Genomic DNA, 57,671 nt, shown 5'->3' on the forward strand with positions numbered 1-57,671 from the left:
CTTCTTTCGTATGGCGGTAGCCTTCCCCCACCTGACCAATTTTCTCCTGCGCGCTTTGTACATCCATGCCCTGACCGAGCATCATGCCAAAACGGCGGTTACGCGACTGGTTGTCGGTACAGGTAAGCACCAAACCGCCCAGCCCCGCCATGCCCATAAAGGTGGCAGGATCGGCACCCAGCGCCGCGCCAAGACGCGACATTTCAGCCAGCCCACGAGTGATCAGCGCCGTACGCGCATTCGCACCAAAACCGATACCGTCGGACATCCCCGCGCCAATGGCAATAACGTTTTTCACCGCGCCGCCAAGTTGCACGCCAATGAAATCCGGGTTGCTGTAAACGCGGAAACTTTTACCACAGTGCAGCAACTGCTGAAGATCATCAGCAAAGGTTTGGTCGGTAGAGGCCAGCGAAATGGCCGTCGGTAAACCTGCCGCCAGTTCTTTCGCAAACGTTGGGCCAGAGATAACCGCCAGCGGAATTTGATCGCCTAACGCCTCACGCGCCACGTCCTGTAACAGACGTCCGGTTTCCGCTTCCAGCCCTTTGGTCGCCCACACCAGCCGCGCATCAGGACGCATCAGCGGTTTAATCTGGCGCAGCACTTCCCCAAAGACATGGCTGGGTACGACGACGAGAATATTACGGCTGGCTGCCAGTGCGGTAGCGAGATCGCTTTCAAGATGGAGCGTATCGGGAAAAGGCACATCGGGGAGAAACGCGGCGTTACAGCGGTCGCGTTCAAGCGTCGCGATATGTTCAGGGTCATGGCCCCAGAGAACAACCTCGTGGCCATTTCTTGCCAGGGTGATGGCAAGAGCAGTGCCGTACGAGCCGGCACCGATCACAGTCATTGAAGCATTACGTTGGTTCATCAGGCATCCTGATGTTCTTCAGTACCTTCGCCAGCCTGCTGCTGCAAATAGTTCATGAACAGCGCATCGAAGTTAACCGGCGCAAGGTTCAGTTGCGGGAATGTACCGCGGGATACCATGCTGGTGATGCACTCACGAGCATACGGGAACAGAATGTTCGGGCAGTACGCGCCCAGGCAATGTGCCATCTGGGTGCCTTCGATACCCGCGATGGAGAAAATACCGCCCTGCTGCACTTCGCACAGGAACGCAGTTTCTTCACCCAGGGATGCCGTTACGGTAACACGCAGTACCACTTCGTAAACGTCATCTGCCAGTTGAGAAGATGCCGTATCAAGATCAAGTTTAACTTCTGGCTGCCAATCTTTCTGGAAAACGTGCGGCGCGTTTGGCGCTTCGAAAGAAATATCCTTGGTATAAATACGCTGGATCTGGAAAGTCATTTCAGTGTTGTTTTGTTCTGACATGTGTAGAAAACCCTTAAGTGTTGTCCTTCAATACTGCGCAATGTAATGCCAACGTTCACACGTTATTTCAGCAGGGGATCCAGTCCACCACGTGCATCCAATGCATACAAGTCATCACAGCCGCCAATGTGCTGTGCGTCAATAAAAATCTGGGGAACCGTGGTGCGACCGCTGCGTTTGATCATCTCTTCACGCTTAGCGGCGTTGCCATCGATCGGCAACTCCTGAAAACTCACACCCTTGCTGCTCAGCAGTGCTTTCGCACGATGGCAATACGGGCAGGTTTCTTTGGTATAGATTTCAACATTGGCCATAAATTAGCTCCTGTTTTTTTACCCTGAAATTTCATGTTGCAGGGCGGCAGCAAAATGGAGTGTCCCCAGAAGCTTATAACAATAAGTCTCAGGGGGCCTAATTGCAGCTAACGGCCTGCATCATGAAAGACGACAGGTAAATTATTTGCCGCGCACCAGAGGCAAGTTCTCGCCAGCCCAGCCAGCGACGCCCTCTTTCAGCACGAATACTTGCGCAAAACCTGCTTTCGTCAGCGCGTTTGCAGGCTCCTGGCACTGCATGCCAGAACCGTCTACCACGATAACCGGCTTGTCTTTGTGCTTCTCAAGCTCACCAACATTATTGGCTTTGATTTCGCTCGGCAACAGATTGATAGAACCTGCGATATGGCCTTTACGGAAGTCATCACGCTGACGTAAATCCACAACCACAGCGTCTTCTTTGTTGATCAGACGTGTAGCTTCACCACGAGTAATCACCTTCACTTTCGAGGTCAGGCTCTTAAACGTAGTCACAAGAACCGCCACCAGTAACGCGATCCAGGCGATACTCAGTATGGGATGACGGCCAACAAATTGCATAATTTCTTGCATGGGGGGTAACAACTCCCGACGTAGTGATTAAAAAAACCAGGAAAGGAGTATACCTGCGCGGTGCGGCAAATACAGCCAGCGCGTTAACTGGAATGCAATTTTGCGGGGTGCTACGAAAAAAAAGCGTAAATCTGGCATCGGCTTGCCGCGAGCGGTCGTATATTTTGATCTTCAGAGGCTATTTTATCGATTCAGCTGTAGTAAAATTACGCAAATTTTGACTCTTGAGTATGAGGTTGTCGCAATGTCGGTTTCTAAAAAACCTATGGTACTGGTGATTCTGGATGGCTATGGCTATCGCGAAGAACAGCAGGATAACGCCATTTTTAGTGCTAAAACCCCGGTAATGGATGCACTGTGGGCCAATCGTCCGCATACCCTGATCGACGCTTCCGGTCTGGAAGTCGGTCTGCCTGACCGTCAGATGGGTAACTCCGAAGTAGGCCACGTTAACCTGGGTGCCGGCCGCATCGTGTATCAGGACCTGACTCGTCTGGACGTTGAAATCAAAGATCGCGCTTTCTTCGCTAATCCGGTGCTGACTGGTGCGGTAGATAAAGCGAAAAACGCAGGCAAAGCAGTACACATTATGGGTCTGCTCTCCGCAGGTGGTGTACACAGCCACGAAGATCACATCATGGCGATGGTAGAACTGGCAGCGGAACGCGGCGCAGAAAAAATCTACCTGCACGCATTCCTTGACGGTCGCGACACCCCGCCGCGCAGTGCTGAATCCTCGCTGAAAAAATTCGAAGAGAAATTTGCCGCGCTGGGCAAAGGCCGCGTAGCGTCCATCATTGGTCGTTACTACGCAATGGACCGCGACAATCGCTGGGATCGCGTTGAAAAAGCGTATGACCTGCTGACGCTGGCGCAGGGCGAATTCCAGGCCGACACCGCTGTTGCCGGTTTGCAGGCTGCTTATGCTCGCGACGAAAACGACGAATTCGTGAAAGCGACCGTTATCCGTGCTGAAGGCCAGCCAGACGCGGCAATGGAAGATGGCGATGCGCTGATTTTCATGAACTTCCGTGCTGACCGCGCGCGTGAAATCACTCGTGCTTTCGTGAACGCTGATTTCGACGGCTTCGCGCGTAAGAAAGTGGTTAACATCGATTTCGTGATGCTGACCGAATACGCCGCTGATATCAAAACTGCGGTTGCTTACCCGCCAGCTTCTCTGGTTAACACCTTCGGCGAGTGGATGGCGAAAAACGACAAAACTCAACTGCGTATTTCCGAAACCGAAAAATATGCTCACGTCACTTTCTTCTTTAACGGTGGTGTAGAAGAGTCGTTCAAAGGCGAAGACCGCATTCTGATCAACTCGCCGAAAGTGGCAACTTACGACCTGCAGCCAGAAATGAGCTCCGCAGAGCTGACCGAAAAACTGGTTGCGGCCATCAAGAGCGGCAAATACGACACTATCATCTGTAACTATCCTAACGGCGACATGGTAGGTCACACCGGGGTGATGGAAGCAGCGGTTAAAGCCGTTGAAGCGCTGGATCACTGCGTGGATGAAGTTGCGAAAGCGGTTGAGTCCGTGGGTGGACAACTGCTGATCACCGCTGACCACGGTAACGCTGAACAGATGCGCGATCCGGCAACGGGTCAGGCGCACACAGCGCACACCAATCTGCCTGTTCCGCTGATTTACGTTGGCGATAAGAACGTGAAAGCGGTTGAAGGCGGCAAACTTTCTGACATCGCGCCGACCATGTTGTCGCTGATGGGTATGGAAATCCCGCAAGAGATGACTGGTAAGCCGCTGTTCATCGTGGAATAATCCCTCCCCATGAGGGGAAAGGCGATTAATACCATGACACGGGCCGTGAAACCGCGCAGGTTTGCAATCAGGCCCATCATCTACGCCAGCGTTCTTAGCGCTGGCGTATTGTTGTGCGCCTTTTCCGCCCACGCGGATGATCGCGACCAACTCAAATCTATTCAGGCCGATATCGCCGCGAAAGAGCGCGCGGTACGCCAAAAGCAACAACAACGCGCAAGCCTGCTCGCACAATTGAAAAAGCAGGAAGAAGCGATCTCTGAAGCCACTCGCAAGCTGCGCGAAACGCAAAACACACTCAATCAACTGAATAAACAGATTGATGAGATGAACGCGTCGATTGCCAAACTGGAGCAGCAAAAAGCCGCTCAGGAACGCAGCCTCGCCGCGCAACTGGATGCCGCGTTTCGTCAGGGCGAGCATACCGGTATTCAGCTCATTCTCAGCGGTGAAGAAAGCCAGCGTGGTCAGCGTTTACAGGCTTATTTCGGTTATCTCAACCAGGCGCGACAAGAAACCATTGCTCAGTTGAAACAAACGCGTGAAGAAGTCGCTATGCAACGCGCCGAGCTGGAAGAGAAACAGAGCGAGCAACAAACACTGTTATATGAGCAGCGCGCCCAACAGGCGAAGCTGACCCAGGCGCTGAACGAGCGTAAAAAGACGCTGGCTGGGCTAGAGTCTTCCATCCAGCAAGGTCAACAACAGTTGAGCGAGCTGCGCGCCAACGAATCTCGTCTACGTAACAGCATTGCCCGTGCGGAAGCGGCAGCGAAAGCGCGTGCTGAACGTGAGGCGCGCGAAGCCCAGGCGGTTCGCGACCGTCAGAAAGAAGCGACGCGCAAAGGCACCACCTACAAACCGACCGAAAGCGAAAAATCGCTGATGTCCCGAACTGGTGGCCTGGGCGCGCCGCGTGGTCAGGCATTCTGGCCGGTTCGCGGGCCGACGCTGCATCGTTATGGCGAGCAGCTACAGGGTGAGCTGCGCTGGAAAGGGATGGTGATTGGTGCTTCTGAAGGTACTGAAGTTAAAGCGATTGCCGACGGTCGGGTGATTCTGGCTGACTGGCTGCAAGGCTACGGTCTGGTGGTGGTGGTTGAGCATGGTAAAGGCGACATGAGTCTTTACGGCTATAATCAGAGCGCACTGGTGAGCGTTGGTTCGCAGGTTCGCGCGGGCCAGCCAATTGCACTGGTGGGCAGCAGTGGCGGTCAGGGTCGGCCTTCACTCTATTTCGAAATTCGCCGCCAGGGTCAGGCGGTCAATCCACAGCCGTGGTTGGGAAGATAAGTTTTGTTTCCATTTCGTCGTAACGTTCTTGCATTTGCCGCTCTGTTGGCGCTCTCCTCCCCCGTACTTGCTGGCAAACTTGCCATCGTCATTGATGATTTTGGGTATCGCCCGCACAACGAAAACCAGGTGCTGGCGATGCCCTCCGCTATCTCCGTCGCTGTATTACCCGATTCACCGCACGCCAGAGAGATGGCGACCAAAGCGCATAACAGCGGTCACGAAGTGTTGATTCATCTGCCAATGGCACCGTTGAGTAAACAGCCGCTGGAGAAAAATACGCTGCGCCCGGAGATGAGCAGCGACGAAATTGAGCGCATTATTCGTAGTGCGGTCAATAACGTGCCCTATGCCGTGGGGATCAACAACCACATGGGTAGCAAGATGACCTCTAACCTGTTTGGTATGCAGAAAGTGATGCAGGCACTGGAGCGTTACAATCTTTACTTCCTCGACAGCGTAACCATCGGTAATACCCAGGCGATGCGCGCCGCGCAAGGCACTGGCGTGAAGGTTATTAAACGGAAGGTGTTCCTCGACGATTCACAGAACGAAGCAGACATCCGTGTGCAGTTTAATCGTGCAATTGACCTGGCGCGTCGCAACGGTTCGACCATTGCCATTGGGCATCCTCACCCTTCAACGGTACGCGTGTTGCAACAGATGGTTTATAACCTGCCGCCAGACATTACACTGGTGAAAGCCAGCAGCTTGCTGAATGAACCGCAGATTGATACGTCTACACCGCCTAAAAACGCTGTGCCCGACACACCGCGTAATCCGTTCCGTGGCGTGAAGCTCTGCAAACCGAAGAAACCGCTGGAACCTGTTTATGCTAATCGCTTCTTTGAAGTATTAAGCGAAAGCATCAGCCAGAGCACGCTGATCGTTTACTTCCAGCATCAGTGGCAAGGCTGGGGCAAACAGCCCGAAGCGGCAAAACTTAACGCTAGCGCAAATTAAAGGCGCTACGCGTAATGCGATGGTGCGACCGCGTTTTGTCGCGCCATTGCCATAAGCGGAAAGACCACAGTAACGCCTGATAACCCACCTTCACGCTGCGCACATTGGTAATCAAGCGCTTATACATACCGGAAGTAAATATCTCGGCAATCATCCGTTGGCGGGTAATAATATCTGGCTCTTTACGTACCGCATGGCAAACACGTAATGCTTCGTAAGTTATTTGTTGATGAAATTCCGGGTAAATCACTATTCTGTCTGCGTAATCGCGATTTAACTTTTCCAACAGTCGGGTAATCTTAATATAGTGGCGTTGATAATTAAGGTTTTTATTTCCCTGTCTATTCAATCGGCTCACTGACGTATTATGCAAATAATATTTATATAACGATTGCTCGGTATATCGCACGCGTTGCGCGTTAAACATGAATTCTGTTGTCCAGACGATATCCTGATGATGTAATCCGGCAATAAATTTAATGTTATTTTTAACAATGACATCACGACGATAAACCCCCATCCAGACAACGTGAGTCCAACGGCGGGAAGAAAGCCCCATCCGCAACCAATCAGGGCCGGTTAATACGCCGGTTGAGCGAAGGCGATCGCTGGGGATGGATTGCCAGGTTTCTCCCGTTTCACGAAAACACCAGTCAGCGTTGCACTGCGCCACATCGAGGTCGTCCTCTAACGCCATGGTCATCAGCGTTTCGTACATAGTGGGATAGACCTCATCGTCAGCATCGACAAAAGCGACATATTTGCCCGTCGCCACCTCGATCCCACGATTACGCGCCACCGATGCGCCAGCATTCGCCTGATGCAACAAACGAACGTGCGGATAGTTTTCCGCGTAATGCTTTGCTATTTCAACAGAATTATCCGTTGAACCATCGTTAATAATAATGATTTCCAGAGCAGTCCAGGTTTGCGCGATTAAAGATTCCATGCAAGTACGGAAATCATCTCCCGCATTATATAACGGGATAATAACACTGAGTTTATTGGTGCTGTTCATCATAAATACCGACGACCTCTGAAGTTATCCTGATGTTTTACAGGCTTTGTATTAAGAAACCATTAAGCCTGTGAGATATTATTTTTACAGGTGAGAGAGTCACTTCAGGGTAGAGAGATAATGAGAGCAGCTATATAAGAGATCAGCGCAATTACGATATCTTTATTACACTGACAGGATTTTACATATTTAACGGATTATCCTCAGATAAAAGGGCTGGTATTTTGGATTTTCAGATTGTAGACCAAGTGCGCTTTGTTTATGCCGGATGCGGCGTAAACGCCTTATCCGGCCTACCAAATTGTGCAGATTTAATATTTTGCAGGAACCGCGTAGGCATGATAAGCGTAGCGCATCAGGCAATTTTGTGTTTGCCATCAGCTTCAAGGGCTGGTATTCCAGCCCTTGTTCGTGTTAATCCCAGCTCAGAATAACTTTCCCGGACTGGCCCGAACGCATAGCGTCAAAGCCCTTCTGGAAATCATCGATAGAGAAACGATGGGTAATGATCGGCGAGAGATCGAGGCCAGACTGAATCAGCGCCGCCATCTTGTACCAGGTTTCAAACATCTCACGACCGTAAATACCTTTAATGAACAAGCCGTTAAAGATCACTTTGGTCCAGTCGATAGACATATCAGACGGCGGAATACCCAGCATCGCAATGCGACCGCCGTGGTTCATGGTGTCGAGCATTGTACGAAACGCTGGCGGCGCACCGGACATTTCCAGACCAACATCAAAGCCTTCGGTCATGCCCAGTTCTGCCATCACATCATTGAGGTTCTCTTTAGCGACGTTAACCGCACGGGTGATACCCATTTTACGCGCCAACTCAAGGCGGTATTCGTTAACATCAGTAATCACCACGTTACGTGCACCAACGTGTTTCGCCACCGCCGCCGCCATAATACCAATCGGGCCTGCACCAGAGACCAGCACATCCTCGCCCACCAGATCAAACGACAGCGCGGTATGCACGGCGTTACCGAACGGGTCGAAAATTGCGGCTAAGTCATCGGAGATATTGTCGGGGATTTTGAAGGCGTTGAATGCCGGGATCACCAGATATTCGGCGAAGCAGCCCGGGCGATTAACACCAACGCCTATCGTGTTGCGGCACAAATGGGTACGGCCACCACGACAGTTGCGGCAATGACCACAAGTGATATGGCCTTCGCCAGAAACGCGATCGCCGATCTTGAAGCCTTTCACTTCCTGACCGATGCCAACCACCTCACCGACATATTCATGGCCTACAACCATCGGTACTGGGATGGTTTTTTGCGACCACTCATCCCAGTTATAGATGTGAACGTCAGTCCCGCAGATGGCTGTTTTACGGATTTTAATCAGCAGATCGTTATGCCCGAGTTCCGGTACAGGAACGTCGGTCATCCAGATGCCCTCTTCCGCTTTCAGTTTGGATAACGCTTTCATCTCACATCCTCAGGCGATAACGCCCAGTTGTTTACCAATACGCGTGAATGCTTCTACTGCACGCGTAATTTGCTCAGGGGTATGCGCCGCAGACATCTGGGTACGAATACGCGCCTGACCTTTCGGAACGACCGGATAGAAGAAACCGGTGACGTAAATGCCCTCTTTTTGCAGTTCACGTGCAAATTTTTGCGCCACTACAGCATCGCCAAGCATGACCGGAATAATGGCGTGATCGGCACCCGCCAGGGTAAAGCCCGCCGCCGACATTTGCTCACGGAACTGACGCGCGTTCGCCCACAGACGGTCACGCAGCTCGCTACCCGCTTCAACCATCTCCAGCACTTTGATAGACGCGGCAACAATGGCCGGTGCCAGCGAGTTGGAGAACAGGTACGGACGAGAACGCTGGCGCAGCCACTCAACCACTTCTTTGCGCGCCGCGGTATAACCACCAGAAGCCCCGCCCAGCGCTTTACCGAGCGTGCCGGTGATAATATCGACCCGGCCCATCACATCGCAGTATTCATGGGAACCACGACCGTTTTCACCGACAAAACCTACCGCGTGGGAGTCATCTACCATCACCAGGGCATCGTATTTATCTGCGAGATCGCAAACACCTTTCAGGTTGGCAATCACGCCGTCCATCGAGAACACACCATCGGTGGCAATCAGCACATGACGCGCACCGGCTTCACGCGCTTCTTTCAGACGTGCTTCCAGCTCCTGCATATCGTTGTTGGCATAACGATAGCGTTTAGCTTTGCACAGACGCACACCATCAATAATAGACGCGTGGTTCAGTGCGTCGGAGATAATGGCGTCTTCCGCGCCCAACAGCGTTTCGAACAGGCCACCGTTAGCATCAAAGCAGGAAGAGTAGAGAATCGCATCTTCCATCCCCAGGAAGGCCGCCAGTTTTTGTTCAAGCTCTTTATGGCTGTCCTGAGTGCCGCAAATAAAACGCACCGAAGCCATGCCGAAACCGTGAGAATCCATTCCCGCCTTTGCCGCCGCAATCAGATCCGGATGATTCGCCAGTCCGAGATAGTTATTGGCACAAAAGTTAATGACGTGGCTTCCATCAGCCACAGTGATGTCTGCTTGTTGCGCAGACGTAATAATGCGCTCTTCTTTAAACAACCCTTCCGCCCTTGCGGTTTCCAGATCGTTGGTTAACTGCTGATAAAATTCTCCACGCATTGCGATTCTCCAGACAGGGCAAATTCCAGCACATATTACCCAAACTTATAGGTTGCGACGAGATGACGCGTTAACACTTCTGCAAAATTCAGGATAAATAACGTCCATCAATCTCACTTTTGGCGAATGGCTGAAGCGAACGCCGTGTAGTGATATGATAGAAGCATTCGTGTCTGAGATTGTCTCTGACTCCATAATTCGAAGGTTACAGTTATGATCATCGTTACCGGCGGCGCGGGCTTTATCGGCAGCAACATCGTTAAGGCCCTGAATGATAAAGGCATCACCGATATTCTGGTGGTGGACAACCTGAAAGATGGCACCAAGTTTGTGAACCTGGTGGATCTGAATATCGCGGACTATATGGATAAGGAAGACTTCCTGATCCAGATTATGGCTGGCGAAGAGTTCGGCGATGTCGAAGCGATTTTCCACGAAGGCGCGTGCTCTTCCACCACCGAGTGGGACGGCAAGTATATGATGGATAACAACTATCAATACTCCAAAGAGCTGCTGCACTACTGCCTGGAGCGAGAAATCCCGTTCCTGTACGCTTCTTCCGCAGCCACTTACGGCGGACGCACCTCCGACTTTATTGAATCCCGTGAATACGAAAAACCGCTGAACGTCTACGGTTATTCGAAGTTCCTGTTTGATGAATATGTTCGCCAAATCCTGCCGGAAGCAAACTCACAGATTGTTGGCTTCCGCTATTTCAACGTTTATGGACCGCGTGAAGGCCATAAAGGTAGCATGGCGAGCGTCGCTTTCCATCTCAACACCCAGCTCAACAACGGTGAATCGCCGAAACTGTTCGAAGGTAGCGAGAACTTTAAACGCGACTTCGTCTACGTGGGTGATGTGGCAGATGTGAATCTGTGGTTCCTGGAAAATGGCGTATCCGGCATCTTCAACCTCGGTACCGGTCGTGCAGAATCCTTCCAGGCAGTAGCGGATGCTACGCTTGCTTATCACAAGAAAGGCCAGATCGAATACATTCCGTTCCCGGATAAACTGAAAGGCCGCTATCAGGCATTCACTCAGGCGGATCTGACAAATCTGCGCGCGGCGGGTTACGACAAACCGTTCAAAACCGTTGCTGAAGGTGTAACGGAATACATGGCCTGGCTGAATCGCGACGCATAAGAGCTCTGCATGAAAATACTGGTGATCGGCCCGTCTTGGGTTGGCGACATGATGATGTCGCAAAGTCTCTATCGCACGCTCCAGGCGCGCTATCCCCAGGCGATAATCGACGTGATGGCACCGGCATGGTGCCGTCCATTGTTATCGCGGATGCCGGAAGTTAACGAAGCTATTCCTATGCCTCTCGGTCACGGAGCGCTGGAAATCGGCGAACGCCGCAAACTGGGTCATAGTCTGCGTGAAAAGCGCTACGACCGCGCCTACGTCTTACCCAACTCCTTCAAGTCCGCATTAGTGCCTTTCTTCGCGGGTATTCCTCATCGCACCGGCTGGCGCGGCGAGATGCGCTACGGTTTACTTAACGATGTACGCGTGCTCGATAAAGAAGCCTGGCCGCTAATGGTGGAACGCTATGTCGCGCTGGCCTATGACAAAGGCATTATGCGTACCGCACAAGATCTGCCGCAGCCATTGTTATGGCCGCAGTTGCAGGTGAGCGAAGGTGAAAAATCATATACCTGTAATCAATTTTCGCTCTCATCAGAACGTCCGATGATTGGCTTTTGCCCCGGAGCGGAGTTTGGTCCGGCAAAACGCTGGCCACACTACCACTATGCGGAGCTGGCAAAGCAGCTGATTGATGAAGGTTATCAGGTGGTTCTGTTTGGCTCGGCGAAAGATCATGAAGCGGGCAATGAGATTCTTGCCGCTTTGAATACCGAGCAGCAGGCATGGTGCCGGAACCTGGCGGGGGAAACACAGCTTGATCAAGCAGTTATCCTGATTGCAGCCTGTAAAGCCATTGTCACTAACGATTCTGGCCTGATGCACGTTGCGGCGGCGCTCAATCGTCCTTTGGTTGCCCTGTATGGTCCGAGTAGCCCGGACTTCACACCGCCACTATCCCATAAAGCGCGCGTGATCCGCCTGATTACCGGCTATCACAAAGTGCGTAAAGGTGACGCTGCGGAGGGTTATCACCAGAGCTTGATCGACATTACTCCCCAGCGCGTACTGGAAGAACTCAACGCGCTATTGTTACAAGAGGAAGCCTGACGGATGCGGGTTCTGATCGTTAAAACATCGTCGATGGGCGATGTTCTCCATACGCTGCCCGCACTCACTGATGCCCAGCAGGCAATCCCAGGGATTAAGTTTGACTGGGTGGTGGAAGAAGGGTTCGCACAGATTCCTTCCTGGCACGCTGCCGTTGAGCGAGTTATTCCTGTGGCAATACGTCGCTGGCGTAAAGCCTGGTTCTCGGCCCCCATAAAAGCTGAACGCAAAGCGTTTCGTGAAGCGCTACAAGCAGAGAACTATGACGCAGTTATCGACGCTCAGGGGCTGGTAAAAAGCGCGGCGCTGGTGACGCGTCTGGCGCATGGCGTAAAGCATGGAATGGACTGGCAAACCGCTCGCGAACCCTTAGCCAGCCTGTTTTACAATCATAAACATCATATTGCAAAACAGCAGCACGCCGTAGAACGCACCCGCGAACTGTTTGCCAAAAGTCTGGGCTATAGCAAACCACAAACCCAGGGCGATTATGCTATCGCACAGCATTTCCTGACGAACCTGCCTACAGATGCTGGCGAATATGCCGTATTTCTTCATGCAACAACCCGAGATGATAAACACTGGCCGGAAGAACACTGGCGAGAATTGATTGGTTTACTGGCTGATTCAGGAATACGGATTAAACTTCCGTGGGGCGCGCCGCATGAGGAAGAACGGGCGAAACGACTGGCGGAAGGATTTGCTTATGTTGAAGTATTGCCGAAGATGAGTCTGGAAGGCGTTGCCCGCGTGCTGGCCGGGGCTAAATTTGTGGTGTCGGTGGATACGGGGTTAAGCCATTTAACGGCAGCGCTCGATAAACCTAATATCACAGTTTATGGGCCTACAGACCCGGGATTGATTGGCGGTTATGGGAAGAATCAGGTAGTTTGCATGGCACCGGGAAAAAGTTTAATTAATCTCAACGGTCAAGCAGTTTTGGAAAAACTATCATCATTATAAAGGTAAAACATGCCAACCTTCATTAAACTTCATTCATGGAAACCTTACACTCTGAAATCATCTATGATTTTAGAGGTAATAACTTATATATTATGTTTTCTTTCATTGATAATTGCATTCGTCGATAACACTTTCAGCATAAAGATATATAATATCACTGCTATAGTTTGCCTATTATCACTAATTTTACGTGGCAGACAAGGAAATTATAATATAAAAAACCTTATGCTTCCCCTTTCTATATTCTTTATAGGGGTGCTTGATTTAATTTGGTATTCTGTATTTAAAGTAGATGACTCACCATTTCGTGCTACTTATCATAGTTATTTAAACACTGCCAAAATATTTATATTTGGTTCTTTTATTGTTTTTTTGGCACTAACTAGTCAGCTAAAAACAAAAAAAGAGAGTGTATTATACATTTTATATTCTCTGTCATTTATAATTGCTGGATATGCAATGTATATTAATAGCACTCATGAATATGACCGTATTTCTTTTGGTATAGGAGCGGCAACAGGAGCGGCATATTCAACTATGCTAATAGGGATAGTTAGTGGTGTTGCAATTCTTTACACTAAGAAAAGCCATCCTTTTTTATTTTTATTAAATAGTTTCGCAGTACTTTATGTTCTGGCGCTAACACAAACCAGAGCAACTCTACTCCTGTTCCCTGTAATTTGTGCTGTTGCACTAATCACATATTATAACAAATCCCCAAAAAAATTCACTTCCGCTATCGTTCTACTAATTGCCATACTGGCCAGTGTTGTAATTATATTTAATAAACCAATTCAATATCGCTATAACGAAGCATTGAATGATTTGAACAGCTATACCAATGCTAATAGCGTGACTTCCTTAGGTGCAAGACTGGCAATGTACGAAATTGGTTTTGATTTATTCAAAAAATCGCCTTTTTCATTTAGATCTGCAGAGTCGCGCGCTGAAAATATGAATTTGTTGGTCGCAGAAAACAATAGACTAAGAGGGGCATTGGATTTTGCTAACGTGCACCTACATAATGAGATAATTGAAGCAGCATCACTGAAAGGTCTGATGGGGATTTTTTCCACCCTTTTCCTCTATTTTTCTCTATTTTATACAGCATATAAAAAACGAGCATTGGGTTTGTTGATATTAACGCTTGGCATTGTGGGGATTGGACTCAGTGATGTGATCATATGGGCACGCAGCATTCCAATTATCGTTATATCAGCTATAGTCCTCTTACTCGTTATTAATAATCGCAACAATACTATTAATCAAGAATAGACAAGTTTAAGAAGTGAGTTAAAACTCACTTCTTATCTATACAACTTAATCTCTTTACTGAATCAGTTAAAGTTTCAGGATCGATATCTTTTACCGTAAATGTTGGGGATACTATTTGTATAGACCGATGATTATTTGGGGACCAAATTAAATGTGAGGGATATTCCGGAGTGCGTGAATTAGGATAAAATGCAAGCGTTGGTTTATGATAAGCCGCAGCGATATGAACAAGAGCTGTATCAACAGAAATGACAAAATCACTATACTTGGTCAACGCAACAGTATAAATAAACTCGTCAAATGGTAGTGTTTCAATTTCAGGTATTGGTATTGTCAATAAATCTTGTGGTAACCCAGTAAATATCACTCGACAATTCTCAAATTGTACTTTCACTTCTTGATATATAACTTTTATTTGCTCAAACGTAAGTCGGCATATTTTTTTTGCACCTAATGGGTTAATGATGACTATCCTTGTATTCCCAATAAAATCTATTATTTTATTTTCAACATCTACAGGCAAATGCAAGTCGTAGTCGGTGGAAAATTCACCCTCACCATAAATATGCTTCAGTATTTCTATTGCTCGTGTACTCATATGTTCTTTTAAACATTCATCATGGGGATGGTAAAATGAATAGTAACGCTTATACCATTGATCAAAACCCAGAATGTAAGAATCTTTTAAACTTGATAATATTAAGCTATGCTTAAATGAGGGCATAGTTTCAAAGGGGTCTAATACAATATCGAACTGTAAATCCCGCAAATGCTTACATAGAGTAAGCATTTTAAGGAAACCTGTTGATTCTTTAATACAGAATCCAAATATATTTTTATTGTTAGAGAGAAACTCCCCTCCCTTTCTATTTGTGAGAATGGTTATTTTAACTCCTTTACTATAAAGCTCACGATAAATCGAACTTAATACAATTAAATCACCGAGTTTATTATTATCATGAATGATAAGGCATGATTTAACTTGTGCGAGATCTGTAACTTGGTTATTGATTTTTTTACGAAATAAAAAAGAAAGAAAATTAATCTTGATTTTGTTTATATAAAATCTTTTCTTTTTGTGAAAAGTTCCTAAACGCATTTTTATACCATATAATTTTAGTTTCAGGATGATTAATTAGCATAAGAATCAGTTGAAGCTTTATATTCCATTTTTTTTCTTATCTTATCCTTTGACTCTTCTGTACTGATATCGAGAGGTTTAATAAATGGAATTACATCGTAAGAAATAGCCGTATCATCTGACAAATTATAAATATTAATATCTTCTACATTATCACGCATAAAACGGAAAAATGGCAAGATTTTAAACAAATCCCTACTCAATTCCGAGGGCATAGGATTGTTACTTTCGTCATAGAAACGAGAACAACTACCAGTTAAATCAAGACCAGAACAAATAATCCGCGCATACTTAAGTGTATATGCTATTTGAATTGCAGCAAAGGCAATAGTATGGCATGAGCAATAACCAAGACTGATGTCCTTGCTAAATCCGACCAGACGACCTTTTTTAGACAACGGTACAGAGATCAACAGTTCTTTATGAATCTGACTTAATATATTAAATTTTATCTTCTTTATCAAACCGCCTTTTTCTCGGCGGTAAAAGGACCGTAATACGAGGCAGTTTTGGAGGATATAAAGTTTATCTTCTTTGGAAGCGTGTTCATAAACGTCGACGTTTACTATGGTATAACGACTTCTCTGGCTAAATTTATAAAAATCATCACGACGCTGATGCAAGAAGCGAACATCAGTAAGTACATAAATATAGGGAATAATATTATGACTTAGTAGATATTGCGCGGAACCATTGACAGCAATAACATCCCTTGTCTGCAGAACTGACAATGGTGTTTTTTGCGATGTGGGGCCGGAAAGAAAAATAATAACATCATCAGACGTTTTACTTTCTATCAGGTTTTCAACATCTTTTTTGTCAATGTATCTAATATTCTTCATGATAAACCTGTGAAATAATAACTCCGCATAGAAATGTTCTGACGAAGACGTTTAAATGTAAGACTTTTACTTTATCGTGCTGGCTTTCCTTTCAAGCGGCGCATAAGATTACGTATTTTTTTACGATAAACTAAAAGATAATAACCGAGATCTTTAATCTCATTATTAATACCATAATGTCGTTCTAGATCAATACGATCTTTCGCTTTACGTTGTGCAGATGCCCGTTTTCCTGAAAGATCAATAATGCGTACTTCACCATTTTCAATAATAAAATTACCACGGTGAGGATCACCAGATACCATACCATGTTCGTGCAATGAACGGATTGATTGTTGAATTTTATTTTTTAACGTTTCATCAATATCGGGGATATCACACAACTCAACGCCATCGATATATTCGATAAGCATGATGTAAGTATGGACAAAACGTAATGTTTTCCGTTCTGCTAACAAATAGAAGTCATTGAGAGAATGCAGCCCCTCGTTACGCACTTTTTGAGTTTGCTCAAAAAGGCGTTCATAATAATCTCCCTTTAAAAGAGATTTAAAGAAACGTTCGTTGCGTTTAACTTTAGGAGAAAAAACTTTAAGTATCAATTTACCGTAATCGGTATCAATAAGCATGACTTTTGTATCATCTATAGAACGAAAAACTTTGATGATATTAATATCATAAGAAAGAAAGTCATTTAATACATTGAGATACTTTGAATTGTTTTCATCGGTAAAAACAACCAAGTCTTTGATCTTGCTCTTCTGAATCATAATAAACCAGTTAAATGTTATTTACGGTAATATTTTCGGCAAAGATAACAGACTCCTGCTATAATTCCTGAGATATAGTGATGCTGCACTAAAAGATGTTTATATCTTTTTTTAAATTCAATAATTGATTTTGCATCTCGTGGCGAGTCATCTTTCCATGGCGAATTTTCTAAAGCTATTTTATAGTATTTTACCGATGGATAAATTGCCCATTTGTGCCACGGTTTAGTTGCACCTGTATAATGAATAAGAAGAGTACTTTCTGTAATCAGCTTTTTATAGTTTTGATGTGTTTTATCTTTTAATTCACTTTTAATTGTATAAATTGTATTGTACTCACGAGGCAAAAATATTGTCATCCCTTTCAGTAAGACATTCATAACATCCTGATCAGGGTATTTATAAACATTATCTTTACTCATAAGAATAGACAACGCTTTTTCTGTTAGTTTTGCGTCAGCCCATTTTTTTAAATCTAAATAAACGACACCAGAATTAAAGTACTGCCCAAGTAATTCAGGATCAGACAACCTGGATACCGCCTTTTCCTGCATTGGCTCAACATCTTTAACAACAGCAGCAACCGCTCCGTTTAAATCCAGATGCAATAGTTGGCTAATATCGCCTTTACAAACAACATCTGCATCAAGATAAAGCAAACGATCAAGCGTTAAACCCAATAATTGAAATGCAAATAAACGGAAGTACATTGCTCTTGACCAGACCTGTGTACAAGGCAAGCACTGGAGCTTATCAGTGTTAATTCTATATAACGTGATTCTTAATTGGTATTGCTCTGCAAGCTTTGCAACTTTTTGAAAAAAACCATCATTATAAACATCAGCAATAATATAAAAATCAAGATTAATATGTCGATTATTTAGGACAATTGATGTGATGGAAATACCTACACCATCAAGATAATTAGCATCGACACCATAGGCAACATTTAAACATTCAGAAGTATTTATATTAGCAAGCCGAAAATCCCAGGCTTTAACTTTATCTATCTCTATGGCAGGAAATGAGTCCACAATGCTACCCTTATATCATTACTTTATAGTTTCCCAGTTTTAATGCTTTATCTTTTCAATAAAATAAAAAAGATAGTTGCTAAATCCTTTTAGATATCTATGCTTTTTAAGCATATGTTTTGCGCTATATCTTAATTGATTGCTATTGTTCGGTTTCAGCAACGCCGTATTCTTCCATGGCGAAGCATTTTTTGCCTCCATAAAGGCTTGTGATACAGGATAATCCCAGGCCCAATCATGCCAGGGCTTGGTTGGTCCGATATAATGGATAAAAATAGTATCGTTGGTTACTGGGTTTATAAAGCTTTCTTTAAGTTGATAATTTAAGCTAAACTGGGTGTTATATTTAATATCAGCAAAAATAAGTTTATCTGCCAGCAACATATTTAATACATCCTGATCAGGATGTGTTATCTTTTTGATTATTTCTGGCTCATTTAGCATTGCAATGGCTCGGGCAGAAACCTGCTGAGCCGCCCATTGGGCAGTATTAATCAATAAAAAACCCGAGTTAAAGTAACCTTTAGCAATTCCCGCAACACCTAACGAATGGGCGCGTTTTTCCCACCAGTCAGCTTGCCCTTCTGTAACAACCATTGCGACTTTATCGCCAGGAAATGAGAAATTAATTAGTGGCTCAATATTCCCCTGACAAATGATATCTGCATCCAGATAAAGGACTTTAGACGCCTTATTAATAAAGTAATCTGCAATAACAAAACGAAAATATATTGCATGAGTCCAATTCTTTGTGCTAGGCAATGAGCGCAGTCGATCACCATTAATCAGATATATTTTAATTCTGGTTTCATACTGCAACGCCAGGGCATCAAAATACTTACGATCATCATCACCAAAATAATCCGTAAAAATATGGAAACACAATCGACTTCCTTCATTATACTTTAATATTGAAGCAATCGAAATTCCGCAACCAAATAGAAAATTTTTGTCAGTTCCATAAGCGATGTCCAGACAAAGATTTTCTGTTTCTACTTTATGATTATAATCAATAACTGAATTAAGAAACTCAGTTTCCTGGAAAAACACCTGCTGCATTATTTCCTCCGGGAAATAGCAGAAATAATTATCTTATGTAATCTATCGTAATACTTCGATTGGTAAAACTTATCGATCGACGCAGGAATTTTTTCATGTTCGATATGAATTTCACCTGCTATATATTTATTTAGAAGAGTTACAAAACCAGCAATATCTCCCGGTTGATACAGATGACCATTGACATCAGGTTGAATAATGTCAGCAGGCCCGGAGACACAATCGGCACTGATACAAGGAATCCCCCATGACAAGGCTTCAAGTAGGGTCATTGGGAAACCTTCAAAAGATGACGTGAGCAATAATGCACTCACTTTTTTAATATCTTGCTGGACCAATTCCCAGGGATGTTGTTGCCAACCATACCAGACAATTCGATCATCAATATTTAGTTCTCTACTATAAGCCTGGCATTTTTCAAAATCGGAACCATCACCCAATACATGGAGTTTCCAGTTACCTTGCGCTTGTGATAAGCCATCAAGCAGGTCTTTAACTCTCTTCTGGCCTTCAAATTTCATACGCCCAACATAAATGAACGTTGCCGTTTCGGCTTCCTCGGGCGCGGGAATGACTGAATCTTTGGCTTCGACGGGATTAAAAATAACATTTATCGTCGATTCTGCTACCCCCCGATTAATCATTTGCTGTTTAATGCCAGAGCTGATTGCTAAATGATAGTCGGCACAGGTGATATATTCAGCATGTTTTTTGTGATCTAAAGAAAAATGTGGCCATGAAAATACTGGCACATCAATTCCTGATTTTTTACGTGCTTTTGCGGCAAACAGGCAGGAGATCACATCAATACAAATAACGATATCCGGTTGATAATCCCGCAGCCATTTGCTTAAAGCATAAATATGTTTCGCCCGACGTAAAAAGCCTAAACGAATATTGGAAAATGAACACGAGTACTGTATACCCTCTAGCCATCCCTTATCCATTTTGTCATTACGACAAAAGAAAAACATTTCACTTTGGATATGTTGTTGCCTGAAGTTGCTAATGACATCACGGATGACTGTTTCCATGCCGCCAAATCCAGAAACGGCTTCGCCGATAAACGCTATTTTCATAGAAGATCTCATTAATTGAGTAAAACTCACTGTTTTAACGGTTTTATTTATCTATAAAATCAGAAACAATCGTTGACATCATTTTATCTGGACTGAATTTATATAAACTATCATAATCCATTGGTTTAACAGATGAGTTAATAAAATACTCTAACTTATCCCAATCATCATGACCTATTATAAAAAAGCGAGACTCACTATAGATTTCTGAAGTAAGTATATTTATATTATTGGTGATTAATTTCTTATTGAAAAATAGCGCCTCAAGTATACGAAGAGTCCAACCAGATTGGTTTTCTTTAGTTATATCAACAATTATATTAGCATTTAATGTTCTTCTAATATTCTCTTCATAAGGCATTTGTTTTTCAATCAAATACTTTGAAGTCGGTGATGATGTCTTATCTTTGACAACATTAAAATCTAACTTACATCCTAGTGTTGCTAGTCTATCGGCTAACTCATTAATTATTTGAAGACGCCCTTTATCTCGACCAAGAAAGAAACATATTGGCTGACTGTTATTTTTGTCAGATAAGTTATAATTCGTAATCTCCTCCATCCCTATAGGAAAAAATTGTTCTATTGCTTTGGTCTTTTCATTCCCTATAAATCTATTTTCAAAATCATATATAACATCGAAATAATTGGCGTTATCAAAAATAAAATCTTCGCTAACAGTATTTCTTAGAAGCAAAACTTTATGACAGTTAATGTTTTTTAATATTTGTTTATTGATACCTTTATTAATAACACTGTCATTAAAGATAATTATGTCATCTTTTCTAATATCATTGAGGTAATGTTTGATGAATAATCGCCCCAGCCATGCATTGTCCATCCCTATTTTTGAGATTTTCTTATTAATCCAGTTGTATTTTTTTGGTGTCGTTATGTTTTTTATCTTGTACTTTTTTTTCAGGTACTGGATCATTTTTAATTCATAATCTGCAACCCAGTTTATAAAATAAATAGTCATAATGAAGTTAGTTCCAGTACATACTGATAAATATTTTTATAATCCTTTACGTTGTGTTCGCTCTTTAATACGCTCGGCCTTAACGCTTGTCATGTTCAATAAGTTCTGTTCAAGAGACAATATTTTGCGCAAAGGCATCCCAAAATAAACCTTCATAAATCGCCATATGTCTCTTTGCGTCAGGCCAATATTCATTGATGAGAAATATAAACCAATCAGGTCTTTATCGCGCCAACGGCGCGGTACTTTTGCACGTATCTGTGCCCGATGCAGATCGATAACCGAAATTTTTAATTCATCTTCCCGGCCAGTAAATGGTAAATGAAGCAAAAAGTGGCAAATGTAGCAGTCGCGGTGATTTATCCCTGCGGCGTGCATTTTACGCACCATGGTTGCCACTCGTGTAATCAGCATACGCTTTACACGTATATCAGGCGGGTTGACTGCCCAATCAGCACAATAATCTTCAAGGCTAATCGTGGGAGTGAGATCTTCGGTAATAATAAATGATGTGCGAGTTAATGGATTTAACCCTTTTTCACCAAACCCAATGCCCTTCATTGTATCAACGCCAACATCACTCAGGCGATGAATAGCGTGCCACTCTCTGTCTGCGCCCAAAACGGGCATCCGTAATGAGAGCAGGTTTTTTACAATCTCTTTTAATGTCGTCCCTTTGTGCCATTTAAGAAAATAGCTTTTCCCGGCCAGTTCAAAGCGTAATGTGCGACGCGTCTCGAGTTCACGAAAGACCTCGCCATTCAGTTTTTTGACTTCTTCAAAAGCATCTTTACCACGCCAAAATGTGGCAAGCGGCTCTTTTAATTCAACCATCTAAACCACCTGTAATGATATCTGCGGCTTTCTCTGGCAGGCTATACAAATCCTGAGTATCGGCATAATGGCGAGCATTCTCCGCCCAGGCCATTCGTAATGGAGACTGAGTTAACGCTTTACGTAAAACTTCATTTAACTGTTCCTGGGAGAATGGTTCAGCGATAACCGTTCCACAATTGGCATCCGCAATATAATGCGCGTACCCACATACCGCAGTTGTTAAAACAGGTAATCCAGCAGTGATTGCTTCAAGAAGAACGATACCCGCGGCTTCCTGATAAGCGGGATGCAGTAATAAATCAGCGGCTGCCATTAATTCTGACACATCATTGCGACCGGAGAAGAAATGCACATTGCTCCGCACGCCGAGCTTTTCTGCCAGCGCTTCAAATTTTCGCGGCTTATCCTGGCCAACAACAAATAAAAGCGTATTGTGACGTAATGATTCCGGTAACGATGCCAAAGCTTCAATTGAGCGATCCACACCTTTACGGCCAAAATCTGATCCAACCTGCAGTAATAAGTTTTGTTGCTCTTTTATGCCATTTTTCTGGCGATAAATTTCACGACTGTTTGGGATTTGCTCGCTGTATTTTCTGTCCGGATAAATACCGGGAGGAAGAATTTGAAAACGTTCAGGTTCGGTTTGATAATGCTTCTGGAAATCGGCGATTTGCTTATCGGTCAGCATCATAAGTTTCGTCGATTTACCCTGCTCGAAAGTCGCCCGCTCAAATGCGGCATAATGGCGATATCGTGATGTTAAACGATATAAAAAACCTTTTTCTTGCGCAACTTTCTCGGCGTAACAAACATCAGCAGCAAAATAAACATCCAGACCTGGCATCTTATTAAACCCAACAACGCGATCTGCGGGATGCTCTTTGAGATGATTTTGTACCCAGGCATAATACTCTGCATTGCGTCCATGGTTGGTATGGGACTTAACTGGCACCTGAATAAGCTCAAATGCTTTTGGGCAATCACCTTCCCACGACTGCGTATAGACCCGAACATGGTGGCCCCGAGCGGCAACTGTTGATGCAATACGCATAAAGTCACGTTGAAGCCCACCAAATGGAAAATATTTATATAAACAAAACGCCACGATCATAATTGTGCATTCCTGTCAGCTGAAGGGGCATCTTCTGGCAACAGCTTTTCCGTAGCGGCAATGACATCCTCCGCTGGAATAACAGAAAGATATTTTTTGTTGCGGTCAAGTTCGTGCCGGGTCGGCATTTTCTGATAATTCCCCGCCCAGAACTGAATAATATTATCGGTCCATGGACGCCAGAATACATGATCAGTGGCCCCAAACAGGCTAATAACTGGCGTCTTCACAGCCGCCGCAATATGCCCCGGCGCAGAATCCACACCAATAAAGAGCACTGCATGATCAATTAATGCGCCCAGTTCAGGAAAACGTGTTTTACCGGCAAGGCCGGTAATAGGTTTTGTTTGGCAGCCTCGTGCAATTTCATCTACGCAAGCGAGATCATCTGCCGAAGGGCCACAAGTCAGCACAACCTGATAACCACGATGTTGCAACGCATCGATAACCATAGAAAATTTATCGTTGTCCCAGCACTTAAATATCTGTCGGGCTGTCGGCTGGATAACGACGTAATGATCTTTCACGCCCAGGGCATCTAATTCCTGGCGCATCTTCTTCCAGCAATCTTCGGCGTAACTCATTGTTGTGTCAGTGTAGAAATCGGTAATACCTAATGGCTCAAGGACCGATAAATTCCGCTCAACAATATGTGTACCGTGTATTGGCGCTAAGTGAGTGAAGCTTTTTTTCCAAATGCCATGCTGCCGATGACCATAAAGTTGCGATATTTTCATCCGTGCAGGTAAACAACGTACCAGCAGCGCCACCATCCACTGATCCGTAAGATTAATGACCAGGTCATAATTATTTCCGCGCAGAGTTTTTATCAACGAAAGCACATTTTTAATTTTATCGAATGTTCCCGCACCTTTATTGCTTATCCCGTAGAGTGCATTAATTTCTGGGTTTTCAGATAAAATCGGAATTGTATCCTGGTAAAGCAGCATATCGATTTTTGCGTCGGGATAATTCTGCTTGAGTGTACTGATTACAGGAGTAGTTAATAACATATCTCCGTGATATCGCATCTTTATGACCAGGATTTTTCGAAATGGCTTTTCCACTAGCGACTCTTTTGTGTGATTGTCTGGTTAGTTAAGCAGAAAAAAAGCACGCTACCGCCCCAGGCTCAACAGCTACCTGAATACTGATAACGCACTTACTTTGACGTGCTAGTGTATCATTTCTTTCGCAGCAATCCGACCCGAATGATTTTTATACACAAAATATTTTTTAATTATAAAATTCAAATAGATAAAAAATATCATACCGATAAGGTCGGTATGGCTTATGTAGAGTTGAAAATGGGGCTGAGTTTCAATGAATCGCATAAAAATACAAAAAAAATGAAGATGTAGCGGCAGATCAGACCAAACTGAAGCTATTTAAGTCAAAAACGGGAAAAGTAATGGTAAAGCCACCGCTAAATACATAGAATCCCCAGCACATCCATAAGTCAGCTATTTACTATGCTCGAATTGCTTTACACCGCCCTTCTCTACCTTATTCAGCCGCTGATCTGGATACGGCTCTGGGTGCGCGGACGTAAGGCTCCGGCCTATCGAAAACGCTGGGGTGAACGTTACGGTTTTTACCGCCATCCGCTAAAACCAGGCGGCATTATGCTGCACTCCGTCTCCGTTGGTGAAACGCTGGCGGCGATCCCATTGGTGCGCGCGCTGCGTCATCGTTATCCTGATTTACCGATTACCGTCACCACCATGACGCCAACCGGTTCGGAACGCGTACAATCTGCGTTCGGTAAGGATGTTCAGCACGTTTATCTGCCTTACGATCTGCCCGATGCGCTTAATCGTTTCCTGAATAAAGTCGACCCCAAACTGGTGTTGATTATGGAAACCGAGCTATGGCCTAACCTGATTGCGGCGCTACATAAACGTAAAATTCCGTTGGTGATCGCTAACGCGCGACTCTCTGCCCGCTCTGCCGCAGGTTATGCCAAATTGGGCAAATTCGTCCGTCGCTTGCTACGTCGAATTACGCTGATTGCCGCCCAAAATGAAGAAGATGGCGCGCGTTTTGTGGCGCTGGGTGCAAAAAATAATCAGGTGACCATCACCGGTAGCCTGAAATTCGATATCTCTGTCACGCCGCAGTTGGCTGCCAAAGCAGTAACGCTGCGCCGCCAGTGGGCACCTCATCGCCCGGTATGGATTGCCACCAGCACTCACGAAGGTGAAGAGAGTGTGGTCATTGCCGCACATCAGGCATTGTTACAGCAATTCCCGAATTTATTGCTCATCCTGGTACCCCGTCATCCGGAACGCTTCCCGGATGCGATTAACCTTGTCCGCCAGGCTGGACTAAGCTATATCACACGCTCTTCAGGGGAAGTCCCTTCCACCAGCACGCAGGTTGTGGTTGGCGATACGATGGGCGAGCTGATGTTACTGTACGGTATTGCCGATCTCGCCTTTGTTGGTGGTTCACTGGTTGAACGTGGTGGGCATAATCCACTGGAAGCCGCCGCACACGCTATTCCGGTATTGATGGGACCGCATACCTTTAACTTTAAAGATATTTGCGCACGGCTGGAGCAGGCAAGCGGGCTGATTACCGTCACCGATGCCACTACGCTTGCAAAAGAGGTTTCCTCTTTACTCACCGACGCCGATTACCGTAGTTTCTATGGCCGTCATGCCGTTGAAGTGCTATATCAAAACCAGGGCGCGCTACAGCGTCTGCTTCAACTGCTGGAACCTTACCTGCCACCGAAAACGCATTGAGGCTGTTATGCAAAAACGGGCGATTTATCCGGGTACTTTCGATCCCATTACCAATGGTCATATCGATATCGTGACGCGTGCCACGCAAATGTTCGATCACGTTATTCTGGCGATTGCCGCCAGCCCCAGTAAAAAACCGATGTTTACTCTGGAAGAGCGTGTGGCGCTGGCACAGCACGCAACTGCGCATCTGGGAAACGTGGAAGTGGTCGGATTTAGTGATTTGATGGCTAACTTCGCCCGTAATCAACACGCTACGGTGTTGATTCGTGGCCTGCGTGCGGTGGCGGATTTTGAATATGAAATGCAGCTGGCGCATATGAATCGCCACTTAATGCCGGAACTGGAAAGTGTGTTTCTGATGCCTTCGAAAGAGTGGTCGTTTATCTCTTCATCGTTGGTGAAAGAGGTGGCGCGCCATCAGGGCGATGTCACCCATTTCCTGCCAGAGAATGTCCATCAGGCATTGATGGCAAAATTAGCGTAGCGTTTATGCCGGATGGTATGCCATCCGGCGCGCATCAATTACTTCTGGCACTGCCGACAATAAAACGTTGCCCGCTGCGCATGTTTCGTCGCCACAATCGGCGTACCGCACACTCGACACGGCTCGCCTTTTCGCCCGTAAACCTGCAATTCCTGAGCGAAATAGCCCGGTTTACCATCACTTTGCAGAAAATCTTTCAGCGTTGTACCGCCCTGCTCAATCGAACGCAGCAACACCGCTTTAATCACCCGAGCTAACAATTCACACTCTGCCAGTGACAGTGATGACGCCAGCCGATCCGGATGGATCCCCGCCGCAAACAGAGATTCGCTGGCATAGATATTCCCTACGCCTACCACCAGCTTGTTATCCATCAGCCACGGTTTAATCGCCGTTTTTTTCTTCGCGCACTTCTGATGCAGGTACTCACCGTTGAAATCGTCGCTAAGCGGCTCCGGTCCAAGGTGGGCCAGCACATTATGCCCTTCCAGCTCTTTGGTCCACAGCCAGGCACCAAAACGGCGCGGATCGGTATAGCGCAGTACTTTGCCGTTGCTCATCACCAAATCAACATGGTCATGCTTTTCGGGAGGAAGTTCTTCTGAAAGGATGCGCAGGCTGCCAGACATCCCCAAATGAATGATAATCCAGCCCTCAGGCAGCTCCAACAGCAGATATTTAGCCCGGCGCTGCACGCTAAGCACTGGTTGGTCGCTTAAACGGTAGATCTCTTCTGAAACCGGCCAGCGCAAGCGACCGTTGCGCACCACCGCATGAAGAATGGTTGCACCAACGAGATGCGGTTCGATGCCGCGTCGGCTGGTTTCAACTTCGGGTAATTCAGGCATAGCATCTCCGGGAATGAACAGATGCAGTCAATATGGGGGCAAGCAGATAACAAAAAACCCCGCCGGAGCGAGGTTTTTCGTTACATCAAAGCGAGAATTATTTGATTTTCGCTTCTTTGTAGATCACGTGCTGGCGAATAACTGGATCGAATTTTTTCAGTTCCAGTTTTTCCGGCTTAGTACGTTTGTTCTTCGTAGTGGTATAGAAGTGACCAGTACCAGCAGAAGAAACCAGCTTGATTTTCTCACGAATACCTTTAGCCATGATTTATTTCCTCTAAGTACTTAGTACTTTTCGCCACGGGCACGCAGTTCAGCCAGAACTGTATCGATGCCTTTTTTATCGATTACACGCATACCTTTAGCAGATACGCGCAGGGTGACAAAACGCTTCTCGCTCTCAACCCAGAAACGGTGAGAGTGCAGGTTCGGCAGGAAACGGCGTTTAGTCGCGTTCAGTGCGTGGGAACGGTTGTTACCGGTCACCGGACGCTTGCCAGTAACTTGGCAGACTCGGGACATGTCTATTCTCCAAAAATCAAATTAGCTCGAGCTTCGTATGGGGTATTGGCGCCTCGTCAGGCTTTACAGCCCGGTCATCGCAGTTCTATGTGAACTCTCGATTGCCAGGCCCAAATGCCAAACCCGAGATTCTCAAAGGTGGCGTAGTATACGCTGACTCAGCGATGTGCTCAAGTCCCGAACAGACAAAGATCCCGAAGGATCGCGCATAGCGGGTTAAATCCAGCCGCGTTCGGCAAAAGAAACATACTCTCCACGCCCAATCACGATATGGTCGAGCACGCGTAAATCCATGAACTGACAACTTTTTATTATCCGTTCGGTGATGAGTTTATCCGCTTTACTGGGTTCAGCACAACCCGAAGGGTGATTATGTGCAAGGATCAGCGCCGAGGCATTTATTTTTATCGCTTCACGAATTATTTCTCGTGGATGGACTTCCACATGATTTAACGTGCCGGAAAAGAGCCGGCTGTGGGTAAGGACCCGGTGTTGGGAATCGAGAAAGATCACCATAAAGATCTCTCGTTCCTCTCCCGTAAGTTGGCTTTGTAAAAACTCCCTCGTCATCTCCGGGCTGAGCAACGGGCTTTCTTCGCGCATCCGTACGTTGTAGTAACGCCGCGCCAGTTCAGCAATCCCCTTTAACTGAGCGAACTTCGCCACACCAATTCCATGAACACCGCTAAATTGTTCATATTCAGAGGTTAACAAGCCATAAAGAGAGCCGAAATTCTCCAGCATCTCTTTTGCCAGGGTTAATACATCTTTACCGCGCGTTCCGGTACGCAGAAATAGCGCCAGCAGCTCAACATCCGTTAACGCACCAATGCCAAACTTCAGCATTTTTTCGCGCGGCATCAACAGCTGTGCATTGTTTTTCACCTTCACCTCCTTTGTGGTGCTCGCATCCTGTCATAGCCGTTCCGTTAAATCGACGGTCAGTTTTCAATCCTGGAAAGCGCCTCGCAAAGTGATTTTCAGGTGAAGGCACGACAACAAAAGTATTGTGATAAAATCGCCAACTTCTGGTGTCACCCAACAGGAAAAATCATCATGAGCCTGGCCGGTAAAAAAATCGTTCTCGGCGTTAGCGGCGGCATTGCTGCCTATAAAACCCCTGAACTGGTGCGTCGTTTGCGCGAGCGCGGGGCCGACGTCCGCGTAGCCATGACCAAAGCGGCAAAAGCCTTTATCACCCCACTTAGCTTGCAGGCAGTTTCGGGGTATCCCGTTTCCGACAGTCTGCTTGACCCGGCAGCCGAAGCCGCTATGGGCCATATTGAGCTGGGTAAATGGGCTGATTTAGTGATTCTCGCCCCTGCCACGGCAGATTTGATTGCCCGTGTTGCTGCCGGAATGGCGAATGACCTGGTATCAACAATTTGCCTGGCTACACCTGCGCCTGTAGCCGTGCTCCCCGCCATGAACCAGCAGATGTACCGTGCCGCTGCCACGCAGCATAATTTAGAGGTGCTTGCTTCCCGTGGTTTGCTCATCTGGGGGCCAGACAGTGGCAGTCAGGCTTGTGGTGATATCGGCCCTGGGCGAATGCTCGATCCGTTAACCATTGTTGATATGGCGGTAGCGCATTTTTCGCCCGTCAACGACCTGAAACATCTGAACATTATGATTACCGCCGGCCCGACGCGTGAACCGCTCGATCCGGTGCGTTATATCTCTAATCACAGCTCAGGCAAGATGGGTTTTGCTATCGCCGCCGCCGCTGCCCGTCGTGGCGCGAACGTCACGCTGGTATCAGGTCCGGTTTCACTACCGACGCCACCGTTTGTTAAACGTGTTGATGTGATGACTGCGCTGGAAATGGAAGCGGCCGTGAATGCTTCTGTACAGCAGCAAAATATTTTTATCGGTTGCGCCGCCGTGGCGGATTATCGCGCAGCTACCGTAGCCCCAGAGAAAATCAAAAAGCAGGCCACGCAGGGTGATGAATTAACAATAAAAATGGTTAAAAACCCCGATATCGTCGCTGGTGTTGCCGCACTAAAAGACCATCGACCGTACGTCGTTGGATTTGCCGCCGAAACAAATAATGTGGAAGAATACGCCCGGCAAAAACGTATCCGTAAAAACCTTGACCTGATCTGTGCGAACGATGTTTCCCAGCCAACTCAAGGATTTAACAGCGACAGCAACGCATTACACCTTTTCTGGCAGGACGGAGATAAAGTTTTACCGCTTGAGCGAAAAGAGCTCCTTGGCCAATTATTACTCGACGAGATCGTGACCCGTTATGATGAAAAAAATCGACGTTAAGATTCTGGACCCGCGCGTTGGGAAGGAATTTCCACTCCCGACTTATGCCACCTCTGGCTCTGCCGGACTTGACCTGCGCGCCTGTCTCGACGACGCCGTAGAACTGGCACCGGGTGCCACTACTCTGGTTCCAACCGGGCTGGCGATTCATATTGCCGATCCTTCACTGGCAGCCATGATGCTGCCGCGTTCCGGATTGGGACATAAGCACGGTATCGTGCTCGGTAACCTGGTAGGATTGATCGATTCTGACTATCAGGGCCAGTTGATGATCTCTGTGTGGAACCGTGGTCAGGACAGCTTCACCATTCAACCTGGCGAACGTATCGCCCAAATGATTTTTGTTCCGGTAGTACAGGCTGAATTTAATCTGGTGGAAGATTTCGACGCCACCGACCGCGGTGAAGGCGGCTTTGGTCACTCTGGTCGTCAGTAACACATACGCATCCGAATAACGTCATAACATAGCCGCAAACATTTCGTTTGCGGTCATAGCGTGGGTGCCGCCTGGCAAGTGCTTATTTTCAGGGGTATTTTGTAACATGGCAGAAAAACAAACTGCGAAAAGGAACCGTCGCGAGGAAATACTTCAGTCTCTGGCGCTGATGCTGGAATCCAGCGATGGAAGCCAACGTATCACGACGGCAAAACTGGCCGCCTCTGTCGGCGTTTCCGAAGCGGCACTGTATCGCCACTTCCCCAGTAAGACCCGCATGTTCGATAGCCTGATTGAGTTTATCGAAGATAGCCTGATTACTCGCATCAATCTGATTCTGAAAGATGAGAAAGACACCACAGCGCGCCTGCGTCTGATTGTGTTGCTGCTTCTCGGTTTTGGTGAGCGTAATCCTGGCCTGACCCGCATCCTCACTGGTCATGCACTAATGTTTGAACAGGATCGCCTGCAAGGGCGCATCAACCAGCTATTCGAGCGTATTGAAGCGCAGTTGCGTCAGGTATTGCGTGAAAAGAGAATGCGTGAGGGTGAAGGTTACACCACCGATGAAACACTGCTGGCAAGCCAGATCCTGGCCTTCTGTGAAGGTATGCTGTCACGCTTTGTCCGCAGCGAGTTTAAATACCGCCCGACGGATGACTTTGACGCCCGCTGGCCGCTGATTGCCGCGCAGTTGCAGTAATTCTCCCAAACGTTCAGGCAGAAACGTCTGCCTGACGCTTTTCTTACCATGCCACCAGCATTCGCTTTACACCCTCCCTCGCCTGTTTAAAACCCTCATCCTCAGGATTGATTTGCAATAACCAGTTTATTCTTCCCTGCAAAGCATAAAGATACGCCGTTGCCTGTGCATGAAGATCGCCAGAAGAATCAAGCTCACCACGACGACTAAGATGCGAAATGACGCCATATTTTTGGCACAAATGTACTTCCTGACGCAGTGCCCTCCGCACTTCGCGGGCGAGTTGTGGTTTGTGATTAACAACAATCCCGGTTACTTGCTGGCGCTTACAGGCCGCGACCAGGCAGCTTTTGCGTTGATTGAGGTTCAGGCCCAGCTCCGCTAACAATCCGCACACTTTATTTTTAACCAGGCGGGCATTGAAGTGACCGGAAAAGGTCATGTCATCGCAGTAGCGGGTGTAGGTAATTCCCCGAGCCTGACACCATTCCCCTATGCGCTCATCAAAACGGCGCATCACAAGATTGGAAATGGCAGGCGAAGTTGGCGCCCCCTGCGGTAACGCGTCGTTATAGCAACAAAGCCAGGTCAGCATGGTTACCACATTGCGTGGCAACTGGGTCTGGCTAAACACACGCCAGACCTGTAGCCAGCTAATGCTATCGAAAAAGTTTTCGATATCGAGTTTAAGGATCTGCGGCTGTTGGCAGTGAGGCTGCGCGTTGCTGACGATTGGGCGACCCTGTCGGTAGGCGGTAGCAAAAGAGGAAAGTGGAAATTGTGAAAGGACGTTCTTAAGAATGTTGCGCTGTACGGTTTTGAGCAAGTAATCAGGGGCTAACACCAGCCGCTGACCACCGTGGCGTTTAGAAAGAATAATGCGTCGGTAATGGCGTCCGGCATGATTACTGAGCGCATACAGCCGCTGTATTTCTTTATCGGCGCTCCAGCCCGGCGAGCCGAACAAATCGAGCGCCAGAAGGGTTATCCGGGTAGCATCCATTCCACTCTCCACATCACGGCGGCCAAAAGAGGCGCCAACAGCAGCAATACCATCAAACCATCCCGAAGGCGCGTAACTGTACTGAGCGCGTCAGCGCGACGTACGCGAAGCGTACTTAAGTACAATGGAGCGACTTTGGGTATCTGGACAACCTACTGGCGTTAAGTCGGCGACTCGCCGACCCTCCCGGCATAAAAGGCCGGAAACGCTATTGCCACTGCTGGCGAAAGCAGATTAACACGATATCTTAAACCGCATCACGCTGCGCACAGTAAAAACCTGCGCAGCGCATATTTTTAAACGCCAAACTCTTCGCGGTAGGCCTTAACCGCCGCCAGATGTTCCGCCATTTCTGGCTTCTCTTCGAGGTAAGCAATCAGGTCTTTCAGGGTGATGATAGAGATCACTTTGCAGTTGTAATCACGTTCAACTTCCTGAATTGCCGAAATCTCGCCGCGACCACGCTCCTGACGATCGAGCGAAATCAATACGCCAGCAAGCGTCGCGCCATTGGCCTGAATAATTTCCATCGACTCGCGAATCGCCGTTCCGGCGGTGATCACATCATCCACCAGCATTACGCGTCCTTGTAACGCGCTACCGACCAGATTGCCGCCTTCACCGTGGTCTTTTGCTTCTTTGCGGTTAAAGCAGTACGGCAGGTCCAGGTCATGATGCTCCGCCAGCGCCACAGCGGTAGTAGTGGCAATTGGGATCCCTTTGTAAGCAGGGCCAAACAGCAGATCGAACTCAATGCCGGAATCCACCAATGCTTCAGCGTAAAAACGGCCTAACAGTGCCAGATCGCGCCCGGTATTAAACAGCCCGGCGTTGAAGAAATAGGGGCTTTTGCGCCCGGACTTCAGCGTAAACTCGCCAAACTTTAACACCTGCTTGCCAAGCGCAAATTCAATAAACTGGCGCTGATATGGTTTCATGCCTTCGCTCCTCATCTTACTTTTCTACAGACAAAAAAAAGGCGACTCATCAGTCGCCTTAAAAATCAGTTTGCCAGCGCCGCCTTCTGCGTCGCTACAATGGATTCGATTCCCCCTCGGGCCAGCGCCAACAAGGTGAGTAACTCTTCATGGGTAAACGGCTCGCCTTCTGCCGTTCCCTGAACTTCAATGATGCGCCCGTCTTCGGTCATCACCACGTTCATGTCCGTTTCAGCGGCAGAGTCTTCAACGTATTCCAGATCGCAAACCGCTTCGCCGTTCACAATCCCGACAGAAACCGCGGCTACCATCCCTTTCATCGGGTTGGTTTTCAGCTTGCCATTTTCAACCAGTTTATTCAGGGCATCGGCTAGTGCAACACAAGCACCGGTGATAGAAGCAGTGCGGGTGCCGCCATCGGCCTGAAGTACGTCGCAGTCCAGCGTAATAGTAAACTCACCGAGGGCTTTCAAATCTACTGCGGCGCGCAATGCACGAGCGATCAGACGCTGGATTTCCATCGTGCGGCCGCCCTGCTTACCCTTCGCCGCTTCACGGGCATTACGGGTATGAGTAGAGCGCGGCAGCATACCGTATTCTGCGGTGATCCAGCCCTGGCCCTGGCCTTTCAAGAAGCGGGGCACGCCTTCTTCAATAGAGGCGGTACATAATACTTTGGTATCGCCAAATTCGACCAGCACCGAGCCTTCTGCATGTTTTGTATAGTTACGAGTCAGGGTAACGGGACGCACCTGATTATTGCTACGGCCTGCTGGACGCATATTGAAATCTCCGGCTTGAAACAAATGTGGCTGCGCATTATACGGACTTCCGGCGGTTATTCCTATCCTGACAAGGCATCGATGGCTATAATCCTTCCACCTCTCCTTTTATAAACAGGAACGTCTATGATCCGCAGTATGACCGCCTACGCCCGGCGTGAAATCAAGGGTGAATGGGGGAGCGCAACCTGGGAAATGCGCTCGGTAAACCAGCGTTATCTGGAAACTTACTTTCGTCTGCCGGAGCAGTTCCGTAGCCTTGAACCTGTCGTTCGCGAGCGTATTCGTTCTCGCCTGACGCGTGGTAAAGTGGAATGTACCCTGCGCTATGAGCCAGATGTCAGCGCACAAGGTGAGCTGATCCTCAACGAAAAACTGGCTAAACAGCTGGTAACTGCCGCGAACTGGGTAAAAATGCAGAGTGACGAAGGGGAAATCAACCCGGTTGATATTCTCCGTTGGCCAGGCGTGATGGCAGCCCAGGAGCAGGATCTCGACGCGATTGCTGCTGAAATTCTCGCGGCGCTGGATGGTACGCTGGATGACTTTATCGTCGCGCGCGAAACCGAAGGTCAGGCGCTGAAAGCATTGATCGAGCAGCGTCTGGAAGGCGTTACCGCCGAAGTGATCAAAGTCCGCGCCCATATGCCGGAAATCCTGCAATGGCAGCGTGAGCGTCTGGTCGCTAAGCTGGAAGATGCTCAGGTTCAGTTGGAGAACAACCGTCTGGAGCAGGAGTTGGTTCTGCTGGCACAACGAATTGACGTTGCCGAAGAGTTGGACCGCCTCGAAGCGCATGTTAAAGAGACCTACAACATTCTGAAGAAAAAAGAAGCCGTTGGTCGTCGTCTGGACTTTATGATGCAGGAGTTCAACCGCGAGTCAAACACCCTGGCCTCGAAGTCTATCAATGCCGAAGTGACAAACTCTGCCATCGAGCTGAAAGTGTTGATTGAGCAGATGCGCGAGCAGATTCAGAACATTGAATAACTCGTAACGCCAATTCTTACTTTTCAGCCTTCACAAATGCCGCCCACTCAAACAGAGCGGCATTTTTCTTCCCCGCAACTTCAATTCTGTTTTGCGTGCCTGCTCCAGATTTTGCGATGTTTTTTTGCCCAGCACACTGAGAACGTGAGATACTCACAACTGTATATAAATACAGTTACAGATTTACTTTCTTTGCAATCGATATCACATGGAGTGGGCAATGAACGAACATCATCAACCTTTTGAAGAAATACGGCATTATGGCACTGAAGGGCAAGAATTTTGGTCAGCGAGAGAATTGGCACCGTTACTGGATTATCGGGACTGGCGCAATTTTCAAAAGGTACTGACCCGCGCGACTCAAGCGTGCGAAGCCAGCAATCAAGCTGCATCTGACCATTTCGTTGAAACCACCAAAATGGTTGTATTAGGTTCAGGGGCTCAACGAGAACTTGAAGATGTTCATCTCTCCCGCTATGCCTGTTACCTGGTAGTACAAAACGGCGACCCTGCGAAACCGGTTATTGCGGCAGGGCAAACTTATTTTGCTATCCAGACCCGACGGCAGGAGCTGGCTGACGATGAAGCTTTCAGGCAACTTCGTGAAGACGAAAAGCGTCTTTTTCTGAGAAATGAGTTGAAAGAACATAACAAACAATTAGTTGAGGCAGCGCAGCAAGCTGGGGTAGCGACAGCTATCGATTTCGCCATATTTCAGAATCATGGTTACCGGGGACTGTATGGTGGATTAGATCAGAAAGCCATCCATCAGCGGAAGGGGCTGAAAAAGAGTCAGAAGATCCTGGATCATATGGGTTCAACAGAACTGGCGGCTAATCTCTTTCGAGCTACCCAAACAGAAGAAAAACTCAAGCGGGATGGCGTGAATTCAAAACAGCAAGCTAACACCACACACTTTGACGTGGGTCGCAAGGTGAGGCAAACCATTCATGAACTTGGCGGAACCATGCCTGAGGAGTTGCCGACCCCGCAGGTTAGCATCAAGCAGTTGGAAAACAGTGTAAAAATTACAGAGAAAAAATAGCAGAAACTAAAAACTCTTTTTGTTGATTGAGACACCCGATGCGTAAGCCAAGGTCCAGGTGCAGTGAACACAATGGCTAACATTGCACCTTTCTTTTCCACCCCTCAGTTTTAACCTACTTTTTCTTATGCATTTTCTCAGACAAGAAGTCAGAAGAATGCATCTACGCTACAGAAAACAACGATTTCACATAACTAAAAATTATCAATTTCCTCTCACCTTAAAAAATCTCAATCGTGACAATGCGCACAAATCGCTACCCTGCCAGACAGATTTTTAGGGAGAGAACCATGCTGTTACACATTTTGTATTTGGTTGGCATTACTGCCGAAGCCATGACGGGGGCGCTGGCGGCCGGACGACGGCGCATGGATACATTTGGCGTAATTATTATTGCGACCGCCACGGCAATTGGCGGAGGGTCAGTGCGCGATATTCTGCTGGGCCACTATCCGCTCGGCTGGGTCAAACACCCGGAATATGTGATTATCGTCGCTACCGCCGCAGTACTCACCACTATTGTTGCTCCTGTAATGCCTTACCTGCGCAAAGTGTTTCTGGTGCTCGATGCGCTCGGACTGGTAGTCTTTTCTATCATTGGCGCACAGGTTGCACTGGATATGGGACACGGCCCGATCATTGCCGTTGTCGCAGCTGTGACGACCGGCGTATTTGGCGGCGTTTTGCGCGATATGTTCTGTAAACGCATCCCACTGGTATTCCAGAAAGAGTTGTATGCCGGTGTCTCATTTGCCTCCGCCGTGCTGTACATCGCGCTGCAACACTATGTTTCTAACCATGATGTGGTGATTATCTCCACCCTGGTATTCGGCTTTTTTGCCCGTTTACTGGCGCTACGTCTTAAGCTGGGATTACCGGTCTTTTACTACAGCCACGAAGGTCACTAAGGTTCAAAACCTGTGATCTGCTGGGCAGCCAGCCAACTGCCCAGCTTCTTGATTTGCGCATTTTCCTTCCATTCAATAACCTGTCTGGCGCGCCCCGATCCAGTCCCCGGCAACTGCTGCCAGAACTGTTCTGTGCTAAATAAAAGTTGCGACCAGGACCGTTCATCACTGGCGTTAAGCGCCTCCCGGGTTAGTGGTATTCCCATTGCCATCACCCAGCGAGTAAAAGGCTGCTTACGAGCCAGATTAAACTGATGCCATAACTGTGTGCTTTTACTTTTCGCGATCCCCGGCGTGTTCTGTAATTGCTCTGGCGTTAATAAAAGCCAGGAAAAGATATGCTCAAAGCGATGAGTCTGATGCAGCGCGCGCCAGCCAGCCTCACCAATGCCATCCAGCCCCAGAACCTGTTTTGACCCCAGCCAGACTAAGCGTGAAATGAACTGTTCCCGACAAACATCAGAAGCAAAGTAGCAGGTCAACGAGTTAAAGCGGTTTTCTGGTGGTGTCGGTTTTGTGCGTTCTGTACCGCGCCAGACCACATTATCAATGCGAGGAATACCCTGCCCGGCAAGGCTGACGAGGATCTGATCACCAGGCGCAATATCCCACTCCTGCCAGCGTCTGACGGAACCAACATTCACCCGCTGAACTTTTTTATCATCCAACATGACAGGCACAAGTGACGCAACCACCGAGATTTTACCGCTCTTGCCCACCGCAAACTGAATCGCCTTCACTTCGGCAACCTGAGCTATAGGTTGATATTTCCAGGCCACCAGCCACTCTGCCTGGCCCGGCAGCCAATGGCGAGATTCGGGTTCCTTAGCCGCTCGTACAACCACGCCATCGGTGACGAAAGGTAATTTCGCTTTCCACCACTCATTGCGTATGCGCTCAACCTCATCAGCATTGTTAACCGCACGGGTATACGTCTGCGTTAGAGTAAAACCTGCGGTAGTCAGCTGCTGTAAACGATCGGTCATTAACTGCGTTCCATCCGGCCATGCCCAGACAAAAACGCCCAGTGAATTCAGCGTGTCGCTATTCCCCTGGCGCATCAGGAGACCAGCAACTTTTGAGCGGGCATTTATTCCCCCCATTTGTTGTTGGATATGCCCCTCGCGCTTGAGAAATATTTCCCCCTGAAGTGTACTATTGACTAAAGGCCCGCTAACGGTTTGCGGCACAGAGGGAATTAAGCTAACTTTCTGCGTCCAGTCCTCCCCTTTCAGGCCATTGCCGCGACTGATTGCTTTGTTCAGTTTCCCGTCCCGATAAACCAGGGTTACCGCAACGCCATCGACTTTCGGCTGTACCCAAAGATCGTTGTGTTCACGCATCCAAAGACGTAGTGCATTTTTATCCGCTAATTTACGCACGCCCGTATGCGCAACTGGATGCATAACTGTGCCTGCCAAAGGTGGCATCATCGCGTCGCGGGGCTCGTTCCCAAAACAGCGTTGCCACTGCGTGAGACGGGCGCTTAACTGATCGTAAACACCGTCTTCAATTTCACTTTCCCCTTCCTTCCAGTAGTCATCGTCCCACTGTTTTATTTGCTGTTGCAGGCGGGAAATTTCTTCCTGTGCTCTGGCTGGCGACCAGGCCGGACAGACCGCCCACGCCGATGATTGCCAGCACAAGATACTTATTAATATCGCCATCCATACTTTCATCATCACCTCCGCTGTAGATAGTCAGGCAGATATACAACGTGATGAAAGCAAAGCCGAGTGGCAAAAACGGAGTCTGCGAGGACGCTTCCTGAGAATCGTCTTTATTGCAGTGAATCACAGGCAAATGCGGAAGCAGCTACGCAAAACGCAACAACTTTGCGCAAAAAGTGTGAGCAAGGGCTACGTCACATGGCCGCGCCGTGTATAATAAGCTCGTATGTAGGCTTTATTTCGCTAATCACATACGAAAGATACTCATGGCTCAAGGCACGCTTTATATTGTTTCTGCCCCCAGTGGCGCGGGTAAATCCAGCCTGATTCAGGCTTTATTAAAAACCCAACCGTTGTATGACACCCAGGTTTCTGTTTCACACACCACGCGCCAACCGCGTCCTGGTGAAGTTCACGGTGAACATTATTTCTTTGTTAATCATGATGAATTTAAAGAAATGATTAGCAGAGATGCGTTCCTCGAACACGCAGAAGTTTTTGGTAATTACTATGGCACTTCGCGTGAGGCCATTGAGCAAGTACTGGCGACCGGTGTCGATGTTTTTCTCGATATCGACTGGCAGGGCGCGCAGCAAATTCGCCAGAAGATGCCGCACGCGCGGAGTATCTTTATTTTACCGCCGTCCAAAATTGAACTGGACCGCCGTCTACGCGGTCGCGGTCAGGACAGCGAAGAGGTCATTGCAAAGCGTATGGCGCAAGCTGTTGCAGAAATGAGCCATTACGCCGAATATGATTACCTGATTGTGAATGATGACTTCGATACCGCGTTGACCGATTTGAAGACCATTATTCGCGCCGAACGTCTGCGCATGAGCCGCCAAAAGCAGCGTCATGACGCTTTAATCAGCAAATTGTTGGCAGACTGAACCTGATTTCAGTATCATGCCCAGTCATTTCTTCACCTGTGGAGCTTTTTAAGTATGGCACGCGTAACTGTTCAGGACGCTGTAGAGAAAATTGGTAACCGTTTTGACCTGGTACTGGTCGCCGCGCGTCGCGCTCGTCAGATGCAGGTAGGCGGAAAGGATCCGCTGGTACCGGAAGAAAACGATAAAACCACAGTAATCGCGCTGCGCGAAATCGAAGAAGGTCTGATCAACAACCAGATCCTCGACGTTCGCGAACGCCAGGAACAGCAAGAGCAGGAAGCCGCTGAATTACAAGCCGTTACCGCTATTGCTGAAGGTCGTCGTTAATCACAAAGCGGGTCGCCCTTGTATCTGTTTGAAAGCCTGAATCAACTGATTCAAACCTACCTGCCGGAAGACCAAATCAAGCGTCTGCGGCAGGCGTATCTCGTTGCACGTGATGCTCACGAGGGGCAAACACGTTCAAGCGGTGAACCCTATATCACGCACCCGGTAGCGGTTGCCTGCATTCTGGCCGAGATGAAACTCGACTATGAAACGCTAATGGCGGCGCTGCTGCATGACGTGATTGAAGATACACCCGCCACCTACCAGGACATGGAACAGCTTTTTGGTAAAAGCGTCGCCGAGCTGGTAGAGGGGGTGTCGAAACTTGATAAACTCAAGTTCCGCGATAAGAAAGAGGCGCAGGCCGAAAACTTTCGCAAGATGATTATGGCGATGGTGCAGGATATCCGCGTCATTCTCATCAAACTTGCCGACCGTACCCACAACATGCGCACGCTGGGCTCACTTCGCCCGGACAAACGTCGCCGCATCGCCCGTGAAACCCTCGAAATTTACAGCCCGCTGGCACACCGTTTAGGTATCCACCACATTAAAACCGAACTCGAAGAGCTGGGTTTTGAGGCGCTGTATCCCAACCGTTACCGCGTAATCAAAGAAGTGGTGAAAGCCGCACGCGGCAACCGTAAAGAGATGATCCAAAAAATCCTCTCGGAAATCGAAGGGCGTTTGCAGGAAGCGGGAATACCGTGCCGCGTCAGTGGTCGCGAGAAGCATCTTTATTCGATCTACTGCAAAATGGTGCTCAAAGAGCAGCGTTTTCACTCGATCATGGACATCTACGCCTTCCGCGTGATCGTCAATGATTCCGACACCTGTTATCGCGTGCTCGGCCAGATGCACAGCCTGTATAAGCCGCGTCCAGGTCGCGTGAAAGACTACATCGCCATTCCAAAAGCGAACGGCTATCAGTCTTTGCACACCTCGATGATTGGCCCGCACGGCGTGCCGGTTGAAGTCCAGATCCGTACCGAAGATATGGATCAGATGGCGGAGATGGGTGTTGCCGCGCACTGGGCTTATAAAGAGCACGGCGAAACCAGCACGACTGCACAAATCCGCGCCCAGCGCTGGATGCAAAGCCTGCTGGAGCTGCAACAGAGTGCCGGTAGTTCGTTTGAATTTATCGAGAGCGTTAAATCCGATCTCTTCCCGGATGAGATTTACGTTTTCACACCGGAAGGGCGCATTGTAGAGCTGCCTGCCGGTGCAACGCCCGTCGACTTCGCTTATGCGGTGCATACCGATATCGGTCATGCCTGCGTGGGCGCTCGCGTCGACCGTCAGCCTTACCCGCTGTCGCAGCCGCTCTCCAGTGGCCAAACCGTTGAAATTATTACCGCACCGGGCGCTCGCCCGAATGCCGCATGGCTGAACTTTGTCGTTAGCTCGAAAGCGCGCGCCAAAATTCGTCAGTTGCTGAAAAACCTCAAGCGTGATGATTCTGTAAGCCTGGGCCGTCGTCTGCTCAATCATGCGTTGGGTGGCAGCCGTAAGCTCAATGAAATCCCGCCGGAAAATATTCAGCGCGAGCTGGACCGCATGAAGCTGGCAACGCTTGACGATCTGCTGGCTGAAATCGGCCTTGGTAACGCAATGAGCGTGGTGGTCGCGAAAAATCTGCAACATGGGGACGCCTCCATTCCGCCGGCGACTCAAAGCCACGGGCATCTGCCGATTAAAGGTGCTGATGGCGTGTTGATCACCTTTGCGAAATGCTGCCGCCCCATTCCTGGCGATCCGATTATCGCTCACGTCAGCCCCGGTAAAGGTCTGGTGATCCACCATGAATCCTGCCGTAACATCCGTGGCTACCAGAAAGAGCCAGAGAAATTTATGGCTGTAGAATGGGATAAAGAGACGGCACAGGAGTTCATCACCGAGATCAAAGTGGAGATGTTCAATCATCAGGGCGCGCTGGCAAACCTGACGGCGGCTATTAACACCACGACCTCGAATATTCAAAGTTTGAATACGGAAGAGAAAGATGGTCGCGTCTACAGCGCCTTTATTCGTCTGACCGCCCGTGACCGTGTGCATCTGGCGAATATCATGCGCAAAATCCGCGTGATGCCAGACGTGATTAAAGTCACCCGAAACCGAAATTAATGTTTTATGAACCCAACACGTTATGCACGCATCTGCGAAATGCTCGCCAGGCGGCAGCCTGATCTGACCGTCTGCATGGAGCAGGTCCACAAACCCCATAACGTTTCTGCGATTATTCGTACTGCAGATGCCGTTGGCGTACATGAAGTTCATGCTGTCTGGCCTGGCAGTCGGATGCGCACCATGGCTTCGGCTGCGGCTGGCAGCAACAGTTGGGTGCAGGTGAAAACACACCGCACCATTGGCGATGCCGTTGCTCATCTGAAAGGCCAGGGCATGCAGATTCTGGCAACCCATCTTTCTGATAACGCTGTCGATTTCCGCGAAATTGATTATACCCGCCCGACCTGTATTTTGATGGGACAGGAGAAAACGGGTATCACGCAGGAAGCGTTAGCCCTGGCGGATCAGGACATCATCATTCCGATGATCGGCATGGTGCAGTCGCTGAATGTTTCCGTTGCCTCAGCCCTTATTCTTTACGAAGCCCAGCGTCAGCGGCAAAACGCAGGTATGTATCTGCGTGAAAACAGCATGTTGCCGGAAGCAGAGCAACAACGCCTGCTGTTTGAAGGCGGCTATCCGGTGCTGGCGAAAGTCGCAAAACGCAAAGGCCTGCCCTACCCCCACGTTAATCAGCAAGGCGAAATTGAAGCTGATGCCGACTGGTGGGCCACTATGCAGGCAGCAGGGTAAGCGCCATGAAAGGTCGCCTGTTAGATGCTGTTCCGCTCAGTTCGCTAACGGGCGTTGGCGCGGCGCAAAGTAATAAGCTGGCGAAAATCAACCTGCATACCGTGCAGGATTTACTCTTACACCTTCCTCTGCGCTACGAAGATCGCACCCATCTCTACCCCATCGGTGAACTACTGCCGGGCGTTTATGCCACGGTGGAAGGCGAAGTGCTGAATTGCAATATCTCCTTCGGCGGTCGGCGGATGATGACCTGCCAGATCAGCGACGGTTCCGGCATTCTCACCATGCGCTTTTTCAACTTCAACGCGGCAATGAAAAATAGCCTGGCGACGGGTCGCCGTGTGCTGGCCTATGGAGAAGCAAAGCGCGGTAAATATGGTGCGGAGATGATCCACCCGGAATACCGCGTGCAGGGCGATCTCAGTATGCCAGAGTTGCAGGAAACGCTAACGCCGGTTTACCCAACTACGGAAGGCGTAAAGCAGGCCACGCTGCGTAAATTAACCGACCAGGCGCTGGATCTGCTCGACACCTGCGCCATTGAAGAACTCCTGCCGCCGGAACTGTCACAAGGAATGATGACGCTACCGGAAGCGTTGCGCACTTTGCACCGCCCGCCGCCGACGCTACAGCTTAGCGATCTCGAAACCGGGCAGCATCCGGCACAACGCCGGCTGATTCTGGAAGAGTTGCTGGCGCATAACCTCAGCATGTTAGCCTTACGTGCCGGAGCACAGCGTTTTCATGCCCAGCCGCTGAGCGCCAATGACGCGCTGAAAAATAAACTCCTCGCAGCCTTACCGTTCAAGCCAACGGGCGCACAGGCACGCGTGGTGGCGGAGATCGAGCGCGATATGGCGCTGGATGTGCCGATGATGCGCCTGGTGCAGGGCGATGTAGGTTCCGGTAAAACGCTGGTCGCCGCCCTCGCCGCGTTGCGTGCGATTGCGCACGGCAAACAGGTGGCATTGATGGCACCAACCGAATTACTCGCCGAGCAGCACGCCAATAACTTCCGTAACTGGTTTGCTCCGCTCGGTATCGAAGTGGGCTGGCTCGCCGGTAAACAGAAAGGTAAAGCACGACTGGCACAGCAGGAAGCCATCGCCAGCGGTCAGGTGCAGATGATTGTCGGTACACACGCCATCTTCCAGGAACAGGTGCAGTTTAACGGCCTGGCGCTGGTGATTATCGACGAACAGCATCGTTTTGGAGTGCATCAGCGTCTGGCGTTATGGGAGAAAGGCCAGCAGCAGGGCTTCCATCCGCATCAGTTGATCATGACCGCCACGCCGATCCCCCGCACGCTGGCAATGACTGCATATGCCGATCTCGATACCTCGGTGATAGATGAGCTGCCGCCAGGCCGCACGCCAGTGACGACAGTGGCAATCCCGGATACCCGCCGCAACGACATTATCCACCGCGTGCGCCACGCCTGTATGACTGAAGGGCGTCAGGCGTACTGGGTGTGCACACTCATTGAAGAATCAGAATTACTGGAAGCACAGGCGGCGGAAGCTACCTGGGAAGAGTTGAAACTGGCGCTACCAGAATTGAATGTTGGTCTGGTACACGGACGGATGAAACCAGCCGAGAAGCAGGCCGTCATGGCATCATTTAAACAAGGCGAGTTACACCTGCTGGTTGCCACGACCGTTATTGAAGTCGGCGTTGATGTGCCTAACGCCAGCCTGATGATTATCGAAAACCCTGAGCGTCTGGGTCTGGCGCAGTTACACCAGCTGCGCGGGCGTGTAGGTCGTGGCGCGGTGGCTTCTCACTGCGTGTTGCTCTACAAAACACCGCTTTCTAAAACGGCGCAAATTCGCCTGCAAGTGCTACGCGACAGCAACGATGGTTTTGTGATTGCACAAAAAGATCTGGAGATTCGCGGCCCTGGCGAATTGTTAGGCACGCGTCAGACGGGTAATGCTGAATTTAAAGTGGCGGATTTGCTGCGCGATCAGGCGATGATCCCGGAAGTTCAGCGCCTGGCACGCCATATTCACGAACGTTACCCACAGCAGGCAAAAGCCCTGATAGAACGCTGGATGCCAGAAACAGAACGTTACTCAAATGCGTAAAAGGCGGCGGTGAGAAACCGCCATTTCAGGTTACCCTACCTTCCTGCCGGATGCGGCGTGAACGCCTTATCCGTCCTACAAAAAAAACTACAAATTCAATAAATTGTGAATCAATACGCAGACTTGATAAGCGAAGCATATCAGACATTTGTCTTTGTTGCGGCGGCACTTATACCGCCGCTTCATCAATTAACCCGCAAAAATCGGCAACATTAAATACAGCTTAATCACCAGCGCGTTAACGATATCAATAAAGAACGCACCAACCATCGGCACGACCAGGAACGCCATGTGCGACGGGCCAAAGCGTTCGGTGATCGCCTGCATATTGGCGATTGCCGTTGGCGTTGCACCGAGTCCAAAACCACAATGACCCGCAGCCAGCACTGCCGCATCGTAGTTTTTACCCATCATGCGCCAGGTAACGAAGATGGCATACAACGCCATGAAGATGGTCTGTACCACCAGAATCGCCAGCATCGGCAGCGCCAGCGAAGCCAGCTCCCATAGTTTCAGCCCCATCAGCGCCATCGCCAGGAACAACGACAGGCTTACGTTACCAAGCACGGATACCGCACGCTCAAAGACGCGGTAAAAGCCCATCATTGACAGACCGTTGCTCAGAATCACGCCAACAAACAGTACACAGACGAAGGTCGGCAGTTCAAAAGCAGTGCCAGCCAAAAGTTGCGCAACAATTTTCCCCACCGTCAGGCAGATAGCAATCAGCGCGATAGTTTCAATCAGCACCAGCGAGGTGATCATGCGGCCCACATCCGGCTTTTCGAACGCCGTCGGGACTTCCTGGTCATCCGGAATACCGTTCGGCGTGGTGGAGTGTTTCACCAGATAGCGCGCTACCGGACCGCCAATCAAGCCGCCCAGCACCAGACCAAACGTCGCACAGGCCATTGCCACTTCCGTCGCATTGGTGAAGCCATAACGTTCAATGAACAATTTACTCCAGGCAGCACCCGTACCGTGACCGCCCGAAAGCGTAATAGAACCGGCCAACAGCCCCATCAGCGGATCAAGCCCTAACAGGCTAGCCATACCAATGCCAATGGCATTTTGCATAACCAACAGACCAACAACCACAATCAAGAAGATGCCAACCACGCGCCCACCGGCACGCAGACTGGCAAGGTTGGCGTTCAAACCAATGGTGGCGAAGAAAGCCAGCATTAACGGATCGCGCAGGGACATATCAAAGTTGACTTCCCAGCCCATGCTTTTTTTCAGTACCAGTAGCGCCAGCGCCACCAACAAACCACCCGCAACAGGTTCCGGTATGGTGTATTTCTTCAAAAAGGAGACGGAATGGACCAACTTACGCCCGAGCAGCAACGTCAGCGTTGCGGCAACAAGCGTTGCTAAAGTATCGAGATGAAACATAGTTACTCCTTTGTATCCGCATCACTCTTTCATACTCGTCATACTTCATCGCGCAGTGGCACCTTCATGAAATATGACGGGTATCGAGTCATGCTTTCCTGGGTCAAATTCTCAGCTGTTAATGAACAAATGGCATGGATTTTAAGCAGAAAAATACCAAAAGTTATATAAAAAAGTGCATTTATCTCATTTAAATATTTAGCAGAGGCCGTGGCAAACGTTTGCTTTTCTCTTTCGGTCAGCTAAAATGCCCGCTTTGCTACCACGGGATTGTTTTCGATGTCTGTTTCCACCCTCGAGTCAGAAAATGCGCAACCGGTTGCGCAGACTCAAAACAGCGAACTGATTTACCGTCTTGAAGATCGTCCGCCGCTTCCTCAAACTCTGTTTGCCGCCTGTCAGCATCTGCTGGCGATGTTCGTTGCGGTGATCACGCCAGCGCTATTAATCTGCCAGGCGCTGGGTTTACCGGCACAAGACACGCAACACATTATTAGTATGTCGCTGTTTGCCTCCGGTGTGGCGTCGATTATTCAAATTAAGGCCTGGGGTCCGGTTGGCTCCGGGCTGTTGTCTATTCAGGGCACCAGCTTCAACTTTGTTGCCCCGCTGATTATGGGCGGCACAGCGCTGAAGACCGGTGGTGCTGATGTTCCTACCATGATGGCGGCTTTGTTCGGCACGTTGATGCTGGCAAGTTGCACCGAGATGGTGATCTCCCGTGTTCTGCATCTGGCGCGCCGCATTATTACGCCGCTGGTTTCTGGCGTTGTGGTGATGATTATCGGCCTGTCGCTAATTCAGGTTGGGCTAACATCCATTGGCGGCGGTTACGCAGCCATGAGCGATAACACCTTCGGCGCACCGAAAAATCTGTTGCTGGCAGGCGTGGTCTTGGCCTTAATTATCCTGCTTAACCGTCAACGTAACCCATATTTGCGCGTGGCCTCACTGGTGATTGCGATGGCGGCCGGATATGCGCTGGCGTGGTTTATGGGCATGTTGCCAGAAAGCAACGAACCGATGACGCAAGAACTGATTATGGTGCCAACGCCGCTCTATTACGGTCTTGGCATTGAATGGAGTCTGCTGCTACCGCTGATGCTGGTCTTTATGATCACTTCGCTGGAAACCATTGGCGATATCACGGCGACCTCTGACGTTTCCGAACAGCCAGTGTCCGGTCCGCTGTACATGAAACGCCTGAAAGGCGGCGTGCTGGCAAACGGCCTGAACTCGTTTGTTTCGGCGGTGTTTAACACTTTCCCGAACTCCTGCTTCGGGCAGAACAACGGTGTGATCCAGTTGACCGGTGTTGCCAGCCGCTATGTCGGTTTTGTCGTCGCGCTGATGTTGATCGTGCTGGGTCTGTTCCCGGCAGTGAGCGGTTTTGTACAACACATTCCAGAACCGGTTCTGGGCGGCGCAACGCTTGTAATGTTTGGCACCATCGCCGCCTCCGGTGTGCGTATCGTTTCTCGTGAGCCGCTGAACCGTCGGGCGATTCTGATTATCGCGCTGTCGCTGGCGGTCGGTCTGGGCGTGTCTCAGCAGCCGCTGATTTTGCAGTTTGCCCCTGAATGGCTGAAAAACCTGCTCTCCTCCGGGATCGCCGCGGGCGGTATTACTGCCATCGTGCTGAATCTGATTTTCCCACCAGAAAAACAGTAATTCACTGACGGCGGTAAGATAATTACCGCCGCAGTCTCACCTCTTTCACCATTCCCGCCTTGAGGATTGCGCGTAAATCGTGCATAACTCCCTTATGTGCATTTCACGGGATGGAAGACCATGAAATTTATTGGGAAGCTGCTTCTCTACATTCTCATCGCTCTGTTAGTGGCGATCGCTGGCCTCTATTTCCTTCTGCAAACCCGCTGGGGAGCAGAACATATCAGCGCATGGGTTTCCGAGAATAGCGACTATCATCTGGCCTTCGGGGCGATGGATCACCGTTTTTCCGCGCCATCTCATATCGTGCTGGAGAACGTCACGTTTGGTCGTGATGGTCAGCCCGCGACCCTGGTGGCAAAAAGTGTCGACATTGCGCTAAGCAGTCGCCAACTGACCGAACCACACCATGTCGATACCATCCTACTGGAAAACGGGACGCTGAATCTCACCGACCAGACCGCGCCGCTACCGTTCAAAGCCGATCGTCTGCAACTGCGTGATATGGCGTTTAATAGCCCGAATAGCGAATGGAAACTGAGCGCGCAGCGGGTAAATGGTGGCGTGGTTCCGTGGTCACCAGAAGCCGGTAAAGTGCTGGGTACGAAGGCGCAGATTCAGTTTAGTGCCGGATCGCTTTCGCTCAATGATGTTCCTGCCACCAATGTACTGATTGAAGGCAGTATTGATAACGATCGCGTTACGCTGACTAACCTGGGTGCCGACATCGCCCGCGGGACATTAACCGGAAACGCGCAGCGTAACGCCGACGGCAGCTGGCAAGTGGAAAATCTGCGGCTGGCGGATATCCGTCTACAAAGCGAAAAATCGCTAACCGACTTCTTTGCGCCATTACGCTCTGTCCCGTCGTTGCAGATTGGTCGCCTGGAAGTCATTGACGCTCGTCTGCAAGGTCCGGACTGGGCGGTGACCGACCTCGATCTCAGCTTGCGCAACATGACCTTCAGTAAAGATGACTGGCAGACACAGGAAGGCAAACTGTCGATGAACGCCAGCGAGTTCATTTATGGTTCGCTGCATTTATTTGACCCGATTATAAACGCGGAATTTTCCCCGCAGGGCGTAGCACTGCGCCAGTTCACCAGCCGCTGGGAAGGGGGCATGGTCAGAACGTCAGGGAACTGGTTGCGTGACGGGAAAATGTTGATCCTTGATGATGCGGCAATTGCCGGACTGGAATATACCTTGCCAAAAAACTGGCAACAGTTGTGGATGGAAACGACACCCGGTTGGTTAAACAGCCTGCAACTGAAGAGATTTAGCGCCAGCCGCAATCTGCTCATTGATATCGACCCTGACTTCCCGTGGCAGCTCACCGCGCTCGATGGTTACGGTGCCAATCTGACGCTGGTTACCGATCATAAATGGGGCGTCTGGAGTGGCTCGGCGAATCTGAATGCCGCCGCCGCAACGTTTAATCGTGTTGATGTCCGTCGTCCGTCGCTGGCGCTAACTGCCAACAGCAGCACGGTGAATATCAGCGAACTGAGTGCATTTACTGAAAAAGGCATTCTGGAAGCCACCGCCAGTGTTTCACAAACGCCACAACGTCAGACCCATATCAGCCTGAATGGACGCGGTGTGCCGGTGAATATTTTGCAACAGTGGGGATGGCCTGAACTACCGTTGACTGGCGACGGCAATATTCAGCTTACCGCCAGTGGCGATATTCAGGTCAATGTCCCGCTGAAACCTACGGTTAGCGGGCAATTGCATGCCGTGAATGCCGCAAAGCAGCAAGTGACTCAAACCATGAATGCGGGCGTAGTTTCCAGTGGTGAAGTTACGTCGACGGAGCCGGTGCAGTAAAAATAAGGACGCTAGCGGATATCAGCGCTAGCGTTCCCCGTTATTAGCGCAAAATTCCATACTCACTGCACAATAACCATTTCACCGGTTCATCTTCTTCTATCGCCGGAAAACGTCCTCCCGGCTCAAGAAAATAATTATCGTGTTGGTCATCATTTACCATCGAAATTTCCCAGCCGAGAACAAACGCTTTTTCCGCCCAGAAGCGATGATACAGACGCGGCGGCAGGCAAATGCCCTGCCCCGGCTTTAGCACCAGCGTTTCACCAGGTTTCATGGTACGCCGCTGACCATCAACACTCACGGTAATGACTCGTTGATCATCACAGAGATTGGCTTCGTTGGCCCAGGCCAACTGCATGCATAAGTCTCCACCGCCCCGATTGAGGATATCTTCCATTTTGTGGGTGTGAAAATGCCAGGGAGTCTGCTGATCTTGTTGGATCTGCAACATTTTCTCAGCATACGGTTTTGGATATGCCGCCGACCCCAGCGCGCCGTTGCGCATCGTTAGCAGTGTTAGTCCCGTTTGGTTGAAATCACCACGACCAAAATCGGTGATATCCCAACCGAGCTGTAAGTCGACTACTTCTTGCCAGTTATCCCGTTCCCGCTGCAGCCAGTCATCCACCGTAAAATAGGCGAACTCTGGCAAACAAACGCGGAAGGTCTGCGCAATGGCATGTGCTTTATCAATAACATAATTAATTTGTGAGCGTTTCATTGGCTTCTCCGTTGCGCATAGCAAGCCAGGCAGCGCCACGCATTCCGCTACTGTCGCCGTGCTGTGCTTTTACAATGGGAGTGGTGAATTGATCGGTGAAAACCAGTGGAGCGACTTCTGCGTTCAGATCGGTGATAAGCAGTTCCACATTCGAAAGCCCGCCGCCGATCACAATCACGCCAGGGTCAACAACGTTAACGATGGTTGCCAGCGTGCGGGCAAGCTGTTGGCGAAAACGTGCCACCTGCTGCATGGCACAAGCATCACCACGTTGTGCCAGGGTGACAATCGCCGCAGGAGTGAGCAAGTTACCAGTCATCTGTTGATAGCGTTCACTAAAACCGCTGCCGGAAACAAACGACTCCACGCAGTTGTGTTTGCCGCAATAGCAACTGACTGATGGACCATCTTCCTGCTCCGTATAGCCTGGCAACGTGATATGACCGCATTCGGCAGCATTTCCCCAGGCCCCTATAAACGGTCGTTGCTTGATGGCAATGCCACCGCCGCAGCCCGTGCCAAGCGTAATACCAAATACCACGTCATAATCTTGCCCGGCACCGTCGCAAGCTTCTGATAGCGCGAAACAGTTACCATCATTGGCTATCACCACCGGTTGCCCAAGCAATTGCTGCAAATCAGCCTGTAACGCATGACCGTTAATCACCTGAATATTCGCATTTTTAATCAGGCCAGTGAGTGGCGAGATACTGCCGGGTAAGGCGATCCCTGTCAGCATCGGTCGTTGAACGTCCCGCCTAATCTGCTCGATAAGCGCCACAACGCATGAGACAAATTGTTGATATGTCGACTTTTGCGTCGGGCAGCGGTAACGGCGAATCTCCCAGCCATGCGCATCCATGACGACGGCGGCGATTTTGGTCCCACCAATATCCAACCCCAGATAGTGCATATCTCGTTCCTTGTTGCGTAAAAGGCGGGTCACCCCGCCCTTCTGGCTTAGTACAGTGATGCTTTACCGAGCGAACCGAACAGTTTCATTTTGTGGCGAATGACTTCCCGCGCCGCGTTAATCGCATCCGGATAGATGACGTTCGGGTCCCACCAGCTCTCTTTAGCGAGAATTTCACGCACTTTCTGGAAATAGGCGTATTTCATATCGCTGGAGATATTGATTTTGCCAACGCCGAGCGTAACGGATTCAGCAATCTCCGCGTCCGGGTTTGCCGAACCACCGTGCAACACCAATGGAATATCAATGCGCCCGGCAATGTCGCGCAAAATGTCCATTTGCAGTTTCGGCTGCATCCCTTTCGGATAGATGCCGTGTGCCGTACCAATCGCTACCGCCAGTGTGTCGGCCCCTGTACGAGCAATAAAATCGGCGGCTTGCGCCGGGTCAGTGTAGGTAACTTGTGAAACTCCACCTTCCACTGACGTTCCTGTTTGTCCGATGGTCCCCAGTTCACCCTCAACCGATACTCCAACCGCGTGAGCGAGGCGAACCACTTCTGCGGTCAGCGCCACGTTTTCTTCATACGGCAGCAGCGAACCGTCGATCATTACTGAGGTAAATCCGCAGCGAATCGCACGCAAAACATGCTCTACAGAGGCACCATGATCGAGGTGCAGTACAAACGGGACCGGACTACGCTGGGTAATTTCGCGAACGTGAGCGAAAAAGGCATCGCCCACAAAATCATGTTCGCTGGGATGGATAGCAATAATCGCCGGAGTATTTGTCGCTTCTGCTTCATCCACGACTGCGCGAAGGAAACAGTTATCCGCCACATTAAATGCGCCAATGGCAAAGCCGTGCTGGCGGGTAGGTTGCAGTAATTCTTTCATCGAAACTAACATGTTAAATCTCCAGTTTCAGCGTGTAGTCCGCCCTGCCGGTGCGTTATTGCACTGGCATAAAGGCCATGACAGAAAATGAATCAGGCTTTGCCGATAGAGCCGCTCGCCTGTAAATACGGTGTAATCGCTTCTTCGAAGGCCAGTTCCATAGCTTTCAGCGCGTCCACCAGTTCAATGGATATATCGTGACAGAGGGTATGCAGGAGCGCGGATTTCCCCCGTTCAAAAATGGCCGCCCCCACGTTGATTTTTGCTACCCCCAGCGTCGTACAGAGCTGGAGCTGATCGAACGGCGTACCGCTACCGCCATGTAATGCCAGAGGCACGCTCGAGCAGTGGAAAATCTCCGCCAGACGCTGAAAATCAATAGCAGGTACAACACCAGGCGCGTACATGCCGTGCGCCGTGCCTACCGAGACGGCCAGTAGATCAATGCCTGTCTGCGCGATAAACGGTTCCACATCAGTGGGTTGCGTCATCAGGTCGGCATTGGTGGCCTGGTCGTAACGCGGCGCATCTGCCAGATGGCCCAGTTCGCCTTCCACGCAGAGCTGCGCGCTGGCGGCGAGTTCCACCACCGCCCTGGTCTGGCGCACGTTTTCCTCCAGGGGAAAAGCAGAAGCATCAATCATTAATCCGCTGAAACCAGCACGAAACGCCTGACGAATACAGTCCGGATTTTTGCCATGATCAAGCGCCAGAGCGACCGGTACTGAGGCAGATTCCGCGAGCGTTTTAACCACTGCCGCCGCGACGGGTGCAGGAAAATGCGCCAGATGCCCCTGATAGAGATTGAGAATGATCGGAGCACGATTCTTCTCCGCCACGCGGATAGCTGCGTGAGCACTTTCCAGATTCATACAGTTGATCGCCAGCAAGGCGTAATGTTCATGCCAGGCTTTCATCACCATACTTTTCATATCGGCAAACATAGGGCCTCCGGTTATTCGAGGGTGAAAGTGATCTCTTCATCTTTCAGCTTTTGATCGCTCAGTTCGTCAAACTCTTCGTCACGTTCCGTTACCGGTTTCTTCCAGAGTGAAAGCATCACGCCACAAATCACCGTGCCTATACCCAGCGCCAGGCAAAACAGCAGAGGATGGGTGAACAAAGGCACAACAAACAGGCCGCCATGCGGAACCGGACTCTCCACGCCCCACACCATGATCAAGCCGCCAGCTACCGCAGAAGCCACCACACAAGATCCCACCACTCGCAGCAAGTCACGCGCGGCGATCGGAATGACTCCTTCAGTGATCATGCAGATCCCCATCGGAAACGCGGCTTTCAGCGCCTCGCGCTCCGCACGGGTGTATTTATGGCGTGTCAGTAAGAACGAAAGTGTGATGCCAAACGGAGGGATGATTGAGCCGACAAATTTCACGGCTTCTGGCCCGTAGACGCCGCTGACCAGCAAGCCATCGGAAAACAACGACATTGTTTTATTTACCGGACCACCGAAATCGAAGGTTGCCATCGCGCCAAGTATGGCCCCCATCAGGAAGCGCGATCCGCCCTGCATCGACTCGAGCAAATGAATCAGTGCTTCTTGTAACCAGGCGATGGGTTTACCAATCAGCGTCATCATTAACAGCCCACCGATAATGGTGCTTAATACCGGCAACACCATGATTGGCATGAGTCCTTGCATCGACTGCGGCAGGCGGATATAGCGTTTAAGTAGCAAAATGGTGTAGCCCACCAGGAAACCACCCAACATACCGCCAATAAATCCGGTATGGATTTGCCCGCAGAGAAAGCCGACAATTAGGCCCGGGGCAAATCCGGGACGATCGGCAATAGAATAGGCAATTGCCGCGCTAATCAGCGGCACAATCAGCCCCATTCCCCAGCCGCCAATCTGATTAAGCATCCACGGGATTGTTCCTGTTTTTTCACCAACATCTGTACCGCCAAGAACTTGCCCCAACGCAATACATATCCCGGCGGCCACAATAAGGGGTATCATCCACGAGATGCCGGTTAATAAATGTTTTTAATTTCCTGTGAAACCGGAATTTTATTGTCTTTCATATTAAGATCCCTCCAGTATAAGGATCATTTGTTTCCCAGTGATTTTTCGACCTTTTCAAGAAATTGAACGGGCGATTTAATGACGATCTCTGTCTTTACTCGCACAATACGTTTATTGGTGAAGCGTTCTTCTCCTTTTATTTTCACATCTACAGCAAGAATCACGACGTCAGCAGCAGAGATATCTGCCGCCTGTAATTCATTTTCTGTACCAATGGTTCCCTGGGTTTCAACTTTAATGGTATGGCCCAGAGCTTTTGCTCCTTTGATTAACTTTTCACGAGCAATATAGGTATGAGCAATACCCGCCGTACAGGCGGCAACACAGACAATATTCATGACATACTCCCTGTTATTTAGCAGACATCGGATTGTGCATACTGACTAAAGAGATCAATGATTTTTTGCGGACTCGTCTCAACTAACAATTGTTCTATGATGTCATCATCCGCAAGCGCGCCCGCGACCTGAGAAAGTAAACGGATATGGGTGGTATTTTGATCTTCAAGACGTACCGCAAATAAAATAATACAGCGCACGCTACTGCCATCCAGCGTTTCCCAGGGAATATCCTGCCGGGTACGGCCAATTGCCAGCGTAGTATTAATCACAGCTGAAGATTTACCATGCGGGATCGCAATATGATTTTCAAAACCAGTCGAGCCTTCCGCTTCGCGCTGCCAGACATCTTTAATAAAGGTTTCCCGACAATCGATCGCACCATCTTTTTTGAGAAGATTAGTTAATTCTTCAATCGCCTCCGCTTTATTCGTCGCTTGCATATCTAAAATAACGCGATTCGTATTCAGGATTTTTGTTATGTCCATTCGTCATACCTCATAAAATTCTGACATTAAATTTCAACGACCCGAGACGTCGCATGATGTAATTTTTCCGTAATCACCATTTCAGTGACCCGCTTAATATCGGCATCATTAAAAAAAGCGGTAACATAAGCGACCGGCATAGTGACTGTAGGCAAATTAATGGTCGAAATAATCAGTTCGATATTGTCAGGCAAAACCTGTGATAAATTCGCTGCTGAAATAACATCAACAATCGTCCATTCAGGAAATGCTCGCAGAATACGGCTTTTCAGTAGATGCGAAGTTCCGATTCCGGTTGAACAGACCAGTAATACACGTTTACGGGCAATTTGCCGCTCCATCGCAGCCTGAAAATGAACGGTCAGGTAACCCACTTCATCCTCGCTCACTGCATTCTCACCCCAGATTTTAAATACCTGATTCACCACATATTGCGTCAACCGCCAGACATCCGCTAATTCTGCTTTAATATCTTCCAGCAATGGATTACGGATATGAATGCGATAATTTAAACGGTTAATCAGCGGCTTAATATGAACCAACAAGCCATCATATAATGCGCTGTCTTCACTAAAATCGCAGTCCACGATGTCACTGAATACCGTAATTAAACGCCAGGTAATCAGACGCGCTTCATTGCTGGCCTGCATATGTGAAATAATGCTAACATCTTTTTGTCCATCAATCGCCACACCTGATGAAATGATATATTGATAAATAAACCAGACTTCATCATCGGGCAATGTATGTGCAATTCGTTGTTCTATCTTATGAATCATCTGACTGGCAACATTAAAGATATTTTCATCATATTGCCTGGTTTGATCTTCTTCTCTTGATAACGCATTCCCGTGCGTGTTGCGATACATCATAATAAGGATGTGAGTAAAAATGTTAACGTAATAAGGTTCTCCCAAAGACCAACTTAATTCATTTTCCATATCCAGTAACAATGACTGGACAAATAACACTTCTTCCTCTCCAAAATAATGGACTAATGCTTTATAGCTTCCGGGATCCAGACGTGAATACACGACACCTTGCGGCTCATTATGGTTAATAATGCCGTTAATCAGTAATGCCATTGCCTGTCGGACTTGCCCTTCACTACCTTCAATATGCGTACCACTTGGGCTGCGGATCAACGATAACCCCAACGGCGCAAGCCAGGACTCAATTACTCTCAGGTCATTAACAATAGAGGCTCCGCTGATAAAGTAGCGTTCTGACAATTTACTGATCGACGTTTCATTCGGTGTTTCACTTAATAACTGCGACGCTATTTTAACGCGCCTGGCATTATTCATTACACCATCAATCTCTTCACATTCTGCCACCAACAAATGATCAAGATGCAGCAAATCAGCAATATTCTCCGCGCTTAACATCACACCCGCGCCAGCACGCTTCTCAACAGTTATTCTCCATTGCCCCAGCCATTGCTCAAGTAAACGTAAATCACGTTGAATGGTTTTTTCCGAAACATTTAAATAGCCGGCAATCGTAACAATAGTCGTATATTCCCTTCGTGGTAGAAGGAATCGTAATAATCTGTTTTGTCGCGAGGTAATCATTTGCATTTTTTACCCTTATCACAGATTAAGAAGCCCCATGAGGAAGAGCTTCAGTTGCCATCTCTGAGGGTAAATATAAAGCAGAATAATTTCACAACAATACTAAAATCTGTCCGTAATCCGGACAGTGATAAAACAAAGCAAGGCGGTTAAGGGATATTTTTCAGCACAGATCACATTTTCGCGATGAATAATCGTGATCATGCTCGCAAATACGATGGAAGAAATATTTATTACCAGATGTGAGATTATTTACCGGATACGACACAAAACCATTCGTATCCGGCATTCTTCAATAGATTACAACGTAATTGTCAGCGCATTCCCTTGAGGCGTCACCACCAGCCCCTGCTCACTTTCAGCCTGCGAACCGCCTTGCAGACCATTTACTTTCACAACATTGCGCAAGCACAGCGTCCAGTTCTTCGCCACGCCCGCACCATTCACAGTAATTGTGTTGCCAGTACGCGCCGCTTTCAGGGTGAAAAGAACGGAACCATCGGCAGCGGGCACTTCACAGATGGCTTCATGCCCGTCTTGCAGATTAAAGAGCTGGAATGCCGTGCCTTCGTGCCACGCGTAATCGGGACGTTGCTCGTTGTTGCCCAGCGCCAGTAGAGTGTTATCACGCACATAAACGGGCAGACTCAGAAAGCCGTGCTGCTGTTTATGCCAGCGACTACCATCGAGTTCATCGTTGTGCCACAGGTGTGTCCAGCGACCTTCCGGCAAGTAGAACTGCACATCGCCCGATTCAGTGAACACCGGAGCAACCATCACGTTGTCGCCTAACATGTATTGACGGTCAAGGTAATCACAAGCCGGATCGTCCGGAAACTCCATCATCATGGCCCGCATCATCGGCGTACCCCGCGCGTTCGCACGAGCAGCCTCACGATACAGATACGGCATCATGCGGCATTTCAGTTGCGTGAAGAAGCGCACCACATCACAGGACTCATCATCATAGGCCCACGGCACACGATAAGATTTGCTGCCGTGTAAACGGCTATGGCTGGAGAGCAAACCAAACGCGCACCAGCGTTTGTAAACGTGCGCCGGAGCGGTATT

General features: G+C 48.8%; 56 protein-coding genes and 1 pseudogene (1 of these 57 running past the window's edge). 22 read left to right on the forward strand and 35 right to left on the reverse strand.

Annotation, left to right across the window (positions count from 1 at the left end):
• The 4 genes from gpsA to AACU19_RS02355 all read right to left on the reverse strand — a co-directional run.
• Positions 1 to 877, reverse strand: an 877-nt coding sequence (gpsA, locus tag AACU19_RS02340; RefSeq protein WP_105278623.1) for an NAD(P)H-dependent glycerol-3-phosphate dehydrogenase, incomplete at its 3' end; no start/stop codon positions are given.
• On the reverse strand, positions 877 to 1,344 hold the full coding sequence (gene secB, locus AACU19_RS02345; protein ID WP_000003377.1) for a protein-export chaperone SecB: 468 nt from the start codon (positions 1,342 to 1,344) through the stop codon (positions 877 to 879). The genes secB and gpsA, both read right to left, overlap by 1 nt.
• 62 nt (positions 1,345 to 1,406) lie before the next feature.
• On the reverse strand, positions 1,407 to 1,658 hold the full coding sequence (gene grxC, locus AACU19_RS02350) for a glutaredoxin 3 (protein ID WP_000024392.1): 252 nt from the start codon (positions 1,656 to 1,658) through the stop codon (positions 1,407 to 1,409).
• 141 nt (positions 1,659 to 1,799) lie between these two features.
• Positions 1,800 to 2,231 carry a rhodanese-like domain-containing protein gene (locus AACU19_RS02355; protein ID WP_001156181.1) on the reverse strand — a complete coding sequence of 144 codons (432 nt, stop codon included), beginning with the start codon at positions 2,229 to 2,231 and terminating at the stop codon, positions 1,800 to 1,802.
• A 244-nt stretch (positions 2,232 to 2,475) separates the two neighbouring features.
• On the opposite strand from AACU19_RS02355, the gene gpmM reads away from it, so the two are divergent.
• Genes gpmM through AACU19_RS02370 form a run of 3 tightly spaced genes read left to right on the forward strand, consistent with a single transcriptional unit; the run spans position 2,476 to position 6,276 of the window.
• Complete coding sequence (gpmM, locus tag AACU19_RS02360) at positions 2,476 to 4,020, forward strand: 2,3-bisphosphoglycerate-independent phosphoglycerate mutase (protein ID WP_001353573.1); 1,545 nt, start codon at positions 2,476 to 2,478, stop codon at positions 4,018 to 4,020.
• 33 nt (positions 4,021 to 4,053) lie between these two features.
• Positions 4,054 to 5,313: a murein hydrolase activator EnvC gene (gene envC / locus AACU19_RS02365; protein WP_230146813.1), complete on the forward strand. Its 1,260-nt coding sequence runs from the start codon at positions 4,054 to 4,056 to the stop codon at positions 5,311 to 5,313.
• 3 nt (positions 5,314 to 5,316) lie between these two features.
• Positions 5,317 to 6,276 (forward strand): divergent polysaccharide deacetylase family protein, encoded by a 960-nt coding sequence (locus tag AACU19_RS02370; protein ID WP_039021771.1) that lies wholly within the window; start codon positions 5,317 to 5,319, stop codon positions 6,274 to 6,276.
• On the opposite strand, the gene waaH is transcribed toward AACU19_RS02370, so the two are convergent.
• The 3 genes from waaH to kbl form a co-directional block, all read right to left on the reverse strand.
• Positions 6,263 to 7,297, reverse strand: coding sequence for a UDP-glucuronate:LPS(HepIII) glycosyltransferase (gene waaH / locus AACU19_RS02375; protein ID WP_105278624.1), 1,035 nt, complete (start codon positions 7,295 to 7,297; stop codon positions 6,263 to 6,265). The genes AACU19_RS02370 and waaH overlap by 14 nt on opposite strands.
• Positions 7,298 to 7,708: 411 nt before the next feature.
• Positions 7,709 to 8,734, reverse strand: coding sequence for an L-threonine 3-dehydrogenase (gene tdh / locus AACU19_RS02380; protein ID WP_105278625.1), 1,026 nt, complete (start codon positions 8,732 to 8,734; stop codon positions 7,709 to 7,711).
• 9 nt (positions 8,735 to 8,743) lie between these two features.
• A complete protein-coding gene (kbl, locus tag AACU19_RS02385; RefSeq protein ID WP_001213834.1) occupies positions 8,744 to 9,940 on the reverse strand; it encodes a glycine C-acetyltransferase in 1,197 nt (398 codons plus the stop codon).
• A gap of 213 nt (positions 9,941 to 10,153) precedes the next feature.
• Between kbl and rfaD the strand changes: the two genes are divergently transcribed.
• Genes rfaD through AACU19_RS02405 form a run of 4 tightly spaced genes read left to right on the forward strand, consistent with a single transcriptional unit; the run spans position 10,154 to position 14,380 of the window.
• Positions 10,154 to 11,086 carry an ADP-glyceromanno-heptose 6-epimerase gene (gene rfaD / locus AACU19_RS02390; RefSeq protein WP_000587764.1) on the forward strand — a complete coding sequence of 311 codons (933 nt, stop codon included), beginning with the start codon at positions 10,154 to 10,156 and terminating at the stop codon, positions 11,084 to 11,086.
• Between the two features lie 9 nt (positions 11,087 to 11,095).
• Positions 11,096 to 12,142 carry an ADP-heptose--LPS heptosyltransferase RfaF gene (gene rfaF, locus AACU19_RS02395; protein WP_000699228.1) on the forward strand — a complete coding sequence of 349 codons (1,047 nt, stop codon included), beginning with the start codon at positions 11,096 to 11,098 and terminating at the stop codon, positions 12,140 to 12,142.
• 3 nt (positions 12,143 to 12,145) lie between these two features.
• Entirely contained in the window at positions 12,146 to 13,105 is a 960-nt protein-coding gene (gene rfaC, locus AACU19_RS02400; RefSeq protein ID WP_105278626.1) for a lipopolysaccharide heptosyltransferase RfaC, read from the forward strand.
• A 9-nt stretch (positions 13,106 to 13,114) separates the two neighbouring features.
• On the forward strand, positions 13,115 to 14,380 hold the full coding sequence (locus tag AACU19_RS02405; protein WP_105278627.1) for an O-antigen ligase family protein: 1,266 nt from the start codon (positions 13,115 to 13,117) through the stop codon (positions 14,378 to 14,380).
• Between the two features lie 25 nt (positions 14,381 to 14,405).
• On the opposite strand, the gene AACU19_RS02410 is transcribed toward AACU19_RS02405, so the two are convergent.
• The 10 genes from AACU19_RS02410 to rfaQ all read right to left on the reverse strand — a co-directional run bounded on the left by AACU19_RS02410 (position 14,406) and on the right by rfaQ (position 24,302).
• Entirely contained in the window at positions 14,406 to 15,479 is a 1,074-nt protein-coding gene (locus AACU19_RS02410) for a glycosyltransferase family 9 protein (protein WP_105278628.1), read from the reverse strand.
• Positions 15,480 to 15,511: 32 nt separating this feature from the next.
• Positions 15,512 to 16,363 carry a 3-deoxy-D-manno-oct-2-ulosonate III transferase WaaZ gene (gene waaZ, locus AACU19_RS02415; protein WP_105278629.1) on the reverse strand — a complete coding sequence of 284 codons (852 nt, stop codon included), beginning with the start codon at positions 16,361 to 16,363 and terminating at the stop codon, positions 15,512 to 15,514.
• Between the two features lie 71 nt (positions 16,364 to 16,434).
• On the reverse strand, positions 16,435 to 17,133 hold the full coding sequence (rfaY, locus tag AACU19_RS02420; RefSeq protein WP_105277673.1) for a lipopolysaccharide core heptose(II) kinase RfaY: 699 nt from the start codon (positions 17,131 to 17,133) through the stop codon (positions 16,435 to 16,437).
• Positions 17,134 to 17,150: 17 nt separating this feature from the next.
• Positions 17,151 to 18,167, reverse strand: a complete 1,017-nt coding sequence (gene rfaJ, locus AACU19_RS02425) for a lipopolysaccharide 1,2-glucosyltransferase RfaJ (protein WP_105277672.1) — start codon at positions 18,165 to 18,167, stop codon at positions 17,151 to 17,153.
• Between the two features lie 39 nt (positions 18,168 to 18,206).
• Positions 18,207 to 19,226 (reverse strand): lipopolysaccharide 3-alpha-galactosyltransferase, encoded by a 1,020-nt coding sequence (gene waaO, locus AACU19_RS02430; RefSeq protein ID WP_105277671.1) that lies wholly within the window; start codon positions 19,224 to 19,226, stop codon positions 18,207 to 18,209.
• Positions 19,226 to 20,305, reverse strand: a complete 1,080-nt coding sequence (gene waaB, locus AACU19_RS02435; RefSeq protein ID WP_000683957.1) for a lipopolysaccharide 1,6-galactosyltransferase — start codon at positions 20,303 to 20,305, stop codon at positions 19,226 to 19,228. The genes waaO and waaB overlap by 1 nt, the downstream gene beginning before the upstream one ends.
• A 43-nt stretch (positions 20,306 to 20,348) precedes the next feature.
• On the reverse strand, positions 20,349 to 21,284 hold the full coding sequence (gene rfaS / locus AACU19_RS02440) for an LPS core biosynthesis protein RfaS (protein ID WP_105277670.1): 936 nt from the start codon (positions 21,282 to 21,284) through the stop codon (positions 20,349 to 20,351).
• 36 nt (positions 21,285 to 21,320) lie between these two features.
• Positions 21,321 to 22,118, reverse strand: a complete 798-nt coding sequence (gene rfaP, locus AACU19_RS02445) for a lipopolysaccharide core heptose(I) kinase RfaP (protein ID WP_105277669.1) — start codon at positions 22,116 to 22,118, stop codon at positions 21,321 to 21,323.
• Positions 22,111 to 23,235 carry a lipopolysaccharide glucosyltransferase I gene (rfaG, locus tag AACU19_RS02450; protein WP_000634283.1) on the reverse strand — a complete coding sequence of 375 codons (1,125 nt, stop codon included), beginning with the start codon at positions 23,233 to 23,235 and terminating at the stop codon, positions 22,111 to 22,113. Before rfaG ends, rfaP begins: the two co-directional genes overlap by 8 nt.
• Positions 23,232 to 24,302, reverse strand: a complete 1,071-nt coding sequence (rfaQ, locus tag AACU19_RS02455) for a lipopolysaccharide core heptosyltransferase RfaQ (RefSeq protein WP_105277668.1) — start codon at positions 24,300 to 24,302, stop codon at positions 23,232 to 23,234. Before rfaQ ends, rfaG begins: the two co-directional genes overlap by 4 nt.
• Before the next feature lie 405 nt (positions 24,303 to 24,707).
• On the opposite strand from rfaQ, the gene waaA reads away from it, so the two are divergent.
• Complete coding sequence (waaA, locus tag AACU19_RS02460; protein ID WP_000891553.1) at positions 24,708 to 25,985, forward strand: lipid IV(A) 3-deoxy-D-manno-octulosonic acid transferase; 1,278 nt, start codon at positions 24,708 to 24,710, stop codon at positions 25,983 to 25,985.
• A gap of 7 nt (positions 25,986 to 25,992) precedes the next feature.
• Positions 25,993 to 26,472, forward strand: a complete 480-nt coding sequence (gene coaD, locus AACU19_RS02465; protein WP_001171862.1) for a pantetheine-phosphate adenylyltransferase — start codon at positions 25,993 to 25,995, stop codon at positions 26,470 to 26,472.
• A 38-nt stretch (positions 26,473 to 26,510) separates the two neighbouring features.
• Here the strand turns inward: coaD and mutM are convergent, their stop codons facing one another.
• From mutM to radC, 4 genes are all read right to left on the reverse strand, one after another.
• Positions 26,511 to 27,320: a bifunctional DNA-formamidopyrimidine glycosylase/DNA-(apurinic or apyrimidinic site) lyase gene (mutM, locus tag AACU19_RS02470; RefSeq protein ID WP_032185475.1), complete on the reverse strand. Its 810-nt coding sequence runs from the start codon at positions 27,318 to 27,320 to the stop codon at positions 26,511 to 26,513.
• Between the two features lie 97 nt (positions 27,321 to 27,417).
• Positions 27,418 to 27,585, reverse strand: coding sequence for a 50S ribosomal protein L33 (rpmG, locus tag AACU19_RS02475; protein ID WP_094319128.1), 168 nt, complete (start codon positions 27,583 to 27,585; stop codon positions 27,418 to 27,420).
• Positions 27,586 to 27,605: 20 nt separating this feature from the next.
• Positions 27,606 to 27,842, reverse strand: a complete 237-nt coding sequence (gene rpmB, locus AACU19_RS02480; protein ID WP_000091955.1) for a 50S ribosomal protein L28 — start codon at positions 27,840 to 27,842, stop codon at positions 27,606 to 27,608.
• 216 nt (positions 27,843 to 28,058) lie between these two features.
• Positions 28,059 to 28,727 (reverse strand): RadC family protein, encoded by a 669-nt coding sequence (gene radC / locus AACU19_RS02485; protein WP_088541998.1) that lies wholly within the window; start codon positions 28,725 to 28,727, stop codon positions 28,059 to 28,061.
• A 171-nt stretch (positions 28,728 to 28,898) separates the two neighbouring features.
• On the opposite strand from radC, the gene coaBC reads away from it, so the two are divergent.
• The 3 genes from coaBC (at position 28,899) to slmA (ending at position 31,258) form a co-directional block, all read left to right on the forward strand.
• Positions 28,899 to 30,119, forward strand: a complete 1,221-nt coding sequence (gene coaBC / locus AACU19_RS02490; protein WP_105278630.1) for a bifunctional phosphopantothenoylcysteine decarboxylase/phosphopantothenate--cysteine ligase CoaBC — start codon at positions 28,899 to 28,901, stop codon at positions 30,117 to 30,119.
• The gene (gene dut, locus AACU19_RS02495; protein ID WP_000976064.1) at positions 30,097 to 30,555 is read left to right on the forward strand and encodes a dUTP diphosphatase; all 459 of its coding nucleotides are present in this window, start codon (positions 30,097 to 30,099) and stop codon (positions 30,553 to 30,555) included. The genes coaBC and dut overlap by 23 nt, the downstream gene beginning before the upstream one ends.
• 106 nt (positions 30,556 to 30,661) lie before the next feature.
• Positions 30,662 to 31,258 (forward strand): nucleoid occlusion factor SlmA, encoded by a 597-nt coding sequence (gene slmA / locus AACU19_RS02500; protein ID WP_000818601.1) that lies wholly within the window; start codon positions 30,662 to 30,664, stop codon positions 31,256 to 31,258.
• Between the two features lie 43 nt (positions 31,259 to 31,301).
• On the opposite strand, the gene AACU19_RS02505 is transcribed toward slmA, so the two are convergent.
• The 3 genes from AACU19_RS02505 to rph form a co-directional block, all read right to left on the reverse strand.
• On the reverse strand, positions 31,302 to 32,261 hold the full coding sequence (locus tag AACU19_RS02505; RefSeq protein ID WP_105278631.1) for a reverse transcriptase family protein: 960 nt from the start codon (positions 32,259 to 32,261) through the stop codon (positions 31,302 to 31,304).
• A gap of 296 nt (positions 32,262 to 32,557) precedes the next feature.
• Positions 32,558 to 33,199 (reverse strand): orotate phosphoribosyltransferase, encoded by a 642-nt coding sequence (gene pyrE, locus AACU19_RS02510; protein ID WP_000806154.1) that lies wholly within the window; start codon positions 33,197 to 33,199, stop codon positions 32,558 to 32,560.
• A 65-nt stretch (positions 33,200 to 33,264) separates the two neighbouring features.
• On the reverse strand, positions 33,265 to 33,981 hold the full coding sequence (gene rph, locus AACU19_RS02515) for a ribonuclease PH (protein ID WP_001247087.1): 717 nt from the start codon (positions 33,979 to 33,981) through the stop codon (positions 33,265 to 33,267).
• 126 nt (positions 33,982 to 34,107) lie between these two features.
• Between rph and AACU19_RS02520 the strand changes: the two genes are divergently transcribed.
• The 3 genes from AACU19_RS02520 to AACU19_RS02530 all read left to right on the forward strand — a co-directional run bounded on the left by AACU19_RS02520 (position 34,108) and on the right by AACU19_RS02530 (position 36,924).
• Positions 34,108 to 34,971 carry a YicC/YloC family endoribonuclease gene (locus AACU19_RS02520; RefSeq protein WP_032185479.1) on the forward strand — a complete coding sequence of 288 codons (864 nt, stop codon included), beginning with the start codon at positions 34,108 to 34,110 and terminating at the stop codon, positions 34,969 to 34,971.
• A 220-nt stretch (positions 34,972 to 35,191) separates the two neighbouring features.
• Positions 35,192 to 36,016 (forward strand): DNA damage-inducible protein D, encoded by an 825-nt coding sequence (gene dinD / locus AACU19_RS02525; protein ID WP_105278632.1) that lies wholly within the window; start codon positions 35,192 to 35,194, stop codon positions 36,014 to 36,016.
• Between the two features lie 290 nt (positions 36,017 to 36,306).
• A complete protein-coding gene (locus AACU19_RS02530; RefSeq protein ID WP_000924289.1) occupies positions 36,307 to 36,924 on the forward strand; it encodes a trimeric intracellular cation channel family protein in 618 nt (205 codons plus the stop codon).
• Here the strand turns inward: AACU19_RS02530 and ligB are convergent.
• Complete coding sequence (gene ligB, locus AACU19_RS02535) at positions 36,921 to 38,603, reverse strand: NAD-dependent DNA ligase LigB (protein WP_105278633.1); 1,683 nt, start codon at positions 38,601 to 38,603, stop codon at positions 36,921 to 36,923. The two genes, AACU19_RS02530 and ligB, sit on opposite strands and share 4 nt — an antisense overlap.
• Before the next feature lie 257 nt (positions 38,604 to 38,860).
• Between ligB and gmk the strand changes: the two genes are divergently transcribed.
• The 5 genes from gmk to recG are packed head-to-tail and all read left to right on the forward strand — an operon-like array spanning position 38,861 to position 44,724.
• The gene (gene gmk, locus AACU19_RS02540) at positions 38,861 to 39,484 is read left to right on the forward strand and encodes a guanylate kinase (protein ID WP_001295237.1); all 624 of its coding nucleotides are present in this window, start codon (positions 38,861 to 38,863) and stop codon (positions 39,482 to 39,484) included.
• A 54-nt stretch (positions 39,485 to 39,538) separates the two neighbouring features.
• Positions 39,539 to 39,814: a DNA-directed RNA polymerase subunit omega gene (gene rpoZ, locus AACU19_RS02545; protein ID WP_000135058.1), complete on the forward strand. Its 276-nt coding sequence runs from the start codon at positions 39,539 to 39,541 to the stop codon at positions 39,812 to 39,814.
• Positions 39,815 to 39,832: 18 nt separating this feature from the next.
• Positions 39,833 to 41,941 (forward strand): bifunctional GTP diphosphokinase/guanosine-3',5'-bis pyrophosphate 3'-pyrophosphohydrolase, encoded by a 2,109-nt coding sequence (gene spoT / locus AACU19_RS02550; RefSeq protein ID WP_032185484.1) that lies wholly within the window; start codon positions 39,833 to 39,835, stop codon positions 41,939 to 41,941.
• A 6-nt stretch (positions 41,942 to 41,947) separates the two neighbouring features.
• Positions 41,948 to 42,637 (forward strand): tRNA (guanosine(18)-2'-O)-methyltransferase TrmH, encoded by a 690-nt coding sequence (gene trmH / locus AACU19_RS02555; RefSeq protein WP_001070177.1) that lies wholly within the window; start codon positions 41,948 to 41,950, stop codon positions 42,635 to 42,637.
• A 5-nt stretch (positions 42,638 to 42,642) separates the two neighbouring features.
• Positions 42,643 to 44,724, forward strand: coding sequence for an ATP-dependent DNA helicase RecG (gene recG, locus AACU19_RS02560; RefSeq protein WP_105278634.1), 2,082 nt, complete (start codon positions 42,643 to 42,645; stop codon positions 44,722 to 44,724).
• A 189-nt stretch (positions 44,725 to 44,913) separates the two neighbouring features.
• Here the strand turns inward: recG and gltS are convergent, their stop codons facing one another.
• Positions 44,914 to 46,119 carry a sodium/glutamate symporter gene (gltS, locus tag AACU19_RS02565; RefSeq protein ID WP_000468837.1) on the reverse strand — a complete coding sequence of 402 codons (1,206 nt, stop codon included), beginning with the start codon at positions 46,117 to 46,119 and terminating at the stop codon, positions 44,914 to 44,916.
• Positions 46,120 to 46,398: 279 nt separating this feature from the next.
• Here gltS and xanP point away from each other — a divergent pair, with 279 nt between their 5' ends.
• Both xanP and AACU19_RS02575 read left to right on the forward strand, forming a co-directional pair.
• Positions 46,399 to 47,790 carry a xanthine/proton symporter XanP gene (gene xanP / locus AACU19_RS02570; RefSeq protein ID WP_001295238.1) on the forward strand — a complete coding sequence of 464 codons (1,392 nt, stop codon included), beginning with the start codon at positions 46,399 to 46,401 and terminating at the stop codon, positions 47,788 to 47,790.
• Positions 47,791 to 47,910: 120 nt separating this feature from the next.
• Positions 47,911 to 49,620, forward strand: a complete 1,710-nt coding sequence (locus tag AACU19_RS02575) for an AsmA family protein (protein WP_105278635.1) — start codon at positions 47,911 to 47,913, stop codon at positions 49,618 to 49,620.
• A gap of 43 nt (positions 49,621 to 49,663) precedes the next feature.
• Here the strand turns inward: AACU19_RS02575 and AACU19_RS02580 are convergent, their stop codons facing one another.
• The 9 genes and pseudogenes from AACU19_RS02580 to yicI form a co-directional block, all read right to left on the reverse strand.
• Complete coding sequence (locus tag AACU19_RS02580) at positions 49,664 to 50,344, reverse strand: D-lyxose/D-mannose family sugar isomerase (protein WP_001297961.1); 681 nt, start codon at positions 50,342 to 50,344, stop codon at positions 49,664 to 49,666.
• Complete coding sequence (locus AACU19_RS02585) at positions 50,325 to 51,257, reverse strand: ROK family protein (RefSeq protein WP_032185489.1); 933 nt, start codon at positions 51,255 to 51,257, stop codon at positions 50,325 to 50,327. Before AACU19_RS02585 ends, AACU19_RS02580 begins: the two co-directional genes overlap by 20 nt.
• Before the next feature lie 47 nt (positions 51,258 to 51,304).
• On the reverse strand, positions 51,305 to 52,165 hold the full coding sequence (locus tag AACU19_RS02590) for a ketose-bisphosphate aldolase (protein WP_000961378.1): 861 nt from the start codon (positions 52,163 to 52,165) through the stop codon (positions 51,305 to 51,307).
• An 80-nt stretch (positions 52,166 to 52,245) separates the two neighbouring features.
• Positions 52,246 to 53,097, reverse strand: coding sequence for a class II fructose-bisphosphate aldolase (locus AACU19_RS02595; protein ID WP_039021751.1), 852 nt, complete (start codon positions 53,095 to 53,097; stop codon positions 52,246 to 52,248).
• An 11-nt stretch (positions 53,098 to 53,108) separates the two neighbouring features.
• Positions 53,109 to 54,199, reverse strand: a pseudogene (locus AACU19_RS02600) (PTS fructose transporter subunit IIC).
• A 24-nt stretch (positions 54,200 to 54,223) separates the two neighbouring features.
• Positions 54,224 to 54,538: a PTS fructose transporter subunit IIB gene (locus tag AACU19_RS02605; RefSeq protein ID WP_001028073.1), complete on the reverse strand. Its 315-nt coding sequence runs from the start codon at positions 54,536 to 54,538 to the stop codon at positions 54,224 to 54,226.
• Between the two features lie 17 nt (positions 54,539 to 54,555).
• A complete protein-coding gene (locus tag AACU19_RS02610; RefSeq protein ID WP_000355546.1) occupies positions 54,556 to 55,026 on the reverse strand; it encodes a PTS sugar transporter subunit IIA in 471 nt (156 codons plus the stop codon).
• Positions 55,027 to 55,052: 26 nt separating this feature from the next.
• On the reverse strand, positions 55,053 to 56,606 hold the full coding sequence (locus AACU19_RS02615) for a BglG family transcription antiterminator (RefSeq protein ID WP_105278636.1): 1,554 nt from the start codon (positions 56,604 to 56,606) through the stop codon (positions 55,053 to 55,055).
• 294 nt (positions 56,607 to 56,900) lie between these two features.
• A protein-coding gene (gene yicI / locus AACU19_RS02620; protein WP_032185493.1) for an alpha-xylosidase crosses the window boundary here: on the reverse strand, positions 56,901 to 57,671 show its final stretch. The gene runs 1,548 nt beyond the window's last position; 771 of the gene's 2,319 nt are visible here — the last part of the coding sequence; its start codon lies beyond the right edge, outside the window; the stop codon is at positions 56,901 to 56,903.

Source organism: Escherichia sp. MOD1-EC4550 (assembly GCF_963876935.1).
GTDB lineage: Bacteria > Pseudomonadota > Gammaproteobacteria > Enterobacterales > Enterobacteriaceae > Escherichia > Escherichia coli_F.

Bases quoted from the DNA above. Each gene is read 5' to 3' on its own strand.
- secB (WP_000003377.1), bottom strand. From the start codon at position 1,344: ATGTCAGAACAAAACAACACTGAAATGACTTTCCAGATCCAGCGTATT.
- grxC (WP_000024392.1), bottom strand. From the start codon at position 1,658: ATGGCCAATGTTGAAATCTATACCAAAGAAACCTGCCCGTATTGCCAT.
- AACU19_RS02355 (WP_001156181.1), bottom strand. From the start codon at position 2,231: ATGCAAGAAATTATGCAATTTGTTGGCCGTCATCCCATACTGAGTATC.
- gpmM (WP_001353573.1), top strand. From the start codon at position 2,476: ATGTCGGTTTCTAAAAAACCTATGGTACTGGTGATTCTGGATGGCTAT.
- envC (WP_230146813.1), top strand. From the start codon at position 4,054: ATGACACGGGCCGTGAAACCGCGCAGGTTTGCAATCAGGCCCATCATC.
- waaH (WP_105278624.1), bottom strand. From the start codon at position 7,297: ATGATGAACAGCACCAATAAACTCAGTGTTATTATCCCGTTATATAAT.
- tdh (WP_105278625.1), bottom strand. From the start codon at position 8,734: ATGAAAGCGTTATCCAAACTGAAAGCGGAAGAGGGCATCTGGATGACC.
- kbl (WP_001213834.1), bottom strand. From the start codon at position 9,940: ATGCGTGGAGAATTTTATCAGCAGTTAACCAACGATCTGGAAACCGCA.
- rfaD (WP_000587764.1), top strand. From the start codon at position 10,154: ATGATCATCGTTACCGGCGGCGCGGGCTTTATCGGCAGCAACATCGTT.
- rfaF (WP_000699228.1), top strand. From the start codon at position 11,096: ATGAAAATACTGGTGATCGGCCCGTCTTGGGTTGGCGACATGATGATG.
- rfaC (WP_105278626.1), top strand. From the start codon at position 12,146: ATGCGGGTTCTGATCGTTAAAACATCGTCGATGGGCGATGTTCTCCAT.
- AACU19_RS02405 (WP_105278627.1), top strand. From the start codon at position 13,115: ATGCCAACCTTCATTAAACTTCATTCATGGAAACCTTACACTCTGAAA.
- AACU19_RS02410 (WP_105278628.1), bottom strand. From the start codon at position 15,479: ATGCGTTTAGGAACTTTTCACAAAAAGAAAAGATTTTATATAAACAAA.
- waaZ (WP_105278629.1), bottom strand. From the start codon at position 16,363: ATGAAGAATATTAGATACATTGACAAAAAAGATGTTGAAAACCTGATA.
- rfaY (WP_105277673.1), bottom strand. From the start codon at position 17,133: ATGATTCAGAAGAGCAAGATCAAAGACTTGGTTGTTTTTACCGATGAA.
- waaO (WP_105277671.1), bottom strand. From the start codon at position 19,226: ATGCAGCAGGTGTTTTTCCAGGAAACTGAGTTTCTTAATTCAGTTATT.
- waaB (WP_000683957.1), bottom strand. From the start codon at position 20,305: ATGAAAATAGCGTTTATCGGCGAAGCCGTTTCTGGATTTGGCGGCATG.
- rfaS (WP_105277670.1), bottom strand. From the start codon at position 21,284: ATGACTATTTATTTTATAAACTGGGTTGCAGATTATGAATTAAAAATG.
- rfaP (WP_105277669.1), bottom strand. From the start codon at position 22,118: ATGGTTGAATTAAAAGAGCCGCTTGCCACATTTTGGCGTGGTAAAGAT.
- rfaG (WP_000634283.1), bottom strand. From the start codon at position 23,235: ATGATCGTGGCGTTTTGTTTATATAAATATTTTCCATTTGGTGGGCTT.
- waaA (WP_000891553.1), top strand. From the start codon at position 24,708: ATGCTCGAATTGCTTTACACCGCCCTTCTCTACCTTATTCAGCCGCTG.
- coaD (WP_001171862.1), top strand. From the start codon at position 25,993: ATGCAAAAACGGGCGATTTATCCGGGTACTTTCGATCCCATTACCAAT.
- mutM (WP_032185475.1), bottom strand. From the start codon at position 27,320: ATGCCTGAATTACCCGAAGTTGAAACCAGCCGACGCGGCATCGAACCG.
- rpmG (WP_094319128.1), bottom strand. From the start codon at position 27,585: ATGGCTAAAGGTATTCGTGAGAAAATCAAGCTGGTTTCTTCTGCTGGT.
- rpmB (WP_000091955.1), bottom strand. From the start codon at position 27,842: ATGTCCCGAGTCTGCCAAGTTACTGGCAAGCGTCCGGTGACCGGTAAC.
- coaBC (WP_105278630.1), top strand. From the start codon at position 28,899: ATGAGCCTGGCCGGTAAAAAAATCGTTCTCGGCGTTAGCGGCGGCATT.
- dut (WP_000976064.1), top strand. From the start codon at position 30,097: ATGATGAAAAAAATCGACGTTAAGATTCTGGACCCGCGCGTTGGGAAG.
- slmA (WP_000818601.1), top strand. From the start codon at position 30,662: ATGGCAGAAAAACAAACTGCGAAAAGGAACCGTCGCGAGGAAATACTT.
- AACU19_RS02505 (WP_105278631.1), bottom strand. From the start codon at position 32,261: ATGGATGCTACCCGGATAACCCTTCTGGCGCTCGATTTGTTCGGCTCG.
- pyrE (WP_000806154.1), bottom strand. From the start codon at position 33,199: ATGAAACCATATCAGCGCCAGTTTATTGAATTTGCGCTTGGCAAGCAG.
- rph (WP_001247087.1), bottom strand. From the start codon at position 33,981: ATGCGTCCAGCAGGCCGTAGCAATAATCAGGTGCGTCCCGTTACCCTG.
- AACU19_RS02520 (WP_032185479.1), top strand. From the start codon at position 34,108: ATGATCCGCAGTATGACCGCCTACGCCCGGCGTGAAATCAAGGGTGAA.
- dinD (WP_105278632.1), top strand. From the start codon at position 35,192: ATGAACGAACATCATCAACCTTTTGAAGAAATACGGCATTATGGCACT.
- AACU19_RS02530 (WP_000924289.1), top strand. From the start codon at position 36,307: ATGCTGTTACACATTTTGTATTTGGTTGGCATTACTGCCGAAGCCATG.
- ligB (WP_105278633.1), bottom strand. From the start codon at position 38,603: ATGAAAGTATGGATGGCGATATTAATAAGTATCTTGTGCTGGCAATCA.
- gmk (WP_001295237.1), top strand. From the start codon at position 38,861: ATGGCTCAAGGCACGCTTTATATTGTTTCTGCCCCCAGTGGCGCGGGT.
- rpoZ (WP_000135058.1), top strand. From the start codon at position 39,539: ATGGCACGCGTAACTGTTCAGGACGCTGTAGAGAAAATTGGTAACCGT.
- trmH (WP_001070177.1), top strand. From the start codon at position 41,948: ATGAACCCAACACGTTATGCACGCATCTGCGAAATGCTCGCCAGGCGG.
- recG (WP_105278634.1), top strand. From the start codon at position 42,643: ATGAAAGGTCGCCTGTTAGATGCTGTTCCGCTCAGTTCGCTAACGGGC.
- gltS (WP_000468837.1), bottom strand. From the start codon at position 46,119: ATGTTTCATCTCGATACTTTAGCAACGCTTGTTGCCGCAACGCTGACG.
- xanP (WP_001295238.1), top strand. From the start codon at position 46,399: ATGTCTGTTTCCACCCTCGAGTCAGAAAATGCGCAACCGGTTGCGCAG.
- AACU19_RS02575 (WP_105278635.1), top strand. From the start codon at position 47,911: ATGAAATTTATTGGGAAGCTGCTTCTCTACATTCTCATCGCTCTGTTA.
- AACU19_RS02580 (WP_001297961.1), bottom strand. From the start codon at position 50,344: ATGAAACGCTCACAAATTAATTATGTTATTGATAAAGCACATGCCATT.
- AACU19_RS02585 (WP_032185489.1), bottom strand. From the start codon at position 51,257: ATGCACTATCTGGGGTTGGATATTGGTGGGACCAAAATCGCCGCCGTC.
- AACU19_RS02590 (WP_000961378.1), bottom strand. From the start codon at position 52,165: ATGTTAGTTTCGATGAAAGAATTACTGCAACCTACCCGCCAGCACGGC.
- AACU19_RS02595 (WP_039021751.1), bottom strand. From the start codon at position 53,097: ATGTTTGCCGATATGAAAAGTATGGTGATGAAAGCCTGGCATGAACAT.
- AACU19_RS02605 (WP_001028073.1), bottom strand. From the start codon at position 54,538: ATGAATATTGTCTGTGTTGCCGCCTGTACGGCGGGTATTGCTCATACC.
- AACU19_RS02610 (WP_000355546.1), bottom strand. From the start codon at position 55,026: ATGGACATAACAAAAATCCTGAATACGAATCGCGTTATTTTAGATATG.
- AACU19_RS02615 (WP_105278636.1), bottom strand. From the start codon at position 56,606: ATGCAAATGATTACCTCGCGACAAAACAGATTATTACGATTCCTTCTA.